This is a genomic window from Ectobacillus antri (assembly GCF_003852715.1).
In the GTDB taxonomy this organism is placed as follows: Bacteria; Bacillota; Bacilli; order Bacillales; family Bacillaceae_G; genus Ectobacillus; species Ectobacillus antri.
In genome coordinates, this window is record NZ_RIAV01000001.1 from 402,209 (window position 1) to 458,638 (window position 56,430).

64 protein-coding genes, 2 pseudogenes and 1 riboswitch (2 of these 67 only partly in view) are annotated in these 56,430 nt (G+C 40.6%); of the genes and pseudogenes, 51 read left to right on the forward strand and 15 right to left on the reverse strand.

What is annotated here, in order from left to right; all coding sequences use genetic code 11:
- Together EEJ45_RS02000 and EEJ45_RS02005 are read left to right on the forward strand one after the other, a co-directional pair.
- Window positions 1-932: the 3' portion of an NAD(P)/FAD-dependent oxidoreductase gene (locus EEJ45_RS02000; protein ID WP_124563096.1), read on the forward strand. It extends 283 nt beyond the left edge of the window; 932 of the gene's 1,215 nt are visible here — the last part of the coding sequence; its start codon lies off the left edge, out of view; the stop codon is at window positions 930-932.
- Window positions 933-1,122: 190 nt separating this feature from the next.
- Window positions 1,123-1,956: an alpha/beta fold hydrolase gene (locus EEJ45_RS02005; protein ID WP_124563097.1), complete on the forward strand. Its 834-nt coding sequence runs from the start codon at window positions 1,123-1,125 to the stop codon at window positions 1,954-1,956.
- Window positions 1,957-2,092: 136 nt separating this feature from the next.
- Here the strand turns inward: EEJ45_RS02005 and EEJ45_RS02010 are convergent, their stop codons facing one another.
- Together EEJ45_RS02010 and EEJ45_RS02015 are read right to left on the reverse strand one after the other, a co-directional pair.
- Window positions 2,093-3,163, reverse strand: coding sequence for a DUF3900 domain-containing protein (locus tag EEJ45_RS02010; RefSeq protein ID WP_124563098.1), 1,071 nt, complete (start codon window positions 3,161-3,163; stop codon window positions 2,093-2,095).
- 269 nt (window positions 3,164-3,432) lie between these two features.
- Window positions 3,433-4,356: a patatin-like phospholipase family protein gene (locus EEJ45_RS02015; protein ID WP_124563099.1), complete on the reverse strand. Its 924-nt coding sequence runs from the start codon at window positions 4,354-4,356 to the stop codon at window positions 3,433-3,435.
- Between the two features lie 330 nt (window positions 4,357-4,686).
- On the opposite strand from EEJ45_RS02015, the gene EEJ45_RS02020 reads away from it, so the two are divergent.
- Window positions 4,687-5,787: an SH3 domain-containing protein gene (locus EEJ45_RS02020; protein ID WP_124563100.1), complete on the forward strand. Its 1,101-nt coding sequence runs from the start codon at window positions 4,687-4,689 to the stop codon at window positions 5,785-5,787.
- 304 nt (window positions 5,788-6,091) lie between these two features.
- The gene (locus tag EEJ45_RS02025; protein WP_124563101.1) at window positions 6,092-8,113 is read left to right on the forward strand and encodes a YhgE/Pip domain-containing protein; all 2,022 of its coding nucleotides are present in this window, start codon (window positions 6,092-6,094) and stop codon (window positions 8,111-8,113) included.
- 26 nt (window positions 8,114-8,139) lie between these two features.
- Here EEJ45_RS02025 and EEJ45_RS02030 read toward each other — a convergent pair whose 3' ends face one another.
- A complete protein-coding gene (locus EEJ45_RS02030; RefSeq protein WP_124563102.1) occupies window positions 8,140-8,688 on the reverse strand; it encodes a methylated-DNA--[protein]-cysteine S-methyltransferase in 549 nt (182 codons plus the stop codon).
- Entirely contained in the window at window positions 8,678-9,250 is a 573-nt protein-coding gene (locus EEJ45_RS02035; RefSeq protein ID WP_124563103.1) for a bifunctional transcriptional activator/DNA repair enzyme AdaA, read from the reverse strand. Before EEJ45_RS02035 ends, EEJ45_RS02030 begins: the two co-directional genes overlap by 11 nt.
- A gap of 101 nt (window positions 9,251-9,351) precedes the next feature.
- Here EEJ45_RS02035 and EEJ45_RS18275 point away from each other — a divergent pair, with 101 nt between their 5' ends.
- Window positions 9,352-9,510 carry a nitroreductase family protein gene (locus EEJ45_RS18275; RefSeq protein ID WP_164464172.1) on the forward strand — a complete coding sequence of 53 codons (159 nt, stop codon included), beginning with the start codon at window positions 9,352-9,354 and terminating at the stop codon, window positions 9,508-9,510.
- Between the two features lie 217 nt (window positions 9,511-9,727).
- Here the strand turns inward: EEJ45_RS18275 and EEJ45_RS02040 are convergent, their stop codons facing one another.
- The gene (locus EEJ45_RS02040; protein ID WP_124563104.1) at window positions 9,728-10,903 is read right to left on the reverse strand and encodes an MFS transporter; all 1,176 of its coding nucleotides are present in this window, start codon (window positions 10,901-10,903) and stop codon (window positions 9,728-9,730) included.
- Between the two features lie 470 nt (window positions 10,904-11,373).
- Between EEJ45_RS02040 and EEJ45_RS02045 the strand changes: the two genes are divergently transcribed.
- The 10 genes and pseudogenes from EEJ45_RS02045 to EEJ45_RS02090 all read left to right on the forward strand — a co-directional run bounded on the left by EEJ45_RS02045 (window position 11,374) and on the right by EEJ45_RS02090 (window position 17,197).
- Window positions 11,374-11,634: a metal-sensitive transcriptional regulator gene (locus tag EEJ45_RS02045; RefSeq protein WP_124563105.1), complete on the forward strand. Its 261-nt coding sequence runs from the start codon at window positions 11,374-11,376 to the stop codon at window positions 11,632-11,634.
- Window positions 11,635-11,707: 73 nt separating this feature from the next.
- Window positions 11,708-11,934, forward strand: a pseudogene (locus EEJ45_RS02050) (sulfurtransferase TusA family protein).
- A 49-nt stretch (window positions 11,935-11,983) separates the two neighbouring features.
- Window positions 11,984-12,463, forward strand: a complete 480-nt coding sequence (locus EEJ45_RS02055) for a DsrE/DsrF/DrsH-like family protein (protein WP_124563106.1) — start codon at window positions 11,984-11,986, stop codon at window positions 12,461-12,463.
- Between the two features lie 20 nt (window positions 12,464-12,483).
- Window positions 12,484-12,843, forward strand: a complete 360-nt coding sequence (locus tag EEJ45_RS02060) for a rhodanese-like domain-containing protein (protein WP_124563107.1) — start codon at window positions 12,484-12,486, stop codon at window positions 12,841-12,843.
- Window positions 12,844-12,859: 16 nt separating this feature from the next.
- On the forward strand, window positions 12,860-13,156 hold the full coding sequence (locus tag EEJ45_RS02065) for a rhodanese-like domain-containing protein (RefSeq protein ID WP_124563108.1): 297 nt from the start codon (window positions 12,860-12,862) through the stop codon (window positions 13,154-13,156).
- 13 nt (window positions 13,157-13,169) lie between these two features.
- Window positions 13,170-13,745, forward strand: a complete 576-nt coding sequence (locus EEJ45_RS02070) for a sulfurtransferase TusA family protein (protein ID WP_124563109.1) — start codon at window positions 13,170-13,172, stop codon at window positions 13,743-13,745.
- Between the two features lie 57 nt (window positions 13,746-13,802).
- Window positions 13,803-14,930 carry an MBL fold metallo-hydrolase gene (locus EEJ45_RS02075; RefSeq protein WP_124563110.1) on the forward strand — a complete coding sequence of 376 codons (1,128 nt, stop codon included), beginning with the start codon at window positions 13,803-13,805 and terminating at the stop codon, window positions 14,928-14,930.
- Window positions 14,931-14,949: 19 nt separating this feature from the next.
- Window positions 14,950-15,177, forward strand: a complete 228-nt coding sequence (locus EEJ45_RS02080) for a sulfurtransferase TusA family protein (RefSeq protein WP_124563111.1) — start codon at window positions 14,950-14,952, stop codon at window positions 15,175-15,177.
- A gap of 52 nt (window positions 15,178-15,229) precedes the next feature.
- Window positions 15,230-16,006, forward strand: coding sequence for a sulfite exporter TauE/SafE family protein (locus EEJ45_RS02085; RefSeq protein WP_124563112.1), 777 nt, complete (start codon window positions 15,230-15,232; stop codon window positions 16,004-16,006).
- A 288-nt stretch (window positions 16,007-16,294) separates the two neighbouring features.
- Window positions 16,295-17,197, forward strand: a complete 903-nt coding sequence (locus tag EEJ45_RS02090; protein WP_124563113.1) for a DMT family transporter — start codon at window positions 16,295-16,297, stop codon at window positions 17,195-17,197.
- Here EEJ45_RS02090 and EEJ45_RS02095 read toward each other — a convergent pair.
- Window positions 17,194-18,186, reverse strand: a complete 993-nt coding sequence (locus EEJ45_RS02095; protein ID WP_124563114.1) for a DUF3231 family protein — start codon at window positions 18,184-18,186, stop codon at window positions 17,194-17,196. The genes EEJ45_RS02090 and EEJ45_RS02095 overlap by 4 nt on opposite strands.
- Window positions 18,187-18,445: 259 nt before the next feature.
- Between EEJ45_RS02095 and EEJ45_RS18280 the strand changes: the two genes are divergently transcribed.
- Complete coding sequence (locus EEJ45_RS18280) at window positions 18,446-18,622, forward strand: hypothetical protein (protein WP_164464173.1); 177 nt, start codon at window positions 18,446-18,448, stop codon at window positions 18,620-18,622.
- Window positions 18,606-18,806 carry a hypothetical protein gene (locus EEJ45_RS02100; RefSeq protein WP_124563115.1) on the forward strand — a complete coding sequence of 67 codons (201 nt, stop codon included), beginning with the start codon at window positions 18,606-18,608 and terminating at the stop codon, window positions 18,804-18,806. Before EEJ45_RS18280 ends, EEJ45_RS02100 begins: the two co-directional genes overlap by 17 nt.
- A gap of 154 nt (window positions 18,807-18,960) precedes the next feature.
- Here the strand turns inward: EEJ45_RS02100 and EEJ45_RS02105 are convergent, their stop codons facing one another.
- Window positions 18,961-19,170, reverse strand: coding sequence for a hypothetical protein (locus EEJ45_RS02105; RefSeq protein ID WP_124563116.1), 210 nt, complete (start codon window positions 19,168-19,170; stop codon window positions 18,961-18,963).
- A gap of 197 nt (window positions 19,171-19,367) precedes the next feature.
- Between EEJ45_RS02105 and ilvA the strand changes: the two genes are divergently transcribed.
- Entirely contained in the window at window positions 19,368-20,627 is a 1,260-nt protein-coding gene (gene ilvA / locus EEJ45_RS02110) for a threonine ammonia-lyase IlvA (RefSeq protein WP_124563117.1), read from the forward strand.
- A gap of 276 nt (window positions 20,628-20,903) precedes the next feature.
- On the opposite strand, the gene EEJ45_RS02115 is transcribed toward ilvA, so the two are convergent.
- Window positions 20,904-22,229 carry an ArsB/NhaD family transporter gene (locus tag EEJ45_RS02115; RefSeq protein ID WP_124563118.1) on the reverse strand — a complete coding sequence of 442 codons (1,326 nt, stop codon included), beginning with the start codon at window positions 22,227-22,229 and terminating at the stop codon, window positions 20,904-20,906.
- A gap of 242 nt (window positions 22,230-22,471) precedes the next feature.
- Here EEJ45_RS02115 and EEJ45_RS02120 point away from each other — a divergent pair, with 242 nt between their 5' ends.
- The 4 genes and pseudogenes from EEJ45_RS02120 (at window position 22,472) to EEJ45_RS19000 (ending at window position 24,574) form a co-directional block, all read left to right on the forward strand.
- Entirely contained in the window at window positions 22,472-22,819 is a 348-nt protein-coding gene (locus tag EEJ45_RS02120) for a YojF family protein (RefSeq protein ID WP_124563119.1), read from the forward strand.
- 12 nt (window positions 22,820-22,831) lie between these two features.
- Complete coding sequence (bshB2, locus tag EEJ45_RS02125) at window positions 22,832-23,491, forward strand: bacillithiol biosynthesis deacetylase BshB2 (RefSeq protein ID WP_124563120.1); 660 nt, start codon at window positions 22,832-22,834, stop codon at window positions 23,489-23,491.
- 168 nt (window positions 23,492-23,659) lie between these two features.
- Window positions 23,660-23,920: pseudogene (locus tag EEJ45_RS18995) on the forward strand (SH3 domain-containing protein); the annotation flags it as partial.
- A gap of 42 nt (window positions 23,921-23,962) precedes the next feature.
- Complete coding sequence (locus tag EEJ45_RS19000) at window positions 23,963-24,574, forward strand: CAP domain-containing protein (RefSeq protein ID WP_380018064.1); 612 nt, start codon at window positions 23,963-23,965, stop codon at window positions 24,572-24,574.
- 28 nt (window positions 24,575-24,602) lie between these two features.
- Here the strand turns inward: EEJ45_RS19000 and EEJ45_RS02135 are convergent, their stop codons facing one another.
- Window positions 24,603-26,105, reverse strand: a complete 1,503-nt coding sequence (locus EEJ45_RS02135) for a phytoene desaturase family protein (protein WP_124563122.1) — start codon at window positions 26,103-26,105, stop codon at window positions 24,603-24,605.
- 111 nt (window positions 26,106-26,216) lie between these two features.
- On the opposite strand from EEJ45_RS02135, the gene EEJ45_RS02140 reads away from it, so the two are divergent.
- From EEJ45_RS02140 to EEJ45_RS02170, 7 genes are all read left to right on the forward strand, one after another.
- The gene (locus EEJ45_RS02140) at window positions 26,217-27,287 is read left to right on the forward strand and encodes a glycosyltransferase family 2 protein (RefSeq protein ID WP_124563123.1); all 1,071 of its coding nucleotides are present in this window, start codon (window positions 26,217-26,219) and stop codon (window positions 27,285-27,287) included.
- Window positions 27,288-27,292: 5 nt separating this feature from the next.
- Window positions 27,293-27,751: a glycosyl-4,4'-diaponeurosporenoate acyltransferase CrtO family protein gene (locus EEJ45_RS02145; RefSeq protein ID WP_245999807.1), complete on the forward strand. Its 459-nt coding sequence runs from the start codon at window positions 27,293-27,295 to the stop codon at window positions 27,749-27,751.
- Window positions 27,752-27,812: 61 nt separating this feature from the next.
- Complete coding sequence (locus EEJ45_RS02150; protein WP_380018032.1) at window positions 27,813-28,058, forward strand: YuzF family protein; 246 nt, start codon at window positions 27,813-27,815, stop codon at window positions 28,056-28,058.
- 67 nt (window positions 28,059-28,125) lie between these two features.
- Window positions 28,126-29,022, forward strand: coding sequence for a manganese catalase family protein (locus EEJ45_RS02155; RefSeq protein WP_124563125.1), 897 nt, complete (start codon window positions 28,126-28,128; stop codon window positions 29,020-29,022).
- 163 nt (window positions 29,023-29,185) lie between these two features.
- Window positions 29,186-29,911, forward strand: coding sequence for an ABC transporter ATP-binding protein (locus EEJ45_RS02160; protein ID WP_124563126.1), 726 nt, complete (start codon window positions 29,186-29,188; stop codon window positions 29,909-29,911).
- Entirely contained in the window at window positions 29,908-30,960 is a 1,053-nt protein-coding gene (locus EEJ45_RS02165; protein ID WP_124563127.1) for an ABC transporter permease, read from the forward strand. The genes EEJ45_RS02160 and EEJ45_RS02165 overlap by 4 nt, the downstream gene beginning before the upstream one ends.
- Before the next feature lie 27 nt (window positions 30,961-30,987).
- Window positions 30,988-31,638 (forward strand): TetR/AcrR family transcriptional regulator, encoded by a 651-nt coding sequence (locus EEJ45_RS02170; protein WP_245999808.1) that lies wholly within the window; start codon window positions 30,988-30,990, stop codon window positions 31,636-31,638.
- 59 nt (window positions 31,639-31,697) lie between these two features.
- On the opposite strand, the gene EEJ45_RS02175 is transcribed toward EEJ45_RS02170, so the two are convergent.
- On the reverse strand, window positions 31,698-32,360 hold the full coding sequence (locus EEJ45_RS02175; protein WP_124563128.1) for a lysoplasmalogenase: 663 nt from the start codon (window positions 32,358-32,360) through the stop codon (window positions 31,698-31,700).
- A 313-nt stretch (window positions 32,361-32,673) separates the two neighbouring features.
- Here EEJ45_RS02175 and EEJ45_RS02185 point away from each other — a divergent pair, with 313 nt between their 5' ends.
- Window positions 32,674-32,895: a DUF2651 family protein gene (locus EEJ45_RS02185; RefSeq protein ID WP_124563129.1), complete on the forward strand. Its 222-nt coding sequence runs from the start codon at window positions 32,674-32,676 to the stop codon at window positions 32,893-32,895.
- A 221-nt stretch (window positions 32,896-33,116) separates the two neighbouring features.
- Entirely contained in the window at window positions 33,117-33,620 is a 504-nt protein-coding gene (locus EEJ45_RS02190; protein WP_124563130.1) for an aminoglycoside adenylyltransferase domain-containing protein, read from the forward strand.
- A gap of 92 nt (window positions 33,621-33,712) precedes the next feature.
- On the opposite strand, the gene EEJ45_RS02195 is transcribed toward EEJ45_RS02190, so the two are convergent.
- Window positions 33,713-34,021, reverse strand: a complete 309-nt coding sequence (locus tag EEJ45_RS02195) for a GNAT family N-acetyltransferase (protein ID WP_124563131.1) — start codon at window positions 34,019-34,021, stop codon at window positions 33,713-33,715.
- A gap of 266 nt (window positions 34,022-34,287) precedes the next feature.
- Here EEJ45_RS02195 and amyS point away from each other — a divergent pair, with 266 nt between their 5' ends.
- Window positions 34,288-35,835, forward strand: coding sequence for an alpha-amylase (gene amyS / locus EEJ45_RS02200; RefSeq protein WP_124563132.1), 1,548 nt, complete (start codon window positions 34,288-34,290; stop codon window positions 35,833-35,835).
- A 150-nt stretch (window positions 35,836-35,985) separates the two neighbouring features.
- Here the strand turns inward: amyS and EEJ45_RS02205 are convergent, their stop codons facing one another.
- From EEJ45_RS02205 to EEJ45_RS02215, 3 genes are all read right to left on the reverse strand, one after another.
- The gene (locus EEJ45_RS02205; protein ID WP_124563133.1) at window positions 35,986-36,579 is read right to left on the reverse strand and encodes a histidine phosphatase family protein; all 594 of its coding nucleotides are present in this window, start codon (window positions 36,577-36,579) and stop codon (window positions 35,986-35,988) included.
- Window positions 36,580-36,884: 305 nt separating this feature from the next.
- On the reverse strand, window positions 36,885-37,259 hold the full coding sequence (locus EEJ45_RS02210) for a hypothetical protein (protein ID WP_124563134.1): 375 nt from the start codon (window positions 37,257-37,259) through the stop codon (window positions 36,885-36,887).
- A 15-nt stretch (window positions 37,260-37,274) separates the two neighbouring features.
- The gene (locus EEJ45_RS02215) at window positions 37,275-37,601 is read right to left on the reverse strand and encodes a hypothetical protein (RefSeq protein ID WP_124563135.1); all 327 of its coding nucleotides are present in this window, start codon (window positions 37,599-37,601) and stop codon (window positions 37,275-37,277) included.
- Between the two features lie 93 nt (window positions 37,602-37,694).
- On the opposite strand from EEJ45_RS02215, the gene EEJ45_RS02220 reads away from it, so the two are divergent.
- The 18 genes from EEJ45_RS02220 (at window position 37,695) to EEJ45_RS02305 (ending at window position 54,242) form a co-directional block, all read left to right on the forward strand.
- Window positions 37,695-38,570 (forward strand): ABC transporter permease subunit, encoded by an 876-nt coding sequence (locus EEJ45_RS02220; protein WP_124563136.1) that lies wholly within the window; start codon window positions 37,695-37,697, stop codon window positions 38,568-38,570.
- On the forward strand, window positions 38,567-39,598 hold the full coding sequence (locus EEJ45_RS02230; RefSeq protein ID WP_164464174.1) for an ABC transporter permease subunit: 1,032 nt from the start codon (window positions 38,567-38,569) through the stop codon (window positions 39,596-39,598). Before EEJ45_RS02220 ends, EEJ45_RS02230 begins: the two co-directional genes overlap by 4 nt.
- 74 nt (window positions 39,599-39,672) lie before the next feature.
- Window positions 39,673-40,035: a hypothetical protein gene (locus EEJ45_RS02235; RefSeq protein WP_124563139.1), complete on the forward strand. Its 363-nt coding sequence runs from the start codon at window positions 39,673-39,675 to the stop codon at window positions 40,033-40,035.
- 354 nt (window positions 40,036-40,389) lie between these two features.
- Window positions 40,390-41,706, forward strand: coding sequence for an aspartate aminotransferase family protein (locus EEJ45_RS02240; RefSeq protein WP_124563140.1), 1,317 nt, complete (start codon window positions 40,390-40,392; stop codon window positions 41,704-41,706).
- Window positions 41,703-42,401 carry a 3-oxoacid CoA-transferase subunit A gene (locus EEJ45_RS02245; protein WP_124563141.1) on the forward strand — a complete coding sequence of 233 codons (699 nt, stop codon included), beginning with the start codon at window positions 41,703-41,705 and terminating at the stop codon, window positions 42,399-42,401. Before EEJ45_RS02240 ends, EEJ45_RS02245 begins: the two co-directional genes overlap by 4 nt.
- Complete coding sequence (locus EEJ45_RS02250) at window positions 42,386-43,048, forward strand: 3-oxoacid CoA-transferase subunit B (RefSeq protein ID WP_124563142.1); 663 nt, start codon at window positions 42,386-42,388, stop codon at window positions 43,046-43,048. The genes EEJ45_RS02245 and EEJ45_RS02250 overlap by 16 nt, the downstream gene beginning before the upstream one ends.
- Before the next feature lie 12 nt (window positions 43,049-43,060).
- Window positions 43,061-44,353: a peptidase gene (locus tag EEJ45_RS02255; RefSeq protein ID WP_124563143.1), complete on the forward strand. Its 1,293-nt coding sequence runs from the start codon at window positions 43,061-43,063 to the stop codon at window positions 44,351-44,353.
- The gene (gene ablB / locus EEJ45_RS02260; RefSeq protein WP_124563144.1) at window positions 44,331-45,185 is read left to right on the forward strand and encodes a putative beta-lysine N-acetyltransferase; all 855 of its coding nucleotides are present in this window, start codon (window positions 44,331-44,333) and stop codon (window positions 45,183-45,185) included. Before EEJ45_RS02255 ends, ablB begins: the two co-directional genes overlap by 23 nt.
- Before the next feature lie 52 nt (window positions 45,186-45,237).
- Window positions 45,238-46,650, forward strand: a complete 1,413-nt coding sequence (locus tag EEJ45_RS02265; RefSeq protein WP_380018039.1) for a sigma-54 interaction domain-containing protein — start codon at window positions 45,238-45,240, stop codon at window positions 46,648-46,650.
- A gap of 175 nt (window positions 46,651-46,825) precedes the next feature.
- A complete protein-coding gene (gene kamA / locus EEJ45_RS02270) occupies window positions 46,826-48,235 on the forward strand; it encodes a lysine 2,3-aminomutase (protein WP_124563145.1) in 1,410 nt (469 codons plus the stop codon).
- Complete coding sequence (locus EEJ45_RS02275) at window positions 48,232-48,507, forward strand: YokU family protein (RefSeq protein ID WP_124563146.1); 276 nt, start codon at window positions 48,232-48,234, stop codon at window positions 48,505-48,507. The genes kamA and EEJ45_RS02275 overlap by 4 nt, the downstream gene beginning before the upstream one ends.
- 234 nt (window positions 48,508-48,741) lie before the next feature.
- Window positions 48,742-48,858 (forward strand): BBE domain-containing protein, encoded by a 117-nt coding sequence (locus EEJ45_RS18625; RefSeq protein WP_245999809.1) that lies wholly within the window; start codon window positions 48,742-48,744, stop codon window positions 48,856-48,858.
- Between the two features lie 141 nt (window positions 48,859-48,999).
- Window positions 49,000-50,421 carry an aldehyde dehydrogenase family protein gene (locus EEJ45_RS02285; RefSeq protein ID WP_124563147.1) on the forward strand — a complete coding sequence of 474 codons (1,422 nt, stop codon included), beginning with the start codon at window positions 49,000-49,002 and terminating at the stop codon, window positions 50,419-50,421.
- A 114-nt stretch (window positions 50,422-50,535) separates the two neighbouring features.
- The gene (locus tag EEJ45_RS18285) at window positions 50,536-50,703 is read left to right on the forward strand and encodes a hypothetical protein (protein ID WP_164464175.1); all 168 of its coding nucleotides are present in this window, start codon (window positions 50,536-50,538) and stop codon (window positions 50,701-50,703) included.
- A gap of 149 nt (window positions 50,704-50,852) precedes the next feature.
- Window positions 50,853-51,167: a DUF3889 domain-containing protein gene (locus EEJ45_RS02290; protein ID WP_124563148.1), complete on the forward strand. Its 315-nt coding sequence runs from the start codon at window positions 50,853-50,855 to the stop codon at window positions 51,165-51,167.
- A 12-nt stretch (window positions 51,168-51,179) separates the two neighbouring features.
- Window positions 51,180-51,362 carry a hypothetical protein gene (locus EEJ45_RS02295; RefSeq protein WP_124563149.1) on the forward strand — a complete coding sequence of 61 codons (183 nt, stop codon included), beginning with the start codon at window positions 51,180-51,182 and terminating at the stop codon, window positions 51,360-51,362.
- A 509-nt stretch (window positions 51,363-51,871) separates the two neighbouring features.
- A complete protein-coding gene (locus tag EEJ45_RS02300; RefSeq protein ID WP_124563150.1) occupies window positions 51,872-52,597 on the forward strand; it encodes an ABC transporter ATP-binding protein in 726 nt (241 codons plus the stop codon).
- Entirely contained in the window at window positions 52,590-54,242 is a 1,653-nt protein-coding gene (locus EEJ45_RS02305) for a putative ABC transporter permease subunit (RefSeq protein ID WP_124563151.1), read from the forward strand. Before EEJ45_RS02300 ends, EEJ45_RS02305 begins: the two co-directional genes overlap by 8 nt.
- Window positions 54,243-54,274: 32 nt before the next feature.
- Here the strand turns inward: EEJ45_RS02305 and ybaK are convergent, their stop codons facing one another.
- A complete protein-coding gene (gene ybaK, locus EEJ45_RS02310; RefSeq protein WP_124563152.1) occupies window positions 54,275-54,745 on the reverse strand; it encodes a Cys-tRNA(Pro) deacylase in 471 nt (156 codons plus the stop codon).
- A gap of 151 nt (window positions 54,746-54,896) precedes the next feature.
- A riboswitch (cobalamin riboswitch) is annotated at window positions 54,897-55,085 on the forward strand.
- A gap of 103 nt (window positions 55,086-55,188) precedes the next feature.
- Between ybaK and EEJ45_RS02315 the strand changes: the two genes are divergently transcribed.
- Window positions 55,189-56,430: the 5' portion of a DUF4430 domain-containing protein gene (locus tag EEJ45_RS02315; RefSeq protein ID WP_164464176.1), read on the forward strand. Its footprint extends 345 nt past the window's final position; 1,242 of the gene's 1,587 nt are visible here — the first part of the coding sequence; its start codon is at window positions 55,189-55,191; the stop codon falls past the right edge of the window.

Below are 56,430 nucleotides of genomic sequence, written 5' to 3' on the forward strand. Positions count from 1 at the left end.
TTAGGCATACGAAGCTGTGTGAGCAAGCAATTGCAGATATTAAATCTGCGTGTAACGCATTACATATTGATGCTGAATATGTACAGCGTGCCAGCTTGTATTATGCTAGCTGTGAGGAAGATGTAGCTAAGCTTGAAAAAGAATATGGGTATTTGCAAAAGCACGGGTTTATGGCAGACATGCTGACTGAAGAACAAATTGGTAAGTGGTATCCATTTAAAAAACGAGCGGCATTGTACGTGCAAAATGATGGAGAATTAAATCCGTATAAATTTACAATTGGACTATTGGAGAAGGCAAAACAGAAAAGCGTGCGCATATTTGAGGAAACAGCTATTAATGGAAAAGTATTTGAAGAAGATGGCGCGATATTTTATACAAAAACTAACCATACGATTAAAGCAAAGCATGTTATTATTGCGAGCGGGTATGAAGGACTAAATTTTAAAAAGGACAAAAACGCGTTGCTCACTACTACATATGCTATTGTTACAAATCCTGTGGAAGATTTCAGTAGTTGGCACGAACGTACGCTGATATGGGAAACGGCAAGACCGTATATTTATATGCGCACAACAGCTGATAATCGTATTATTATCGGGGGGTTAGATGATGATATGATTAGTCCAACGGAACGAGAGGGAAAATTACCGCACAAACGCGACAAGCTTGTGGGGGAGTTTCAAAAACTTTTTCCGAATCTAAGTGTCCGACCAGAGTTTTACTTAGGTGCTTACTATGCAGGAACCCACGATGGTTTGCCGATGCTCGGTCATTATGAAGAAATGCCAAATTGTCATATGATCTTTGGATATGGTGATAACGGACTGGTTTATAATATGCTTCTAGCGAAAATAACAAGAGATGTAATTACAAAGGGCACACATGAAGCCTTGGATATTTACTTACACACAAGACCGATGATGCAATAGGACTTCGCTTACGCGAAGTCCTATTTTACTTGCAAGCTATCTACAAATGGTGTAAAAGATTCATCAACTGCAGATAAGTATGTTTTCTCATGCGTGTAAGAAAACCGGGGGAGTTGCTATATCATAAGTGCTCTATATAGTACAAGATACATACATATAAGAAGAATAGATAGACAAAAGGAGGAACTATATGGGCTACTATGTAACTGTTGAAGCTAGTAATCAAACGGAGCATATTGTGAACGTATTTGTAGAGGATATAGGACCTAGAGAGGGCAAGGTTATTTTGTTTTTGCATGGATGGCCGGTGAATCATAAAATGTTTGAGTATCAATATAATGAATTACCTAAACACGGCTACCGTTGTATTGGTGTTGATTTACGGGGGTTCGGTAAGTCTGATCGTCCGTGGAGCGGCTATTCTTACAACCGACTTGCAGATGATATTAGAAGTATTGTCGATACACTGCAGCTAAAAGCCTTTGTTTTAGTTGGGTTTTCGATGGGAGGAGCTATTGCTGTTCGCTATATGGATCGGCATAGTGGGCATCAAGTCGCGAAATTAGCTTTACTGGGCGCTGCAGCACCAGCTTTCACGCAACGTCCTGGGTATCCGTATGGACTTACGAAGGATGCTGTAGACAAGCTAATTGAAGCTATATATAAAGATCGACCCAATATGCTCCGAAGCTTTGGTGACACATTTTTTGAACGGTATATAACGGAAGATTTTAAAAACTGGTTTTTTCAATTGGGTTTAGAGGCATCTGGGCATGGCACTATCCAATGCGCTGTATCTCTGCGGGATGAAGATTTGCGAGCGGATTTGCCCGCCGTCCATGTACCCACTGTTATTTGTCACGGTGTACATGATAAAATCTGTCCTTTTGTATTAGCAGAAATCATGCATGCCGGCATTCAAAATTCACAACTCATTCCCTTTCAAGAAAGCGGTCATGGTTTGTTTTATTGTGAGCGAGAGAAGTTAAATCGTGAGCTGCTACGCTTTATGGATAAGAGTTAATATCTAGAAAGTTCGTCACCGCTAGATACTGTTTTGCAAGTAGCTTTAAAGTCTGTTTAACTTGTATATTTTTATCTAGAATAAAAAATACTTGGCGCACAAAAGCGTCAAGTATTTTATAGTAATGTATTCCATGTTAATCGTTGCTTGTTTTCAAAGCAATTTTACTAATGACTTTCTCCAATTCATCCGGCTTCAAAAACTCAATCGGTGAGAACCCCTTCTCAAAGGTCAGCATATCGGCTTCAATCATCAGCACATACTTATCATTCACTTTCGCGATATGAATCTGCTCCCCAAAATCCGCCAGCAAGCCTTTCACAGAAATATGGTCCGCCTTTAGTTTTAACTCTACTTCTGGCGCATACTCCACAATCTGCGCCGCTGCTTCCATGACTTCTTCTGTGCTGAAATGTTCCATCATTTCACGCTTCGGACTCGCTGACCAAATTTCCATCGCTTCCTCAAATTGTTGGCGCGCTTCGCTTTCTTCCTCGTAGACGTTTTCCATACGGTCATATACCATCGTCATGACTTGGTTTTTGACAATTTCGGGCATGGACTGCTCGTACTGGACGAATTTCAAGAAGTCCTCAAAATAACGTGCGTGAGAGGATTGATGGATTTTTAGCTCACGCTCCTCCATCATGCCTTCCTCTGGCATGTAAGGGTATTGGATGGATTTCATGTTTTTTGTTGTAATGGCCATTTCGACGTTGCGAATTAGTGTTGCTTCGTCGGAAATAGATGCGACTTTTGGTTCAAAGTCACATTTCATGATGAACATAAAGGGCTCATCAAAGTATTTGTGCAATTTGGCACTTGCCACAAGCAGGACGCCACCGCGTACGGCGCTGGTATCTGTGTAAGAAGAAGCAAGAATCTCACTGGCAAGCTGAAAAGCTTCTTTTGTATTGGCATAGCGAACGCGCTGAAACACATTAAAGTTCGGATTGGAATCTAGTCCATGGCCTTCCTCTGTAATAAAATACCCAATTTTAGTAGGTGCTTGTTCCCCTTTTGGATGCCGTTCAACCTTACGTTTTACGATTTTAGCCAATTCTCCGTCTAAAAAGTCCTTTAATGGGCTGGCTTCATACTCTATTTCGTCTAGCGTTTGAAAATGTTTGTAGTATTTGGTTGTTTGTTCGCCTTTACCTTCCACGTGAACAACGTAAAAAGATAGATAATTAATTTGAAAATCCATTGTTTTCACCCGCTTCTGTTAGATTGACTTGTTTTAGTATAAGAAAGGCATCTCACGCTCGTCAATTGTTGACGTTATTTCATTGTTAATTCTATTTAACTATTTTTTAATATATAAAACTACGCTTCACCCCCAACTTATGGTGATGAGTCAAATAAAAATAGGCTGATGACTTTGTCATAAGCCTGAGCGCCTTAAGAAGGCGCTTTTTATATGATAAAAACGCATAAGGTATTGGGGGTTGTACTGTTGTAGCGCTAGAACAAGCTTTAATACCATTGTTGTCTCAAAAACTCAATTGTTGGATGTAAATCTATCGTGAGTGCCGTTTCTACGAGCAAATCATATGCCTTTACATCATCTAACGGTACATTTGATGGTAATGTGGGGTTTAAACGATGATAACGATTTCCAAGCAAGCATTGACTGTATAAGGAGTCTGCCTCAGCACCTCCATTTAACATCACCGAAAGCAAAGGAAATTGTGGCTCTTCAGATCGTTGCTTCTCTGGTGCATTATACGCCCATTGTCCAAATCCCCATTCACTTGTATCTTGTGTAATACGAAGCTCTTCTCCGCCGGTACCTATGGATAACAAAACGAGATTATCCAAGCACTGACCCCCAAGCCAATGATTGGCTGCCATGGCAATGGCGGCTACGCTCGGGCTGTTTGCAAACACACCGCCGTCAATTAATCCGTTATAAGAGGGAAAGTAAATGGGGGCAGCAGAGCTTGCCATCGCAGCATCAACTGCCTTTGCCTCCCCATCACGTTCTAAAAAATTATGGAAAAAAACAGGCTTCCAAGAACTTTGCGATGGTCCGCCCACATCAAAAGCAGTGATAATTACGTGTTTATAAAAGTCTTTTAATTGTAGCTCTTCTCCAAAAAAAGAAACCAATAATTCATGTAAGTGTGTGTTACTGTAGCGCGGGCGCAAGATAGGGATGCGGTGTGGCGAACTGAAGACAGTTGATAAATTTTCTTTTGAAAATACTTGTAAAATTTCCAGTGGTGTTTTTCCACTTGCAAGGCCCAGTGCTAAGAATGAACCAACAGAAGTGCCAGCTACAAGGTGTGTTGTGCGAACAAGTTCAGGAAAGTCTTTACATAATCTTGATAAAATAATTGCCGATAAAATACCGCGTACGCCGCCTCCGTCAAAGGTAATAATTCTGTATCTTCCCATAGGTGTACCTCCGCTTTTTATCTAAACCTACTCTGTACTTGAGTAAAGAAATGAGTTTGTTTTATGAGGATCTCGTTATATATAAAATTCAACGGGGCGTGGTCATGTTCGTAGAAAAAATCATGATGGCTGCTCGGCTTAGAGGAAGGGTAAAACAACAACAGTAGTAACTTAATCGGTTACAACCAAATATTGGCCAAACACAAACAGTTTGAACTATTGTAGAATAGTATTGTGATAGGAAATGTTCTGCTAGATTATCAGAAAAAATTGTTAGAGTCATATCTTTTTGTTTTTGAATATTCTATCTTTTTGCAGGGAGGACATCTGATGAGGAATATATGGAAAACAGCTACAGTGTTAGCAGTTTTAGCACCGGCTATGTTCGGTTTTGCGACAGGAGTGGATGCGGCGAGCGGGAAGGTAACAGCTTCTACGCTACATGTTCGCTCTACGCCATCCACAACGGGTAAAGTCATTGGTAAAATATACAAAAATAATATTTTGGACTATAGTGAGCATAATGCAGCATGGGTTAAAATTAATTTTCAGGGTAAAACAGCTTATGTGGCAAAGCGATATGTACAAACATTGCCAACTGTAGCAACACCTGCTTTTGTAAGCTATGAAGGCAAAGTCGCTGCATCTGCATTGAATGTGCGTGCCGGTATTGGAACGAGTCATAAAATTGTAGGGAAATTAGCGAACGGAACCATTGTAAAGGTGTCAAACAGCGCAAGCGGTTGGCTTTATGTTACAGCGGGTAATATAAAAGGATGGGTATCTGGCCAATATGTGGTAAAAGCCCCGGTAGTTCCTACAGCACCTGTAACAAAACCGGCAACACCTGCTCCAGCAGCACCTGTAGCAACAGACTATAAAACAATGAATTTACGTTATCCTTCGCAAGTAACGGCGAATGAAATTAATAGTTACATACAAAAGTATGAGGCGTTAACAGGAGAGCGCTCCATCTTTAGTGGAAAAGGGCAACTATTTATTGACGTTGCGACAGAAGCAGGTATCAATCAGCTATTGTTTGCGGCAATGGCTATTCACGAAAGTCGCTTTGGTATGAATGAATTGGCGCTGCAAAAGTATAACTTGTTCAGTGTGGGTGCCTATGATGCCGATCCGCTGTATTATGCTCATACTTTCCAAAGTGTAGAGCATGCAGTGCGTTATCAAGCAAAATTTTTACGTGAAAATTATTTAAATCCATCGAATTGGAGATATAAAGGATCTTACCTAGGTGATGGCAACGGCGGGATCAATTATTATTATGCAACGGACAAGCAGTGGGGTGAGAAAATTGCTGCGCACGCCAATAAAATTCATCCATTTCGTGCAGAAGAATACACAAACATTCAGATAATGTCTGGTGTGACACCGGTTGTGGCTGATCCGATTAAACCGCCTGCAAAAAAATAAGGTTGCGATACATGCACATATATGTTATATTGAACTAGCGATGAGCTGATTTGCATAAGACGAACAACACGCCCTTAGGGCAACGCGCAATGTGGAGCGCGGTTGGACGCCGCAAATACGTAGCCGCCTGCAACATGCAGGCGGCTTTTTATTTTACTCACTTGCTCATGAATGCGAGAGTTTTGCCAATAGGTAGATAAGTCGAAATGATAAATCGGGTTATTAGAAGAGCCGTTATAACAAGTATGACTGGACGCAATGAAACAAATAGTAAGATTATGTTAGTTGCTGAAGGTGGTTGTGTATGAAACAAATTTGGAATATTTATAAAACAGATTGGAAAAATATACGGTCTACTCCGGTTGTTATGCTGTTGATTGCAGCGCTTATCGTGCTGCCATCTATTTATGCAATGGTAAACATACAATCGGTATGGGATCCCTATAAACACACGAGTGGAATTTTAGTTGCTGTTGTAAATGAAGATGAAGGGGCAATACTTAAGGACAAATCAATTGCGATTGGAAACGAAGTAATTGAAAATCTCAAACACAATAAAAAGCTCGGCTGGATATTTGTTGACAGAGATCAGGCTGCGCAAGGGGTAGAACATGGAATATATTATGCGAGTCTTCGTATTCCACAAGATTTCTCAAAGCGAATTGTAAGCTTCGTTGAAGAGAGACCGCAGAAACCTGAAATTATTTTTACTGTAAATGAAAAGGTAAATGCAATTGCACCAAAAATTGCAACATCAGGGGCAACAGGGATTACGGCGCAAATTACAGCATCTTTTGTGGAAACCGTAGGCAATGCCATTTTTTCCGGGTTTAACAAAGCAGGAATAGAACTAGAACGAGAGCTTCCGACCATTCAAAATGCGATTAATCGTATTTTTGAACTTGAGAAAGACATGCCGCGTATTCGAGAAATGGGAGAGACAGCCATTATGCTCGAGACAAAGCTACCTGATGTAGAAAAGAAAGCACAAAAGCTACTTGATTTAGAAGCTAAAATACCAGTATTACAGGATATTGGAGCGCGAATCCTACAGATTGAAGCTAAACTGCCTGTGATTGAAGATGCTGGACAAACACTTTTGCGTATACAAGAAAAATGGAGTGAAATGGAGCGCGCGGCTTTTCTGGTAACCGATATGGTGAAGATATTACAAGATTTACAAAACCAAATTAAAGAAGCTATCGAACAAACAAAAGCAGCTAAAGATGTACAAATGACTGGGAAACAAGAGGAGTTAGAACAGCTGGAACAGCAAGTAGCAAACATCATTGTTTCTGTAAAAACTTTAAACGTGTCATTGACGGAAAAAGTGAAACAAACAAAGCAGATTGTAGAAACTGCGGCATTGTTTATACAAAACGATTTTCCGGGTGTTGAACAAAAAATTCACCAAGCAGCTGACTTTGTTCGTCAGGACTTACCGCAAGTGGAAGCTGATATGCAACGAGCTGTTGATATCATACGAACGAGGTTACCACAAATGGAGGAGGCTATTCATAGTGCTGCAAAACTGGCCCGTACTGATTTGCCTGTATTAGATGAAAAGATTCATGTTGCCGCTGACCATATCCGTAAGTTTGAACGAGAGACAAATTTATATGAGATCATTGACGTATTAAAAAACAACCCAAAACAAGAAAGTGATTTTTTAGCAAATCCTATTATTTTGCAAACAAAGCGTTTGTTTCCGATTCCAAACTATGGATCGGCTATGAATCCGTTTTACACGATGCTTGCGCTTTGGGTTGGGGCAACGCTTCTCGTATCTTCCTTGCGCGTAGATGTGGATGAACAGGAATACAAAAGCTACCAGGTTTATTTTGGTAGATTATTTACGTTTAGTACAATTTCTGTGCTACAGGCGCTTTGCGCGTCATTAGGGAATTTGTTCCTTTTACATGTATACACAGCAAATACAGCAGCGTATATTCTATTTAGCATCTTGCTTTCACTTGTGTTCACAGTTATTACATATACACTTTGTTCTGTATTTGGTAACATTGGAAAAGGTCTTGCTGTCATCCTTTTAGTACTGCAGGTATCAAGCTCAGGAGGAACATTTCCGGTCAGCATGACTTCACCATTTTTTCAAGCAATTAATCCATTTATGCCATTCACATACGCAGTGAGTTTACTGCGTGAGGTGGTGGGCGGAGTGATATGGGATATTGCCGTTCATGACATATTTGTACTATGCTTGTTTATTGGCATCTGTATCATGATTGCTCTTCTTTTGAAGAAGCCAATTAGCAAAAGAATTAGGAAAACCACTGAAAAAGCGAAAGAGACAAATTTGATTCCATAAGAAAAAGCTTGCGTTTTGCAAGCTTTTTAAAATTGAAAGCGTTCATGACCTTGTTTACGATAATTATGGTATCCTTCAAGTGTTAGGAGTACTTCTTTCATCTGCAAACCGCCTCGAAACCCTGTGAGTGCATTATTTTTACCTATCACCCGATGGCAGGGAACAATAATAGGTACCGGGTTGGCACCATTGGCAGTGCCTACTGCACGAACAGCATTTGCGTTTCCCGTTTCTGCAGCTATATCGGAGTAGCTGCGTGTTTCGCCAAATGGTATAGTGGCTAAAGCTTTCCATACTGCAGTTTGAAAGGTTGTACCATATAAGTCATAGGGAACAGTAAACGTTGTTCTAGTACCGTTAAAATATTCGGTAAGCTCTGTGCTATAAGGTGCTAGTGCTACTGGATTTTCTATTAGCGATGCATCTGGAATTTTCTTTTGCACCCAAGCTTCTAACACTTCAAAGGTTTCGTGAGGCCAAGTTATACGGCATATGCCTTTATCGGTTGCTGCGATATAAAGAGTGCCGTTCATTTTTGGATGAGTAAAGTGAGTCCAATATACATTATGCTTCATTTTGAAACTCCTTTTGTTGTTTATACGTACTAGGTGTAATACCCGTGTAGGTTTGAAATGTGGATGAAAAATACGAAGGGCTACTAAAGCCAATCTTTAATGCCACTTCAGTGATACTAAGCGTAGTTTCTACAAGCATGCGCTTGGCTGTGTTCATACGGGTTTGCAGCAACATTTGCGCTGGGGTAATGCCTGTCAACTGTTTATATACACGCTGCAAATGGTACGGGCTGGTGTGTAAATCTGTACCAAGTAGTTGTAAGGTAATAGGCTCATGGTAACGTGTACGAATGATCTCTGTCACATTTTGAACAAGACGCCTGTCCGGTCCATAGGGCTCCGATATTTCCGGTTTACACCGCTTGCACGGACGAAAACCAGCTTGTCTCGCCGCTTCAATATCAGAATAAATTCTAACATTTTCAGGTTTTGGTATACGTGAACGACAGGAAGGGCAACAAAAAATCTTAGTAGAAACAATACCTGTATAATATAATCCATCATATCGTTCGCTTCGTGTTAGTACAGCCTCATATACAGCATGGAAAATATCTTCCTTCATATGTATCTCCCCCTTCTGTTTATTATAAACGAACAGAGGTCATTCGCGTTATTATTCCGCTGTTTGGTATGACGGTCGGTTATCCGCTTCAGGAAGGAAGCATGAAACCGCGCTTGCCGTTTGAGCACATTTATCATGAAGAGGTATATGAACAAAATCCAGAAAAAATGAAACAAGAGTTAAGATCATACAATGAAGTGATTCGTGAGTATTATCGTGAACGAACACAAGGAGTGCGTGCAGATACATGGACGGAATAGATGGCGCATATGCTTGCAAAATCTGTGCGAATGTATATGAAAAAATTTGTTGTGAAACAAGGGTTGAATAAGAAATAAGATTGCAGTTGAAAAAGACCAGCAGTGAGCCCTTGATTAACGTAAGAGCTTCTGTAATGGACTTTTTCATCTTTGTCTTCTATTTTGGGACGGAGAGGTTGAACCTCTTGCTTATATCCAACGAGTAGGGGAGAGTAATTCACTTTGGGATAGATACATGCTTCATATATCGCAAAGTAAAGAAACTGAAGAGCATAATCATACTAAAGCTGAGAAATAAATGATATACGCCAATATGACTTACTAAAAAACCAGTTGCTAAAGCGGCGCCAATCTTAATAGATGATGCCAGAATGGTTCTAATGCCGACAACTCTGCCAATATATTCTTTTGAAGCGCTAAGTTGAATCAGGGTTTGTGTTGCAATTAAATGAGACATTGTAAATAGGCCGAGAGCAAATATAAATATAGGAATAAGAAACAAATACTGTGTTACCGCTAACAGCAAGGAAGTAAGCATCATACCAGACATAGTAAACACAATGGCGCGGTGACGGAAACGGTTTAAAAAAAATGTTACGGTTATTCCAGCAAGAATACCTCCAACAGCAAAAGAGATATCGAGCAAGGCATAGAGGTCACTGCCGCCGCCTTGTTCTTTTACTAAAGGCAGTAGCAATGTTGTAGTCATTTGAATGCTGATGCTATTCAAGATGGATAGAAATAGTAAGTACTTCATGCCGCGAGTGCGGTGCACATATAGTAAACCTTCTTTTAAAGAGGATGAATAGGAAATAGGGACTGATGTAGTCTGTTTTGCATAACAAAGCACTACCTGTGCATATAGAATACTTGCACATAAAAAGGTAATCGCATTTAATAAAAAGCATAAAGGCATAGATACATGAATGAGTAATATACCGGAAAAGCCAGACCCTGTAATTAAGGCAGCTTCACCAAGAGCAGCAGATTTGGATACAATAAAAGGAATATCGTACTGTGAGAATGCTTCTTTTATAAAGGATTGTGATGCTGGTTTGTAAATGGTGTAGCACACGGCGAGTAAAAATTGCAGCATATATATCACTGATGCAGAGCGAATTTCGTAATAAATAGAAATTGCCAAAATACCTACAATGAAAAACCTGATAAAGTCCATGATTACAACAATCTGTTTGGAATTCCTATGGTCCACATACACGGATACAAATGGCGTAAGAAAAATACTGGGTACATAATAAATAGCAATCATAAAACCGATAGAGAATGGTTCACTGGTTAAATGATAGACGTACCACATAATCGCTATTTGCTGAATGCCGTCTCCGAAGCCGGAGATGCCGAAGCCCATTAAATAATAGAGTTTGTTTTTCATAACTTCACATCCTAACAGTAGTGCCGAGAATTGGTATGGCTATATATTCCATATTTAAAATGTACCATATAAACATAGGTGATAAAATTAGCTATTTTTTAAGGGAATCATAAGTATAGCTTATGTGTAGTTAACAGAAAGAAATGGGAAAGGATTTATTTGTTACCAAAAGCAGCTGTAGAAACAGTTGCTTTTTCTTTTGGCTGTGTTAAAGCCTAATATTGATCATTTGCACTTGTTGATGGGAGTGAAGGGGATGAGACTCCTGCAGGAAAAGAGAGGCAAAGGGGGATCGCAGGTGCATAGCGCCAAGGAGGCTACCTGACCGTCCATGGAAAGCGAACCCTCGTAACGGAAATCAACGACGAACTAAAAAAATCTTTTTGTAAACATATAGTTGACAATATACCTTATGGGGTATATTATAAACGTGTAAGCAAAATTACTGATGTAGAAGGGAGCGTTATCATATGAAATATAATGCTCAAATGAAAAACAGGGTAAAGCGTATGGAAGGTCAGCTCCGAGGCATCCTGAAAATGATGGAAGAAGGGAAAGATTGTAAAGGTGTTATTACGCAGCTGTCTGCTGTGCGATCTGCAATTGATAAAACAATAGGGGTCGTTGTCAGCTCCAATCTTGTAGAGTGCGTAATAGAGGCGGAGAAAAATGGTGGAAAAACTAATGATTTGATTCAAGAAGCAGTCGGTTTACTTGTGAACAGTCGATAAAACATATTGATAAGGAATATTGCGCGCTATTAAAATACCCCTATAGGTAATAAGAGGTAAGGAGGCTACCATGATGCAAGTAAATAAAATATTAGATGCAAAAGGATTGGAATGTCCAATGCCAATTGTAAAAACAAAAAAGTAATGAGTGAACTCACAGCGGAGCAGGTACTAGAAGTGCACGCGACAGATAAATGTTCTTACAATGATCTTGCTGCAGGGGAAAAGTTTGGTGGACATATACTTGTAAGGCATGAAGAAGAACACGGTGTATTTAAGTTTTGGATTCAAAAAGTATAAAAATTTTTAAATTAAAAAATACCTATATAGGTATAAAGGAGAGGGAACTATGGAGGTAAAGAAAAAAACAACGATCGTGTTATTTAGCGGAGACTATGACAAAGCGATGGCAGCTTACATCATTGCAAACGGAGCAGCTGCATATGACCATGAGGTCACAATTTTTCACACCTTCTGGGGCTTGAACGCCCTTCGTAAAGACGAACATATACCGGTTAAAAAAGGATTCATGGAAAAAATGTTTGGCAAGATGATGCCACGTGGTGCTGAAAATATGGGATTATCTAAAATGAACTTTGCTGGGTTTGGTCCAAAAATGATTAAAGATGTTATGAAAAAGCACAATGCATTGCCACTTTCAAATCTAATTGAAATGGCGCAGGAGCAGGATATAAAACTGGTTGCTTGTACAATGACAATGGACTTATTAGGCTTACAAAAAGAAGAATTACTTGACGGTATTGATTATGCCGGTGTAGCTGCGTATTTGGCAGATGCCGAAGAAGGCAACGTAAACTTATTCATTTAAGGATACCTTGGGGGGATAATATGGATTACCTTATATATGGGATTTTTGCGCTTATCATTTTCTTCTTGGTCCATGGAATGCTACCAACAAAAGGAATAAAACAAATCTCCACATTGGATTTAAAACAACAATTAAATCATCGGAACAAGCAATATATTGATGTTCGTACACCGGGTGAGTTTAAAGTGAATAGTATCCGAGGTTTTCAAAATATTCCGCTGCAGCAGCTACCAAACAAATTAGACGGATTGTCCAAAGAGAAGGAAATCATCGTTATTTGCCAAAGTGGTATGAGAAGCAGTAAAGCATGTAGATTACTCAAAAAGCAAGGATTTCAAAACATTACAAATGTAAAAGGCGGCATGAGCGCCTGGAGCTAAAGAGGGAGTGGTTGAAATGAGAGAAATTACGCCGCAAGAGGTTGAGACATTATTAAAACAGGGTAAGAGTTTAAACATTCTTGATGTTCGTGAAGTTACGGAAGTCGCAGAAGGAAAAATACCTGGTGCGGTGAATTTGCCGCTTGGTTGGATTGAATTCCGGATGCATGAACTTGACAGCAGAAAAGAATACATTGTCGTGTGTCGTTCCGGCGGCAGAAGTGCCAGCGCTGTACAGTTTTTAGAAGGAAAAGGCTTTAACGTTATTAACATGCAAGGTGGCATGCTGGCATGGACAGGAGAAGTAGAATAAAGGGGGATTTGACATGGAACAGATGAAAGCGAATGTATTGCTAGATGCAAAAGGCTTGGCGTGCCCAATGCCAATCGTGAAAACAAAAAAAATCATGAATACGATGGAAGCAGGCCAAGTGCTTGAGGTACAAGCAACGGACAAAGGCTCAAAGGCTGACTTAAAAGCATGGGCGGAACGTACAGGACATCAGTATTTAGGTACGTTAGAAGAAGGTCCTGTATTAAAGCACTACTTACGAAAAGCGTCAGGAGAAGAAACGATTGAGCGTAAGCATCCGCATGTTGTTACAAATGCTGAGCTTGCAAATAAATTAACAGAAGCAACAAGCATCGTTGTGCTGGATGTACGCGAAGCTGCAGAATATGCATTCAACCACATTCCAAATGCAGTTTCTATCCCACTTGGAGAGCTTGAAAATCGCATGCATGAGCTAAACAAAAACGATGAAATTTTTGTAGTATGTCGAACAGGAAATCGCAGTGATTTAGCTGCACAAAAGCTGACAGAAAACGGCTTCACGCATGTAGTGAATGTTATACCGGGCATGAGCCAATGGTCCGGAAAAACAACGAGCGTAACGAACTAAGTTACGTTCCTGTGCCAAATTTTTTTATCACAAAATATACCTAAGGGGGTAATTTGAATGACTGTTCATGTAATGACTACAAAGGAAGTAACAAAAAAGGTATTTAATAAAGAAAAACTGTTTGTACTAGATGTTCGTAACGAAGGTGACTTCAATGATTGGAAAATTGAAGGTGCAAACTTTTCATACTTAAATGTGCCATACTTTGAGTTGTTGGACGGTGTAGAAGAAATCTTAGATCGCATTCCTACTGATCAAGAAGTTTTAGTAGTTTGTGCGAAAGAAGGTTCTTCTATCATGGTGGCCGAGATGCTTTCTGAAGCGGGACTTACGGTTTCCTATCTAAAAGGCGGTATGAAGGCTTGGAGTGAACACCTAGAGCCAGTTAAAATTGGCGATCTAAAAAACGGCGGGGAGATTTACCAATTCGTACGCATCGGAAAAGGCTGTCTATCTTACATGGTAATATCTAACGGAGAAGCAGCCATTATTGACGCAACGCGTATGACAGATGTATACCTAGATTTTGCGAATAGCTTGCGTGCGAAAATTGTTCATGTGTTTGATACGCACCTGCATGCTGATCATATCTCCGGCGGACGTGTAATCGCTGAAAAAACAAACGCAACATATTGGTTGCCTCCAAAAGATGCGGAAGAGGTAGTGTTTAGTTATCAACCATTAGAGGACGGAACCGCAGTAACGATTGGAGACACGGCAATTGATATTCATGCTCTATACTCACCAGGTCATACGATCGGCTCTACATCTTTCGTTGTGGATGGACAGTTCCTATTGACAGGTGACATTTTGTTCATCGACTCCATCGGAAGACCTGACCTGGCTGGAAAAGCTGAGGACTGGGTTGATGATCTGCGTGAAAGCTTGTATAAACGCTATAAAGAACTGTCAGCTGATTTGCTTGTATTGCCTGCACACTTCATGATTATTGAAGAGCTTAATGAAGATGGCAGTGTATCTGAAAAGCTAGGTGTGTTGTATGCACAAAATCACGGCTTAAATATTGCCGATGAAAACGAATTTAGAAAACTTGTGACGGAAAATCTGCCGCCGCAACCGAATGCATACCAAGAGATTCGTCAAACAAACATGGGTAAAATCACACCAGATGAAGAACAGCAACGCGAGATGGAAATCGGTCCAAACCGCTGTGCGGTACGATAAATCATAAGGAGGAAGAAACATGGAAGTAAAACAAGTATTAGATGCAAAAGGTTTAGCATGCCCTATGCCCATTGTTCGAACAAAGAAAGCTATAAACGAACTGCAAACAGGGGAAGTGCTAGAGATACATGCGACAGATAAAGGGGCAAAAAATGATCTAACTGCCTGGGCGAAATCTGGCGGACACACATTACTCCAACATACAGAAGAGAACGGTATCTTTAAATTTTGGATACAAAAGGGCTAATTGAAAAGGGAACCGATATGAGGTTCCCTTTTGTTACAGGGAGGGGTATTACATGGATGTTACATTTATCATTGTTATCTTTTTAATCGGATTTATCGGTTCTTATATTTCTGGTATGCTCGGCATTGGCGGCTCGATTATTAAATATCCGATGCTTTTATATATTCCGCCGCTATTTGGAATTGCGGCATTTAGTGCACACGAAGTATCGGGTATCAGTGCAATTCAAGTCTTCTTCGCCACACTCGGCGGTGTGTGGGCGTACCGAACAGGAGGTTACTTGAACAAAACGCTAATCGGTTATATGGGAGCAAGCATTTTAATCGGTAGCTTTGTTGGCGGATATGGCTCTAGAATGCTGCCTGAGAGCGGTATTAATGTAACCTATGGTATATTGGCTCTTATTGCCGCTATTATGATGTTTGTGCCGAAAAAAAATGTTGATGATATGCCATTCGATCAAGTTACCTTTAATAAATGGATTGCGGTGATACTAGCCTTTATCGTCGGTGTCGGTTCGGGCATTGTCGGCGCAGCTGGCGCATTTTTATTAGTACCGATTATGCTTGTTGTGCTGAAAATACCAACGCGCATGACCATCGCTTCATCTTTAGCGATTACCTTTATCTCATCAATTGGTGCCACTGTCGGTAAAATCACAACCGGTCAAATCGATTACGGTCCTGCACTTATTATGATTGTCGCAAGTTTACTTGCTTCGCCGCTTGGTGCGATGGCAGGCAAGAAGATGAACACAAAAGTACTGCAAGTTATACTGGCCATATTGATTGCGGCTACTGCCATTAAAATCTGGACGGACATGCTGTGAAAAGAGGCTGGGACAAAAGGTTTTCAGCCAAAGAAAAATCCGAACTATTAGTCGGAATTCTCTACATAGAATTCGATCTAGTTCGGATTTTTCCTTTATGAGTGTTCGTTATTCTCTATTCTGTCGGCTTTAGAGTTACATAACTCAGTTATGTCCCGACCTCTTTGGCGGGAATACGAAGTAAAATAAGCAGGTAGCATCTTACTGGCGGTGAATTCCGTATCCTTTTGGTGCAAAACATGCTATAATTATAAATTGAATATTCTGTTTTTTGTGGAGGGTAACATAATGAATACAAAATTATTAGGTGCGGTTTGTTTGTCACTTGCCGCAGCTTTGTGGGGCGGGACGTATGTGGTGAGTAAACATATGCTACATACCGTGCCGCCGTTTACTTTAATGTGGCTACGCTATTTGGTTGCGTTTCTTTGTTTATTTATTGTAATGCGGAGCGCGAAGGACAAGGTAGAAAGAATCGACAAAAGGAGTTGGCTCTTACTCGCGTGGATTGGCTTTATCGGTTACTTCGTTTCAATTGCCCTGCAATTTGTCGGTACAAAATTGTCCGATGCGCACACCGGTGCACTACTCACCTCTGCCACGCCGGCGTTTGTTGTTGTATTTGCACGCATAATTTTAAAGGAAGCACTCACCATTCGCAAAGTAGTGTCGACTATCATGGCGACGTTTGGTGTAATCGTTGTTGTCGGGTGGAACGGCGGAACTGCAGCGAGTATAACGGGCATGATTCTCTTAGTAGGTGCCGCAGTGACATGGGCTTTATTGTCTGTATATGTCAAGCTCGCTTCCGTAACCTTGTCATCCCTCACCATTACTACATATGCTATTTTCTTTGCGTGGCTCTTTACCACACCCATGATGGTAGCCGAGTACATCACAACAAACATCACATTTACGATGTCGATGCTGCCAGGTATTTTCTATTTAGGGATTGCCTCCACCGCCGCCGCCTTTTTTCTATGGAACAAAGGCATGGAGCTCATGGATGCTGGAATTGGTTCATTGTTTTTCTTTTTACAGCCGCTTGTTGGGAGCTTACTCGGTTGGCTTTTATTAGACGAAACAATCAGTATCAGCTTTTTCAGCGGAGGCGTCCTCATCTTACTTGGCGTTCTTATTGCTACCTATGTACCACAAAAAACAGCTCCGCAAAAGGCGGAGCATGTTTAGCGCAAATGATGAATGTCCATAGATGGCGGCTCTTCCAACCAACCATTCGCAATCATAATATGAATGCCATCACGCGCAAATTCAAATACATCCTTTGCTAAAAAGCTCATCGTCGCATTTAAATCATTGCGTAAACTAAAGGCAGCACCAAAGCTTTGCCCGCCTAGTCCAAAATTACTCAACAAATATACGCAGTAGGTCATTAATTTTTCTGAAAAAGGAGATACAGTGGAATTTGTGACTGTACCTCCTGGTGTTGCGGGTACTTGAATATCCTCGGCTTGAAGAAGTGCCGTTGCTTCCGCAATCATTTTTTTAGAAAGCTGTTGGCCTTTTAAAAAGTAACGTTTTAAATCACTATCATCCGCACACTGGGCAAAGCCGCTAATGAGCTGCATACCTGTAATATTTGTTTCAATTAAGTGATATAAGTAGCCAAATTCAATCGTATTTAATTTGCGTTTGTGACCAAGTATGTTTGTGCCTTTTAAATAGGCTTTATCAGTAATGTAAGCTGAAGACTGCGGCAAGTTGATAAATGTGGGCCTTGGCAGCAATCCTTCCTCCAAAAGATACGTTGTAAACTCATAATAATAGGTATGAGTAATTTGCGTAAGTCGTCTATAGTACTTGATAATATCATCACGATAAGTCATCGTCACATGAAGGGTGTACATACCCATACTGATTTCCTTCAGGACGCGGCTGAACATTACACCAAATCCATTGATATATAACGGCGGCGCATTTAAATTAACATCGTGCTCCGTAAAGCCAATGGGAACGGCAGCACCTTCTTTTTGTAAAATATGTTTTAACTCTTCCACCATCGGATATAAATCTTTCCACATATTATCTAACAACTTTCTAGCACGCGTACTTTCTGCCGTTTCTCTGAAATACTCAATCATACGTAAGATTACAGTTTTCTTTTGATACGTCATCCATAATGCACCAATCTCGGTTGAACATAGCGGTTGTTTTGACATGTTTCCTCCTACACGAACATTTTTTTACCGATAGTTTGTGATATTTGTTTTGAAATATACGAAAGGAAGTGTTTTTCATTGGGAAGTATTCATTACAGCTAGAATGTGTTAATGGTTACCCTTTTTTGCAGCGCTGATTGAGATTTGGGGCTTGAGAAAAATGATGATTCTGTCCATGAGAACCTTAGTCGATGGTTTAGCACTAACACTTTTTATGACGAAAGTGTTACAGCTCGTTTTGATTTGAGGCGTCATTAGCGTGCTCAGTTCTGTCTTATTTTGGACTGTTCTAGGTACATATATGGCAAACAAATGGTTTATAAAAAGTAGAGGCTTGGCCATTGAAATTGTAACAGCAAGTACGACAACGGTACCGCCAACGGGCAGCTTGACACTGCAAGCCTTTGGGATTGAAAAAAGTGGCTATTATTTATGAGCGGATTTTTGCCCCACACCAAGCAGGGGCATCTGTATCGGCATTGGGCGGTGGTTTGATATATAACATTTTTAGTTCATACACATGGGGGCCTGGAAGCGGGCATATTTTGGGTGTTGGCGAGCTTGTTTGTGATGGGAATCAAGTGGATGTAGATGCGCTAGGAAAAGGTGTAAAGGTATAAAAGAGTTTTATTACGAAGTTTCTTGGTACGGTACTTGCTTATTGTTTTTCAAAGTTACAAGCACATCAAGCTAAAACGATGTATAAAAAAAGAGTCTTTGCATTGGTAACGGAAAAGACTCTTTTTTACTTACTTATAAGAGCGTGTCGCAAAACTACAATAAATATCCAATATTATGCATAAGCAAGACAAGCTGAGCATGAAAATGATACCGATTATACCCGAACATACGGAGAAATTCTAACCCTTTATCTTTTAAAGTATGAAACAAGCGTTCAGTCTGATTTCGTAGGTTGAAAATGGCTGTCCCCATCGCTGTTTGTAAGAAATCTGACATCACACGGCCGTATCCATTTTTTCTCACACGTCGCACCCCGAGTGGGTGTATGGATTGAAATTACAGTGCCGGGCGCAGCGGTCCGAACGGAGTATTTGGCGCTTACTTTTATACAAATTCCCGCTCAGAAATAATTTTCAGACAATAAGCAGAAAACAATTTCAATTATTTTCTGAATATTGTATAATATTCAACATAAATTCAAACACAAGGCGGGTAAAGCGATGAAAGATGTGAAAGAGCGGGTTAAAATTGAAGATATTCTGGTTGCCCAACAAAGATTGAAAGATGTGGTGAACCATACACCACTGCAGCGCGATCCGATTTTATCGGAACGATACGAATGCGATGTGTATTTAAAGCGCGAAGATTTACAGGTTGTCCGCTCGTTCAAAATTCGTGGTGCCTACAACTGTATTAGTCATCTTACAGAAGAGGAAAGAAGCAGAGGCGTTGTATGTGCAAGTGCGGGCAATCATGCGCAGGGAGTAGCGTATACGTGCCGCAAGCTTAACATTTCGGCCAAGATTTTTATGCCAAATACAACGCCAAATCAAAAAGTATCACAGGTTCGTTTTTTTGGCGGTTCTTCTGTTGAGGTAATCCTGCGAGGAGATACATTTGATAGCTCTTATAGCGAAGCTGTTGCATATGGAGAGCAGAACGGCTTGACGTTTATTCATCCGTTTGATAACCCACATGTGATTGCTGGTCAGGGTACAATCGGTGTTGAAATTTTACAAGATATCAATCGTTCTGTTGATTATGTATTTGCTGGTATTGGCGGCGGCGGCTTGATTTCTGGTCTTGGTACATATATAAAAGGTGTAAGTCCTGCCACAAAGCTGATTGGGGTAGAGCCCTTTGGGGCGGCTTCTATGAAAGCAGCCTTGGAAGAAGGAAGTGTGGTAACGTTATCACAAATCAGTTCTTTTGTGGACGGTGCAGCAGTAAAGCGTGTTGGCGCATTGCCTTTTGAAATAGCCCAACAATTACTTGATGATATTGTCGTTGTCCCAGAAGGACAGGTGTGCACGAGTATTTTGGAGTTGTATAACAAAAATGCGATTGTTGCCGAGCCGGCTGGCGCATTGTCAATTGCGGCACTTGAAACATATCGGGAGTATATCCGCGGTAAAACAGTGGTTTGTGTCATCAGCGGTGGTAATAATGATATTGAACGCATGCAGGAGATGAAGGAGCGTTCCCTTATTCATGAAGGGCTCAAGCATTATTTCATTATCGCTTTTCCGCAGCGACCGCGTGCGCTTCGTGAATTTTTAGATCGTGTGCTCGGGCCTGATGATGATATTACTCGCTTTGAATACACCAAAAAAAGCAACAAAGATAATGGTCCGGCTCTGGTTGGGATTGAACTGAAATGTAAGGAAAACTACGCGCCGCTCATTCGCCGTATGCAGGAGCAAGGTGTACAGTATATGGAGATTAACCAAAATCCAACATTGTTCAATTTATTGATATAGAAAGGATTTCATCCTAGTATGTAGGAATACATAAAAAAGGGATGATAGTATGAGCGAGGCGAGGTGTTGTAGAGAGCTGTTAGAGAATGTAGGAAAGCTTGAAGCAACCGTTCATGCACTGCAGGCAGAGCTATGAGAGCTGCGGCATGAAAAGAAGCCTGTGCAGTGGAAAGCCGCGGTAATTGAACAAATTGGTGGTCTTATAGTTAGGTGAGATTGTACTTCTCAGTATTTTTTGGAGATGAAAAGAGATGGTCAAACGACCATCTCTTTTCACTACATCAAATAACGAATATAAATATAAAGATGCGAGAGCAGTAGAGAAAGAAGGGTAAGCGGTAAACCAATCGCTAAAAAGTGTAGATAACTAAAGCCGTGCCCTTCACGGCTAGCGATGCCGGCTACCACAACGTTAGCGGATGCGCCAATTAAGGTACCGTTTCCGCCCAAACAAGCACCTAAAGAAAGCGCCCACCACAGCACTTCAATTTGTGCGGAGTCCGCGGAAAGACCTAGTCCCGTTGCTAAATCTTGAATGAGAGGGATCATTGTGGCGACAAACGGAATATTGTCAATAGTAGCAGATGCAATCCCTGATACCCAAAGGATAAGAAGAGCAGCAAAGCCAATATCGCCTTTTGTAATATATAGGACTTGCTGAGAGAGTTCTTTAATAAGGCCAATATCAACTAAACTGCCAACCAATACGAAAAGACCAGCGAAAAAGAAAATTGTAATCCATTCGATATGAGCAAACACGTCTGCTATTTCATGTTCTTTCATAGCAATTAGCATGAGCACCGTGGCCCCGGTGATGGCGATTACAGCGGCATCAGCATGAATGATACTATGAAGTAAAAATCCTATAATTGTAAGTCCGAGTATAAAGAGAGACTTAATCAGTAATGGACGATTGCGAATATAATCAGCTTCGTTCAATGCCATTAGCTTTGCGACTGCTTCAGGCGTAGTGCGTAACGTATTTCGATATAAGAAGTACAATATACTAAGCGTGACGATTGAAATGACAACGACAATGGGTGCTAAATTGAAGAGAAAGGCATTAAAATCTAAGTGTTTGTTAGATGAACCAATCATGATATTCGGTGGGTCGCCGATGAGTGTAGCTGTTCCCCCGATATTAGCAAATAGTACTTCTGATATAAAATAGGGCACAGGATTTACTTGTAACATGCGCGTTACGGATAAGGTCACAGGAACGATGAGAAGTACAGTCGTTACATTGTCTAAGAATGCCGAACCAATGGCGGTAAGGAGTGAAAGTAGTAGTAAAATAGAAATAGGTTGTCCTTTTGCAGATTTCGCCGCTTTAATGGCTACAAATTCAAATACGCCGGATTTGCTAGTAATATTCACGAGAATCATCATGCCAATTAATAAGGTGATGGTTTCCCATTGAATATGATCATGAAAAGCTTTTTGTGTGCTGACAATTCCAAGTAGCATCATGATGCTTCCACCAAGAAGCGCAATGACAGCGCGGTTGATTTTTTCTGAAACAATAACGCTGTATGTAATGAGGAATACGCCAATTGCGGTATAGTATTTCCAATTTTCTACCGCGTGAGTTGTATGTTCCAATGTTCTCACTCTTTTCTTTGATTAAATAGTAATTTTTTCTATTGTAACAAAATAAAGGGGAAAATAGAAATGGAGTGCTAAAGATACATGTAAGTATTGTTATAGCTAAGGTATTATAGGTATATAAAGGAATTTAGACTGAAATAAGAGAAGTAAGCATAAACATTGCACTCTGCTTAGAAGTATGTAAAGCTAGTACAGTAGAGCATGTCTATTCATGTGAAAAGTAAGGAGGAAAAAACGTGAAGCGCATTTACGATAAAGAAGTAGTTCATAATGCGATGCAAGCGTTTGTGAACGAAGAGGTGTATTTGCATCTGGAAACAACAAACGGCGCTTATGCGTCCCATTTTAACGATAAAATGATGACAGTTGGTGCGTTTATTCGAAACGTGCGTATTACGTTTGAGCGCGGATCGATTGCAGGTACGGATCCGTATCGAGTCGGCTTAAAGCTGAACGGTGGCTGGGTATATGCAGAAGGTATTACGCATTATGAAAAAGATGAAAAAGGCCGCTTATTGCTTGCCGGTCATAATGATAAAGGTCAGCTTGCAGTAGCACTTCAATTAAGTAAAACACCGTTTTAAGGAGGGAAAAACATGGAGCGTCATGTATTGGTCGTATTTCCGCATCCAGATGATGAATCCTTCGCGGCGGGCGGAACAATTTCAATGTATACGAAAGCTGGTATACCGGTAACATACGCGTGCGGTACATTAGGGCAAATGGGCCGCAATATGGGGAAGCAGGTATTCGCAAATCGCGAGACAATGCCTGAAATTCGAAAAAAAGAATTACAGGATGCATGTGCGGTGATGGGAATTCAAGATTTGCGTATGCTTGGTTTCCACGATAAGATGCTCGAGTTTGAAGATGTAGAGTTTGTTGCAGATCGCATTGAGGAAATCATTCGTGAAGTGAATCCATCTCTTGTGATTACCTTTTATCCGGAGCACGGCGTTCATCCAGACCATAACGCCTTTGGTCGTGCGGTGGTATATGCGGTGGAACGTATGCCTGAAGGAGAGCGTCCTGTTATTCATGCAGTAGCGATTACCAAAAACCGGACTGAAATACTGGGTGAACCAGATGTTGTGGTCGATGTACGTGATGTGTTTGATCAAAAACTCGCTGCACTGGCAGCACATCGTTCACAAACAGAGGCGATGATGGAAGAAATAAGGGCAAAGCTAAAAAACAATGACACACAAACTGTACAGTGGTTACAATTTGAACGTTTTTATATCTATAAACATTAAAGCCGGATAAACCGGCTTTTTATTTTTACGAAAGAGTATAAATTTCGACTTTTATTACAAGTGTGTAAAAAGGTAATAACAAAGTCTATCATTCTATTATGTTTGCTATTTCTCTATGATATAATCAATCTCGAAATATAGCACACACACTTAGGGGGAAAGGCAAACATGAAAAAAGCACTAGCTATATCTTTGGCGACAGCCGGCTTATTACTTGCACAAGGAGGAGCAGCTACTTATGCACAAACACCAATTGTGCAAGGACAAACCGCAAAGGTTACTGCTTCAGCATTAAATGTACGTACTATGCCTTCTGTACAAGGTCAAATTCTTGGTAAACTACCACAACATACAACAATCACCGTAAATGGTATGATAAACGGCTGGGCGAAAATTTCGTATCAAGGAAAAACAGCTTATGTGAATGCGCAATATATACAGCCAACAACGCAAGCAGTACAAGCATTGACAATGCAAGCATTTGTGACCGCACCGGAACTCAATGTTCGCACACAGCCTTCTATTAACGGGGCGATTATTGGAAAGTTACCAAAGGGAGCGGCTGTGACGATTAAACAAAAGTATACAAACGGATGGTTGCAAATTGCATACAACGGCAAGGTTGCTTATATAAATGGTGCTTATGTAACAACGACAAAACCATCGACAACAGTACCGACGAAACCAACAACAAGCACAAGTCAATTGAGCGCGTATGAGTTAAAAGTAGTGGAGCTTACAAACGTGGAACGTCAAAAAGCTGGATTAAATGTACTGCAAATTGATACAAACTTAAGCAAAGTAGCAAGACTAAAATCAGAGGATATGCTAAAAAATAATTATTTTAGTCATACGAGCCCAACATATGGTTCTCCGTTTGATATGATGCGTGCAAACGGCATCACATATCGCGCGGCAGGTGAAAATATCGCGATGGGACAACGTACACCAGAAGAAGTAGTAAAAGCATGGATGAACAGCCCGGGTCACCGCGCTAACATCTTGAACAATTCCTTTACACATATTGGTGTAGGGTATGTAGGAGAAAAAAACATTTGGACACAACAGTTTATTGGTAAATAAAAAACGCGGGTATCCCCGCGTTTTTTTGTTATCCAATCGAACGTTGGTGATGACCATGGTCTTCAGTGACAAGGTCCGCTGTTAGCTGACCGGATAGTGTCACCATGGGTACGCCGCCACCAGGATGCGTGGAGCCCCCTACAAAATACAGGTTTTCCACTACTTTGCTGCGGCTGGGAATTTTAAAGCCGCCGTTTAATTTTCTATCGGTGACAACACCATAGATAGAACCGCCGTTTGCGCCGTATAGCTCGCGTAAATCATCTGGCGTAAAGATATATTCAAATTCAATGTGAGACTTGAGAGAAACTCCCATACGTTCAAGTTTTGTCAAAACGAGCTCGCGATATTCTTCCTTACGCGTCGCCCATGTTTCTCCAGTCTTGAGCGGTGGAACATGGGTTAAGATAAACAGATTTTCTTTCCCGGCTGGCGCTTGAGATGGATCGGACTTAGAGGAAACGCCAATGTAAATCGTTGGATCGTTCGCTGGCACACCTTCATTAAAGATTTGATGAAACTCACGCTCTGGATTTTCTGAAAAGAAAAAGTTGTGATGGGCAAGCTGTTTGTATTCTTTGTCTACGCCAAGAAGTAGAACGAGTCCAGATACAGTCGGTGCGTATTTTTCCAAATCTTTTGCTGCCTTTTTAGACATGCCGTATTCATCCAAGATACTGTTATAAGCAGGAATTGCTTCTAAATTAGAAACGACGATGTCGGCAGCTATTACTTCACCCGATGCAAGACGAACACCAGTTGCACGCGTTCCTTCTGTTAAAACCTGCTCCACCTTCGCATTTGTTTTAATCTCTACCCCAAGTTCGCTAAGTGCCTTCAGCATACCTTTTGCAATATTGTACATACCACCCTGTACGTAATAAATGCCAAGGCCGAGCTGTACGTAAGAAAGCTGTGATAAAATAGCTGGTGCATGATAGGGCGAAGAACCGATATACATAATTAAAAAGTTGAACAGCTGCTGAATTTTTTCATTTTTAAAATGCTTTTTCGTGATATGATCCATACTTTTCATTGGATCCATACTCATTAACTCTTTCAATGTATGTAAAGAACGTAGCTCGGATAGACCATCTAGACTTTGCTTATAGAAGCTTTTTGTACTAAGCTCGTACATCCGGTTACAATAATCCATATAGGTAAAAAATGCCTCCGCATCTTTGGGCTCTACTTTTTTCAATTCTTCCAGCATAGCTGGTAAGTCGCCAATGAAATCAATGGTTGTACCATCTTTATAAAATGTCCGCCATTGCGGCTCGACACGGACAATTTTCATATAGTCATGCACGTTGCGATTTACGCTCTGAAACAGCTGCTCGAGCACCCAGGGCATAGTTAAAATAGAGGGACCGGTATCAAAGGTAAAACCCTTCCCGCTTCGAACGTTCAATTTACCACCAGCACGTTCATTCTTTTCTAATACGTTTACGTTATATCCTTGTCCCGCCAATTTCATTGCGGTGGAAAGACCTCCAAGACCACCGCCTACGATCACAACTTTTTTCGTCATTTTAAAATCCTCCTTATAAATAAACCAAAATCAGACTACACTGCATGTATATCAACTGTTTTGACAGAAAAACAAAGAATTATACTTCCAACAGGAAAGGGGAAGAAGCGGATGTTTTTGGTAATGACAGTATCCGTTTTTATCGGCGTTATGCTGCTAGCATATATTCCGGATTGCGTACGGCGCAGAAGCTTGATAGAGGTAAAGAACGTGACGATTATTATCCCAGCACGTAATGAGGCGCGCAATATTGGGCGTTTGCTGATGTCACTTCAGGATCAGATGTATCCACATGTCGAGGTACTGGTGATGGATGACGGGTCTACAGATGAAACTGCTGTTATTGCAAAGCGCATGGGCGCGAATGTCATTTCATTGCCGCAGCTTCCCAGTGGCTGGCAAGGTAAGGCATGGGGATGCTGGAACGGCGCCAAAATGGCTCAAGGAGATATTCTTATCTTTTTAGATGCAGATACAATGTTAGAGAGCGAGGGAATACGTCATCTTATTGCAACGTATTATGAATGCCGAGCGACCGTTTTGTCTGTGCACCCCTACCATAGAATGGTGCGACCGTACGAATTTTTCTCTTCTTTTTTTCATCTGTTGTTATTTAGTGCTTTGCGTGCCTTTCATGTGTTTGGGAACAAACAAAAGGCGATTGGTGCGTTTGGACAGTGCCTCATTTGTAACCGAGGAGATTACTTTAAATTTGGCGGACATCTAGCTGGAAAAGGTGAACTGCTTGAAAATATGACACTAGCGCAGCGTATCTTGCAGGCGGGAGGGAAAGTGGCCTGTGTAAGCGGAAGAGGAGCTATTTCCATGCGGATGTATCCAGACGGTTTTAAAACCTTTGTGGAGGGCTGGAGCAAAAGTTTTGCAAAAGGAGCTAGCGGTACCAATCCGTGGCTACTTTTATGGATTGGGTTATGGATGAACGGTATTGTTACCTCATGCTTGCATTTAGGTGAACAAAGTGTGTTTTTATTTTATATGCTGTTTGTTGCGCAGGTGTACTGGATGCTGCGACGCATCGGCAATTTTGGTATCATCACCGCCTTGACATATCCATTGCACGTCATGGTGTTTTTGCTTGTATTCGCGCTCTCATGTATAAAACTGTTTGTACACCGAAATGTGTCCTGGAAAGGCCGAACTATTTCAACGAAAAAGGAATGATGGAGATGAACTGGGTCATTTTGTCAGATATCAGTGTTTGGATTTTCATCCATCTTTTTATTTCATATAGCTGTGTAAAACTTGGGACAATACCTTTTGAACGGGATTATTGGCTTTACCGCGAACGAAGTTGGGAGAAGAACGGTCGTTTGTATGAAAAGCTCGGTGTAAAGCGCTGGAAACAGTGGGCACCGGATGCTAGTGGTCTGTTTAAGGGAGGCTTTCACAAAAAGAGCCTGCGGAATATGACTGAGGAACATTTGCGAGTATTTCTATTGGAAACAAAGCGGGCGGAACTGGCGCATTGGCTGCCTATTCCGTTTGCGTTTCTTTTCTTTTTATGGAACGAAATAGTGGTGGGGTGGGCCATGGTCATATATGCTCTATGTTTGAATATGCCCCTTATCATTATTCAGCGTTATAATCGCATTCGCTTGTCACGAATTTTACACAAGCAAAAATAGGCACATGTATTAATCTCTGTTCATACACTGAATCGAATGAATGACAGAGGAGGAATGTGTCATGTATATGGACCATGATTTTCGCAATGGTTATCAGTTAAAAGGAGAAGTTGTCTCGTCGGTAGACCCGTACGTTGTGCAAACATTACAATCTGTTGTAGGTAAACGCTTGGTTGTAGATACAGTACGCGGTGCGGTAAGAGGGACGCTGAAAGACGTCAAGCCTGATCACATTGTTATTGAGGAGAAAAATACACCGTTTTTTGTTCGTATTCAGCAAATCGTTTGGATTATGCCAGAATTGTAAGGTATGAAACAACCCCTTCTTTTCATAGAAACATAGAGACGGTTATGATGAAAAGGAGGAACGCATCGTGTTCAAACGCATCGATCGACTGTTAATTCCGCTTCCAGAATCCAAGTATGCGGATGCGAACGCCGCCGCTGCTGTACAGGAACTGCTAGGCGGCAAATTCGGGGAAATGTCTACTTTAAATAACTATATGTTTCAATCCTTTAACTTTCGCGGTAAGAAGAAACTGAAGCCATTTTATGACCTAGTTGCGAACATTACCGCAGAGGAATTCGGGCATGTGGAACTCGTTACGACTGCGATTAACCTGTGTTTGACCGGTACCACTTTCCCAGGTGACCCGGATGTTACACCTATGCAGCATGGCAAAGACAAGCGCAACACGCACCATTTTATCGCAACTGCGCAAACAGCCGTTGTCGCAGATTCCATGGGGAGAGCTTGGACGGGAGATAATGTATTTAGTAGCGGTAATTTAATTATGGATCTGCTGCATAACTTTTTCCTCGAATGTGGTGCACGTACGCATAAAATGCGTGTATACGAAATGACGGAGCATCCGGTGGCGCGTGAAATGATTGGTTATTTACTTGTACGCGGCGGTGTGCATATTGTTGCTTATGCACGTGCGCTTGAAATGGCGACAGGGGTAGATGTTACAAAGATGTTACCAATTCCCAATTTGTCTAACAAAGCTTTTTCAGCAGCGAAAAAGTTTGAAGATCAGGGACTGCATTTAAAGCTGTATCGCTTTAGTGACGATGATTATAAGGATCTTTCAAAGATTTGGAAGGGACCGCATCCAGAAGACGGCCGGCCGCTTGTAGTAGAAGATAAATTACCAACAGGCGGACCAGTGCCGGACCTTGATGAACTGCCCGAGGAATTTGCACCAGGAATAGGGCAGGCGGAATTTATGGAGATTTTACAGCGTTTACAGCGGTCAGCGGGAATCTAAATCAGGCTCTTCTGTATAGAAGAGCTGTTTTTATACATATAGCAATGTGCGCATCCTTAATTTAAAAATGAAATAAAGTGATTACTCACTTTTTGATTGAAATCCTCTGGGAGGAGTGTTAATATATTAGTGAGTAATCACTCACTTTTGTAGGAGGGGTATTATGAAAGAAACAATTAAAATTCAAAATGTCAGTAAAAGTTATGGTAAAAAGGTTGTATTACGTAAAGTGGATTTTACAATTGAGCAGGGGAATATTTATGGTTTCATTGGACCTTCCGGTGCAGGAAAAACAACCTTAATTAAATTGATTGTCGGCATGGATGTACCTGATTCCGGTTCTATTCATGTATTGGATCAGAAAATGCCCAACCTACAGGTTTTACAGAACATCGGTTACATGGCCCAGTCCGATGCCTTATACACACAGCTGACTGGCAAGGAAAACTTATTGTTTTTTGCGTCTCTTTATAAGCTTCGCAAGACGGAAATGAATGAAAGAATTTCCTATGCAGCTCGTCTCGTGAATCTAACAGACGATTTAAACAAAAAAGTTGCGGCATATTCCGGAGGGATGAAGCGCCGTCTTTCTTTAGCTATCGCTTTGGTGCAAAATCCACAAGTCCTTATTTTAGATGAGCCGACTGTCGGAATCGATCCGGAATTACGATTGAGTATTTGGAATGAACTGATAAGATTAAAAACTGAAGAGAGAAAAACCATCATTGTAACCACACACGTGATGGATGAAGCAGAAAGGTGCGATTATATTTCCATGGTTAGAGACGGAGCCATTATTGCGACGGGTACACCCGGGGAATTGAAGGAGCGCTACGATGCAAACAATTTTGATGAAGTATTCCTGTATGCAGGGAGGAAAGGAAAATGAGAATAACTGCACTGGTTAAACGAATTTTTAAGCAAATGTCCCGAGACAAACGCACGATGGCATTATTGTTTGTAGCGCCGCTGCTAATCCTTACTCTTATGAGCTTAGTTTTTAATGGTGATGAAGCGAAGCTGAAATTAGGTGTTCAAAACGTAAGTGAGTCAATTGTAAAGCAATTAGAAGATACAAATATTCATGTTGTGAAGTTCAGTGATGCTTCAAATGTGAAAGAGGTCATAAAGGAGAAGGAGTTAGACGGATTCCTAAAAATTACAAATGAGCAAACAACGATTACGTTATTAAATAGCGATCCGACAACGGCTAAAGGTCTCCTTTTAAAGATCAAACAAGCGATAAGCAGTGAAGCTTTACAACACACTGAGACGAATACAGCACCACTTCAGCAAAGCTCTATTCAAACTAAATATGTATACGGAAGTGAAGACACGGAAGTTTTTGATGTATTCAGCCCCATTTTAATTGGCTTTTTCGTTCTGTTTTTTGTATTTTTAATTTCTGGAATCGGCTTGTTAAATGAAAAAACAACCGGTACACTAGAACGTCTCATGGCTACACCGATTAGAAGATGGGAAATTGTGACCGCATATTTAATCGGGTTTGGCACGTTTGCCGTTATACAGACTGTTATTGTTGTTTTATATGCAGTTCATGTATTAGACATTATAATGGTTGGTTCTATTGGAAGTGTAATTCTTATCAATCTCTTATTAGCTTTAGTTGCTTTATCGCTCGGATTGCTTCTTTCTTCTTTTGCAACGTCCGAGTTTCAAATGATGCAGTTTATCCCAATTGTAGCAATTCCACAGGTGTTTTTCTCAGGGATTTTCCCGTTAGAGAGTATGGCAAATTGGCTACAATGGATTGGGAAAATCATGCCGCTTTACTATGCAGGTCATGCATTAAAGGGTGTCATGTATAAAGGGGTAGAACTTTATGAAATTCGTTATGATTTATATGTGTTACTTGCCTTCGCCACCGCATTTATCATTTTGAATTTATTTGCTTTAAAAAAGTATCGCAAGCTATAATGAAGGGGCGAAGGGAAGTGGAACGGCTTGTCTAAAGGCAGATTATTAGAAGAAATCATGACACAAATGCATACAACCAAACAAACAGAAAAGCAAAAGCAAATTGTAGATGCGGCAATTCAAATATTTGCAGAAAAAGGGTACTCGAATACATCAACAGCGGAAATTGCCAAGTTGGCAGGCGTTGCGGAAGGAACGATCTTTAAGCATTTCGGTACAAAGGATAAGTTATTATTGTCTATTATTGTTCCGTATATAAAAGAGTTTTTCCCTGTGATTGCAGAAGAGGTGATGGGGCAGGTGATGAAGAATCAGCTTACTACCTTTGAGGAGTTTTTGCGGGGGTTATTGCAAAACCGAGTCGCCTTTATCACCGAAAATCGCGAAATTTTTCAAGTAATTATTAAAGAAGTAATCTATAAAGAGGAAATGAAACAAGAATTGCTTCCTTTGTTATATGAAAATATCTCATCCCGTTTACTACGCGTCATTGATGCATTTAAGGAGCGCGGTGAGTTAATCAATTTGCCGAGTGAAAAAATTTTAAATATGCTGCTTACGTTTTTTGGCGGCTTTTTCGTTTCCCGGTTCGTGCTGTTAAACAAGCAAACCGTAAGTGATGAAGAAATAGAAGATGCGATTTATTTTATTGTGAATGATATTACGAAACCGAAGTAAAAACGAGGTGTTACAAGCACCTCGTTTTTTTAATTTTCATTGTAAGAGTGTATGTTGATTCATAGAGAGGCATAGATAATTCCCATTTGTGCGGCAACATAAGTTCCCCAAATCCATAATGGTGCGTGGCGCAGCGGATGTTTACCAATTTCGGTCATACCAATTAAAAAATCAGATAGAACAAACAGAGAACCACCGATAGCAACCCACCACCATGCGCCACCTAGCTTCAATGCCAATGCCAGTCCTACAGCCGCCATGCCCCCCACCCACAAACCATATAGCAAAGCACCGACTGTGAAAATTTTAGATTCTGCCGGATTTCTGATAAAGAATATCCATCCAATAATAAGGAAAGCGCCGTAGATGAGAACGCTCGTAAAGAGGTGTTCTGTCACGTCTGCAGTTTGGATAAATGCAACAACATAAAAAACATGTGCGATGCTGAATGTAATCATCCCGCCAATCAAATGATTTGCAAAGGGGATTAAGCCGGCCATAAACAAATCTCCTAGCGTGGACAATAGCATACCAAAAAATACCCATCTATGGTAGGGCGAATCTAAATGATTTAACCAAAACAACAAAGCTGCGCCGCTCAGTGAAAAGCTGAGAGTGAGCCTTGTCCAAAGAGGTAGCTCTTTATTTGTTTCTCTACTCTTGTTTTGTAAGGCTGTCACCCATCCGATGATAAATACAAGAACTTGAGTTAAAAGCAACATATACATCCCCCTAAGCTCTCTACTGGTTTTCTATTCACGGTCGCAGTAACAATAGTAACCTTCCCTGCTTTGCGAAGGAAAAATAAGGTGTGAGCAATCTCGAAGTCAGCATATTGAGGATACGCAATAAAAAGTATCTTCATAAAACTATCCTTTTTTATATGACATAAATCATACATATATTCGTAGAAAATTAGAAAATTCCTGCTAACATGCTTGTTTTTCTACCTGTATTTAATATATTTTCTTAAAGGTAAATATAGTGTAATGCAAGAATATAAATATATGGAAAGTATATGTAGGGAGGTTTCGTATGGAATTTCTTTTGGTACTGTTTATTTTTCCAATTTTAGTAGTGGGGGCATCGATTGCAGGATATGTTATCCTAAAAAAGTGGTATATTGTACCGCTTGGGGTGTTTGGGTTCTTTTTGATGTTAACATTGATCCTGTTTAATACGACTTTTTTCTTTTGGGTGTTTGCGTATACAGCACTAGCATTGCTAGTAAGTCTTATCATGAAGTTTACAATATAATTGCTTGATAGTGCTACATAAAAACTCTGTCCGATGAGGACGGAGTTTTGTTTAATTTCGCATAAAAGTTATCAATAAACCAAATATCTTGTTTTTGATGTAGTCTCACAGAAACAGACTTTGTTGCGCTAAAAAAGATTCATGTACGTATCAAACAAAAGTACAAGAAGTCACTTGATGGCTGGTACGTATTTCCTGAGGATTTACAAGCGCATGATAGGATGCCGCGAATCCACTTTGACGACGGTAAGTTCACTTGGGGAATTTATACATATGATCCGGTCATAAATTGGATTTTACGAGAAAAAGAGATTTGTTTATGTGGCTCATCTCTATCACTACCTGCGCCAAAAGCAGAGCTTTTTCAGGCAGTCTTAGCAAACATGAACAGCTATTGGAAAAATCGCATTCAAACACATGAACGCTTGCAGAAGTTTGTGAAGTTCCTCCCTAAAAGGTTGGTATTAACGGAAATCGAGAGGTCTGTGCTAGGGATATTACGGCAATACTATACACTTCGAGAAACAGGAATTATTGCAAAGAGAGAAGCTGGTTATTACGGATTGCGACATTTGCTAGAGGAGTGGCATGATGTTATTCAAGTTGCCATTGCGGTTCGAGAGGGGGAAGTATTGGCTGCTACAAAATCGAAACAACAATATGTTGATGAAATGATTGCTTGTATGAAATATATAGTAAAGCAATGCAATCGCTTACCAAACTAAAAAGAAGCATGAGTGCTGCTTTTTAGTTTATATTTTTTCCTGATATATACGTAACAGCTCTTCCACTGAAATATCATTAATTTTCATATCGGTTATATCGCAATCAAATACATGGTCTGCGTTCCAATGTTCTTATTTTGAAACTCAGGAGCAATAAATAGTTTATCAACAACCGCATGTTTGTTACCGGATGTGAATATGGAGATACCGCCGGTTATTGTATGATTAAACATAATCTTATAGAAATGGGTAATTTTAATGCTGTAAAGAATGTGCTGTATTGAATTATATCCGCCTGGTCCATTTGAAGAACCATCTTTTGTCCAAGAGCCCCATTGTAAGGCATGGCAATCAAAGGCAGCTTCTGGATGCAGCGTAAATATAGAAGTAGTAAGCCGCATAAAGGTGATCAGCAAGAGTTTTATGAAGAGTCGGCAAAGTTGGATTATAATAGCCCTCGAAATGATTCAAGCTTTTTATAATATTTGTTAGTCGCACAGATTTGATAATGGGGTTCCTAGGTATCGAACCTTGTGTCGAGTCAGGGACAAAGAAGTAGAATTATTTTTCAAAAAAGTGTATGTTGAATTTTCTCAATACAAATAGATGTGCTTTTATGTTACTTTTAAAATGTAAGCATTTTATAAATTAAAGGGAGGGCGAGAACATGTTCAAAGAAAAAAAGAAATGGGCAGCTGGATTGCTGGCAGTTGCGCTAACGATTGCGCCATTTGCAACAGAAACAAAAGTAGAAGCAGCTGAAACGAACGGTACAATGATTCAATATTTTGAATGGTACCTGCCAAATGATGGACTTCATTGGAAGCGGTTGCAGAATGACTCTGCTCGTTTATCCGGTCTAGGTGTAACAGCAGTGTGGGTTCCACCGGCATATAAAGGAACTAGTCAAGCCGATGTGGGATATGGGGCATATGACTTGTATGACTTAGGGGAATTTAATCAAAAAGGAACCGTTCGCACCAAATATGGTACAAAAGCTGAACTGCAAGCCGCCATTCAATCTCTGCATACTAACGGAGTCCAAGTGTATGGAGATGTAGTAATGAATCATAAAGGCGGAGCAGATTATACAGAAAATGTTACTGCCGTGGAGGTAAATCCAAATAATCGAAATCAAGAAACATCTGGTGATTATCAAATTCAGGCGTGGACAGGCTTTAATTTTAGTGGTCGTGGCAACACACATAGTAGCTTTAAGTGGCAATGGTATCATTTCAACGGCGTTGATTGGGACCAATCCCGGAGTTTGAATCGTATTTATAAGTTTCGAGGAACAGGAAAAGCTTGGGACTGGGAAGTGTCTACTGAATATGGAAACTATGACTATTTAATGTACGCGGACGTCGACTACGATCATCCGGATGTTGTCAATGAAATGAAGGGCTGGGGGACATGGTATGCTAATGAACTGGGGTTGGATGGATTCCGTATCGATGCAGCCAAGCATATTAAACATGAATTTCTCCGTGATTGGGTAAACTCTGTTCGTACATCAACTGGTAAAGAAATGTTCACTGTAGCGGAGTATTGGCAAAACAGTTTACCTGCGCTTGAAAATTACTTAGCGAAAACGAATTATAATCAATCTGTTTTCGATGTACCGCTTCATTATAACTTCCAAGCAGCATCTACGCAGGGCGGGTATTATGATATGCGTAATCTTCTAAATGGTACGGTAACATCTAAGCACCCAACAAAAGCAGTAACGTTCGTGGATAATCACGATACACAGCCGGGACAGGCACTTGAGTCTACGGTACAAACATGGTTCAAGCCACTGGCATATGCGTTTATTTTAACAAGATCTTCTGGCTATCCAAATGTATTTTATGGAGATTTATATGGAACAAAAGGAAGCACGGGCAGAGAAATTCCTGCGTTGCAGTCTAAAATTGAACCGCTTATGAAGGCGCGTAAAGATTATGCCTACGGAACGCAGCACGATTACCTAGATCATCAAGATGTTGTTGGTTGGACGCGCGAGGGAGATACTACGAAAATAAAGTCTGGTTTAGCAACTTTGGTGACAGATGGTCCAGGCGGGTCAAAATGGATGTATGTCGGTAAACAAAACGCAGGTGAAACATGGTATGATATGACTGGAAATCGAGCAGACAATGTGACTATTAATGCCGATGGATGGGGACAATTCTTTGTGAACGGCGGTTCTGTGTCTGTTTACATTCAAAAATAGTATGATAGATGAAAAGAAACAGTTTTTGTGGAAACTGTTTCTTTTCATCTTAGTTTTATAGTTGTGTAAGAATGTTATCAATATCGTTAAATAATTCATTTGGAATTTCTTTTGAAACCGCATCAACTTTCCAAACTAATTTCACTCACTTTAAGTCCTGAGTGACCAAGCTAACGATACTTCATTATTTTTCACCTCCCACAAACGTTCAACAGAAAGAAGTGTATGCTGAGAAAACACAAGCTTATAAATGTCTGGCATGCTTAATGATTGCCAAAAGGCAAAATCATATTTTGGATCAAAATGCTGCATGATAAGTGCCATAATATTGCCGTGTGTACCGATAACAATGCTTTTTCCTTCATACTGCTCTAATAGGTGCAGTAAACAGTTTACACCTCGTCTTTGAGCCTCTTTATTTGATTCTCCGCCCGGCCATGAGAAAGAAGGGTCTTCCCAAACCGTTCTAACAGCAATCTCAAAATCTTCTAATGGGTAAGCAGAGAGCAAACGTTCGCGCAATTCAACTTCTTCTCGAATGGGAATGTTAAAATGTTCCGAAATACCTGCAATCGTTTGCACTGCGCGTTTGTATGGGCTGGAAATTGCCACGTTGATAGGTTCGTTTTGCAATATTTTTGTTACTTGTTCTGCATCGGATAATCCTGCTGGTGATAACGGTCTTTTCAGTTCGTCTGGTGTATAGCTGGAGTGCGCATGGCGCACAAAATAAATCGTAGTCAAAAAATTCCCCTCCTTATGTTTTGAGAATACAGTATTCGATGAGAATGGTCTAAAAAACTTACATTCTAATGAGAATATAAAGTTACTTAGCTATAACAACTCACGGTATAAAAAGGTTTAATGCTACAGTATATATAGCTACAATCAGAAAAACTAACCTTCTTTTTTGTAGGAAAGTAAAACAAACGGTGTGAAGCGGCGGTCAAGACCTAAGAGATGCGTGTTATCTACCTATAAGACTACAGCAGAGAGGTGTTCTGACCCTTTGTTGTTGAATATGTAGTTGCACAGCAAAAACTCCTTTTTTATTCATCTGTCAAATCGTGTATTTCAATACTGCGAGCAATATTATTAATAAATGTAATTCTTACAAAGGAGTCTGGTTTTTCACCCGCCCATTTATAAATGGCTACATATCCGTCTGTTCCTTTTGTACCTGACTCCTCAACCAGTGTACCCTCGGAACCGAGAATATCTACAGCTTGTAGATAGGTTGTTTGCTTTGTAATTTGCCAGGCTTGTGAAGCGTATACGTATGTCGCTGTATTCGTATTTGTTTCCCAGCCAAGCTCTCGCTTGGCATCAGCTAGTGCGAAAGGAGAAACAGGGAGAATATCAATAGAAGATTCGCCTCCACAATTTTTTAATTGAAAGCTAGCGGTACCTTTCTCTTCATGCAATACGAAACTTTCACATCAAAGAGTTTCCTTTTTATTTTTTGGGTTTGTCAAAGATACATGAGTTCCGTCATAGGAAAGTGTACGAGTTTGTTTGTTATCTTTATGTACAAATGCGATTGTAATGCGGTCGTTAATTCTTTTCTGGACACGATCCATGAACATGAGCAAACGTGGCAAATTTGAAAAAGTTCCTTGGTTAAAGGTAATTGTATCTAATTCGGCTGTTGTTACTTGTTTGGTGGTCGTTTCGGGACGAGTGGTTTGAATGTCAGCTGTACAACCTGTCAGAAATAAACAGCTTATAGCTGTGAGAGAATAGATAATAGATATGATTTTTCGCATAAGCCCCCTCCTTTTCTAATTATTCCCTATTTTAACATACTGTGATATAATTTTTCTTAAAAATCTATAAATTTATCTTTCAGGAGGGATGTAATGCTTGTTCGATTTTCAAAAGCGTCTATCTATTTCCTAGGCACGCTAATCATGATGTTTCTATTGCTTTGTTTGCCTTCTTTATTTACATACGATGGCAAGGTTTCATTTCAGCCATTTTTATATGTATTTAAAATAGAAGACACAATCAAGTTACTTATGGAGGCAAAGGAAATTACGTTTCAAATGAAGGAAAAAACGTATCCATTGTTTCCAACTATTTTAGAGCCGTACACGTATTCGTTACTATTACTTGCAGGTGCGTTTGGTATTGCGCTGTTAGTAGCAATGTTTTTCGGATACTGTTACATGCTTTTATCAATGCCATTTAGAAAAGTAATGCGAGCGGTATTGTTTTGTTTTGAGGCCATTCCGGACATTATGATTATTGTTGGCTTACAGGCCGCGCTCATTTGGTATTTCAAGCAAACCGGAGATATGCCGATGCGTGTACTGACATTTGGCGAGAAGAAAGCCTATCTTTTGCCAATTATTTGTTTATGTATTTTACCTACGATTCAAATGTTCCGCATGTTGATTATATATTTAGAAGAAGAACAGGTGAAGCCGTATGTAGATGTAGTAAGGGGGAAGGGTTTTTCACGTTCCTATATTACAATACTTCATTTGTACCGAAACGTCCTTATTCATTTGTTTTATCATGCGAAAACTATCTTTTTGTTTATGCTCTCTAACTTGTTCGTTTTAGAGTACATCTTTAACATAAACGGTATTATGAAATTCTTGATTGATCACGGTCCGTCGAATACGGTGATCGCATTTACAGTTGTTACACTTGTGTTTGTTCCATTTTATGCATTGTTTGTTGTTGGGTCATTTGTAACAAATAAGCTGACAGGAGGGAATGAGACATGATGACACATCTTATGGCTTCTAAGCGTGTATGGATTGGTATGATGTTTCTTGCTCTGTTGTTGAGTGCGAGTTTGTCTTATCCGTTGTATGAGAAGCATCTTCCACAACCAGATCGCTTTTTATATAATGAAAAGCAAGAACTAATTGCCAAGGCACCGTACACCCCGTTGCAAGCACCGCCATTCGGTTCTGATCGTCTGGGTGTGCCGCTACTGTACAAAATACTGGAAGGGGCAAAATATACAATTGGATTTGCGATATTTGTCAGTGTATTTCGCATCATATTTGGGGCTGCAACCGGTATTCTTCTCAGCATGTATGCAAAGCGCTTAAAAGGAATAACAAAAGGGATCAGCCAATCGTTTTATAACATTCCTACTATATTCATGGCATACATTCTCATCGTACCTGTCTACATTACTTTAGGTATCAATGACCCCGTGCCGCCAACACAATGGATTATTATTTTGTTTCAGCTTTCTGTCGCGGTGGGTGTTGCATTACCGGCTCTCACAGTGTTCATTATGAATGAAGTCGATGAGCATAGCAAGCAGGAATATATCATCAGTGCGCAGTTAATGGGCGGTTCCAAATGGTATATCATTCGCACCCATATTCGTTTGTTTTTAAAAGATAAGTTGTTCATTTTATTTATGCAGCATGTGGTGCAAAGCATGATTCTATTTGCGCATCTTGGCTTATTGCAGTGTTTTATTGGTGGTACACGTGACGTTGAGATGGATTTCGGTGAATATAAGTCTGTATCCCTTACAAGTGAATGGTCAGGATTAATCGGAATTGACCGATATGAATATAATTTAGCACCTTGGATTGTGCTCGGTCCGATGTTTGCATTTGCAATCACCATTTTCTTTTTAAACCTAATCGCTGCCGGTGTAAAAGATGCGATGGAGAAACGGGTAATTGTAATTACTAAATCCATCAAACAACCTAAAACACCATACAAAAAACATGAAGCGTTTCAATTTGCAGCTGCATCAGTACAGAGCAAGACGGCTGATTCATAAGGAGTGATGTTGTCATCGCTTCCGTAGCGTGATAAAATCGGTGTACAATATCGCGCGAATGAAGAGGTACATATATGAAAAAATTAGCGATTTCTGCATTGTTGTTACTGGCTGGCTGTGGCAATGAAACGTTGCTAGGTACATGGGAGCTGGCAGAAAATGATAAGAATTGTCCAATTGAATATACATTTGGCCAGGAGCAGCAGACAGACGAAAATAATAAAAAAATGCTCGTGAATGTTGTAGAGATGTATACAACGGATAAAAAGAAAGCCAATACATATAAGGGAACATATAGTCTTGTCGATGAAGACACGGACAGCTATTTGCTAGATTACGGTGATGCCTTTACAGTGCGTCAGCGTTTGCATCTAGATGATCGTACGTTGCGTGTGTATTTTGAGAGTGCAGAAAAGATGTGTGTGTATAAAAAATAAGAATCATGAGAGTGTCGTTCTATTGAATAGAAACGGCGCTTTTTTTATTTTTACGCTCTGTGAAAGGGAACTGTTAATACACTACAGAGTTTGTCCTCTTTGGAGTTGATTTTCGGGCACATTCAGTAATATCAACTTCAAGATGCAATTAGCCATTTTATCAGAAAAATAGCCAATCAACGTCTGTAGATGCTCTTGCACATCATCGTTAAATTTCACGTACTATAATTATCTTTTTATACATACATTCAACAAAATAAACAGGAGTACTGTCAGAAAGACAGAATAGTATGAATATCCTTTTACTACAGCCACATGGTTTGGTATGGGAAGAAAAGAGTTAGGGGGTAGGACATGGAGAGAGAGCATTTAATTAAGCCGCTCATCGGTACACACTATCCTACTGTGTCACACGGGCAGGGTATATATCTCTTTGACACGAAAGGAAAGCGTTATCTTGACGGTTCATCAGGTGCAATTACTGTTGGCATTGGTCACGGAGTTCCTGAGATTCTAGAGGCGATGAATAAACAAGCTCAGCAGGTGTCTTTTGTATATCGCTCGCAATTTACAAGTGATGCAGCGGAAAAGCTGGCGAAAAAAATGAGCGAGATTACACAGGGTGATCTCAATTGGTCTTTTTTTGTCAACAGTGGTACAGAAGCAACGGAAACGGCTATGAAGCTAGCAATTCAGCATTATCAAGAAAAAGGAATAAAAGGAAAAAACAAAATCTTGTCTCGCTGGATGAGTTATCACGGCATTACGATTGGTGCGCTGTCTATGTCTGGACATCCGTTAAGAAGACAACGCTTTGTATCAGTCTTGGAGGATTACCCGTCAGTATCAGCCCCGTATTGCTATCGCTGTCCTTTTGACCGTGCCTACCCTTCTTGCAATCTAGCATGCGCTTCAGAATTAGAGGCTGCAATTGAAAGAATTGGAGCAGAACATATTGCCGCTTTTATTGCTGAACCTATTATCGGCGCAGCTGGTGGCGCCATTGTACCCCCGCAAGGCTATTATCAACGCATTCAAAGCATTTGTAAAAAGTATGATATTTTATTTATCGCAGACGAAGTCATGACAGGCCTCGGACGAACAGGAAAAATGTTTGCAATGGAGCATTGGGATGTACAGCCTGATATTGTAACGCTTGGAAAAGGGATGACCTCCGGTTATACCCCAATGGCAGCGACTGTTGCAAGCGATAAAGTCATTGAGCCCATTCTAAATGGATCTAAACTTGTGATGAGCGGTCATACATTTAGCGCAAATCCTTTGTCTGCAGCTGTTTCGCTTGCGGTTATTGAATATGTAGAGCAGCATGGACTCGTGCAGGCAGCTGCGCAAAAAGGCGATTACCTGATGAAAAAGCTTCATGAACTGCAGAGTCAAACACAGCTTATAGGAGACGTGCGCGGAAAAGGGTTGTTGATTGGTCTTGAGTTTGTAGAAGGGGTAAAAGCGAGTACATTGATTCAAACAGCAATGAAGCAAGGACTTTTATTGTATCCTGCGGTAGCTGGTAAAACAGGAAAAGATGATAGCGCCTGCTTGCTTGCACCGCCACTTACCATTACCTACGAGGAGATGGATGAGTTATTGCTGCTGTTAACAGAAGCTTTTAGAGAAATCGAACGAACAACATACAAAGGAGAGCCTATATGAGTGCCATTGCAAACACATATCAAAAACTCACAACTATTGACCGCATTATGCCACTTTTCCATGATGAAATGACGCTCATGGTTGGTGGGTTTGGCGGGGTAGGTTCACCTCCTACCATCTTAGAAGCTTTGCTTGCCAGTAGCATTACAGATATTCATCTCATTAGTAATGATACCGGTTTTCCGGATATTGGAATAGGGAGGATGGTACGAAATGAGAGGATTAAATCGATTATTACCTCACATATTGGTTCCAATCCGTTTGCAGGAAAATTGATGACAGAAGGAAAACTTGCAGTTGAATTTTCACCGCAAGGGACACTTGCAGAACGAATTCGTGCAGGTGGTGTAGGACTTGGTGGTGTGCTCGTTGATGTGGGGCTTGACAGCATTGTGGAAAGCGATAAGCAAAAAATAACTGTGAACGGTAGACAATATTTGGTAGAAGAGGCGTTGACGGCAGAAGTTAGTATCATATTCGCAAAGAAAGCAGATCCATTTGGTAATTTGGTGTTTGATAAAAGCGCAAGAAATATGAATCCACTTATGGCGATGGCGGGTGATATTACCATTGTGGAAGCCCAAGAAATTGTACCAGTAGGCGCGCTGCATCCGGAAGAGATTGTCACACCAGGTGTATTCGTTCATCATATTGTACCTTCAAAGGGAGTGAATTGGAAATGGGCGTGGGAATAGATTTTCGTCATAAAATTGCCAAGCGAGCCGCAAAAGAAATTCAAAGCGGTATGATTGTAAATTTAGGAATTGGGATCCCCTCGTTGGTGCCTGACCATTTGCCTGCAGATGTAAACGTTATGTTTCATGCGGAAAATGGCATTATTGGTATTGGGCCGAGTCCGAATGAGGGAGAAGAAGATGAGAATCTGTGCAATGCAGGTGGTTTTCCGGTCACTGTACTTAAAGGAGCAAGCTACTTTGATAGCGCCCTGGCGTTCGGTATCATTAGGCGCGGTTTGCTTGATGTTACGATTTTAGGGGCGCTGCAGGTCAGTCAATCAGGGGATTTAGCCAATTGGATTGTGCCAGGAAAGCGTGTACCAGGTATCGGCGGAGCAATGGATTTGGCACAAAAGGCGAAGCGTGTTGTAGTGGTGATGAATCATACGGATAAAGCCGGAGGAGCAAAAATTGTAGAGGACTGTACACTACCTTTAACTTCTAAGAGATGCGTGGACTTAATTATTACCGAGATGGCTGTGATAGAGGTAACGGGAGATGGGCTTATATTACGAGAACTTATGCATCCTTATACGATACAAGAGGTTGTAAAAGCAACTGGCGCACCGCTTATTATAGATTCGAACATAAAAATCATTTCATGAGAGGTGAATGCTTTGCAGGAAAAGCATAAGGTAAAGTGTTATATTCGGAAGCATACACAAGAAGCGGTTGTACTGCTGCGACGCTTAGTGCAGGAGTGCAGTGTATCGGGAAGCGAAAGCCGGGCGCAGGCAATCGTCATTGAAAAATTGCGCGAAATGGGATTGGATTTAGATATATGGGAGCCGGACATTGAGGAACTGAAAGAGCATCCTTATTTTATTTCAGCACGTGAGCATTTTCAAGGCAGTCCAAATGTGGTTGGTATTTTAAAAGGAGTGGGCGGCGGTAAATCTATGATTGTAAACGGTCACATAGATGTTGTGCCGGAAGGAGATATAAGAAGCTGGAGTATAGATCCGTATGGCGGCGAAGTGAAAGAAGGTAAGTTGTATGGCCGAGGAGCTACGGATATGAAGGGCGGAAACGTGGCATTGTTGTTAGCAATTGAAGCGATAAAAAATACCGGTGTTACTTTAAAAGGAGATATTTATTTTCAAAGTGTCATTGAAGAAGAAAGCGGTGGAGCCGGAACATTGGCAACTATTTTACGGGGCTACCGCGCAGATGGTGTAATTATTCCAGAGCCAACAAATTTAAAGTTTTTTGTAAAACAACAGGGTTCTATGTGGTTTCGTATTAAGGTGAAAGGCAAAGTGGCACATGGTGGTACAAGATACGAAGGGGTAAGTGCTATCGAGAAAAGCATGCTCGTATTAAAGGCGATTGAGCAGCTTGAAAGAAGACGAAATGAACAAATACAAGATCCGTTGTATGATGGTATACCTATTCCTATCCCCATTAATGTAGGCACCATTAAAGGAGGTACTTGGCCTTCGTCAGTAGCTGATTTAGTTATTCTCGAGGGACGATTAGGCGTTGCGCCCAACGAAAAAATGGAGGATGCACAAGCACAATTGGCGAAAATGTTATCACAATTACAGGATGAATGGCTTCAGGTCAATCCGCCTGAACTGGAGTGGTTTGGTGCAAGATGGGTACCGGGAACAATCGAACATAATCATCCGCTTGTACAAACCTTGATTACAAATTACGCAGAAGTAACTAGTCTGGCCCCGATTATAGAAGCAGCGCCCTGGGGCACGGACGGAGGGCTGTTTACGCAGGTGTCTGGCATACCAATGATTGTGTTTGGTCCTGGTGAAACAAAAGTGGCTCATTATCCGGATGAATATATAGACTTGGAGCACATATGGATTGCGGCTGAGACAATTGCATGTGCATTATTGGATTGGTGCGGTGTGCAGGAAAGTGAGGGTGTATATGAAAGCGAACACATACTATGAAAGTTTCAAGCTTAAGGAACCTACTTTCTATATGGAAGCAGCACTTGATCATTTTAACGAAAGAATTCGAGTAGATTTGTATAGAGGTAGTGTAAGAGATACAATTGAAAAAACAGAAGAATTAGCGCGGCACTATCAGTACACAAAACTGATTATTAAAGCCAGAGGAGAGCATGTACAACAGTTTTTACATGCTGGTTATACAATGGAAGCGATAGTAGATGGCTATTTTCAAGGCAGTCATATGTTGTTTATGGTGAAATATAGCGATCAAAATCGGCGCAACAGCAATTATTGGTCCCAAGGAGAACACATTGTTGCTTCTGTACGAAACAGCACACCGAAGGAGAAAAATGTGCCAATTGACTACAGTAGCCGAAAAGCAACAGTAGCGGATGCGAAGCAACTCGCGGCATTATACGGGACTGTGTTTCAAATCTATCCCACTCCTTTAAACGAAGCAAGCTATGTTGCACAAACGATGCAAGAAGGAACGATATATCGTGTGTATGAAAAAGATGGTGTTATTGTCAGCGCAGCATCTGCAGAAATAGATGTATTGCAAAAAAATGCGGAGCTCACAAACTGCGCTACATTAGAGGAAGATCGTCAGTATGGATTAATGAAGGAGCTTCTAAAACAGTTAGAGTGCGATTTGCAGGATGAATCAATTTACTGTGCTTATACAATTGCGCGCTCTTTGTCGTATGGCATGAATGCTGCATTTTGGAAGCTAGGCTATCAATATAGAGGACGTCTGGTAAACAATTGTTATATTTTTGATAAGCTAGAGGATATGAATGTGTGGGTAAAGGATATAAGTAAAGCGTAGAAACAGAATTTTAGCTACTTTTATGTTGGGGTGCCGAAAAACAAGCACATAAATGCTTGTTTTTCGGCAGTTAGGGGATGGTGAGAATGTGAGAAAAAATAGTGAAGGTGAAATGATTCGTGGCATTTTGAATGCGATTGATGAAGCTATTCATGCGGTTGATAAAAACGGAATTACCATTTTTTATAATGAAGTAGCGGCCAGACATGATGGATTGACGCCAAGGGAAGTACTCGGCAAGCATGTGCTAGAGGCGTTTCCTTCTTTAACAAAGGAAACAAGTACCCTATTACAAGTGCTTCAAACCAAGCAACCCATTGTGCAGCAAGCGCAGCGCTATCAAAATATAAATGGACAATTTATTGATACAATTAATACCACAATTCCCATCATGCTCCAAGGTCAGCTTGTAGGGGCAGTTGAAATTGCTAAAGACTACTCGACAATCAAGAAGTTAGGGGAAAAGGTTTTGGATTTGCAGGCACGTGTAAATCCTTCTTCGCGAAAAAGAGACACAAAAAATCAACTGTATACGACGGCTGATATTTTAACGAATGACCCCGCTTTGCTACAAGTAAAAAAACAGCTGGAAAAAGTGGCTTATGCAGACTCATCAGTACTTGTGGTGGGTGAAACAGGCACAGGGAAAGAGTTATTTGTGCAGGCTATTCATGCCCTGTCCCCCCGCAATCAACATGCCTTTATTGCACAAAACTGCGCCGCACTCCCAGAGTCGCTTTTGGAGAGTCTTTTGTTTGGAACAACAAAAGGGAGTTATACAGGTGCTGTAGATAGACCGGGCTTATTTGAATTGGCGGACGGGGGTACATTGTTTCTAGATGAGATGAATTCAATGCCTCTTGAATTGCAAGCAAAGCTGCTTCGCGTATTGGAGGATGGAATTGTAAGGCGAATCGGTAATCAAAAAACCTGCCGTGTTAACGTAAGGATTATTGCGGCTATTAACGAATCTCCACTCGACTGCGTACAAAAAGGAACGCTACGACCTGATTTATATTATCGTTTAAATGTGTTCTCCTTGTTGATTCCACCTCTGAGGGAGCGTAGCTTTGACATTGAATTGCTGACGTCCCATTTCATTGAAATGTTTAATGACCGCTTTCAAAAAAACGTTCAAAACATTGATCATAGTGTACTACAGCTATTCCATCAATATCATTGGCCTGGAAATGTGAGAGAGCTGAAGCATACGATTGAACATGCAATGATTATGGCAGATGGAGCGAAGCTTTCTATTATACACTTACCACTGCAACTGCAGCAAATGAAAAAAAGCGGTGAAACAAAAATACGGCCGCTTCGTGAAGTATTGCAGGAAACAGAGACTGCACTTATTCAAGAGGCGCTTCGGCAAACAGGTGGCAATATTCAACAAGCAGCCGTTTTACTGGATCTACCGCGTCAAACACTGCAATATAAATTGCAAAAACAAACCAAGGTATAAGCGCCGGATTTTCGGCGCATTTTTTTATGTCGCGATGTTAGAGTTACTGCAAAGTTGCTCTGTACACAGTATATTTTTTGTGTAAATAAAGAAAAAATGTATTTTTCCGTCCCGTTTGTAGTTTTGGTATGAAATTTGCTTGTAAAAAGAAAAAGAGCCAGAGGGGGATGGGAGAATGGTACATAGTGTATACACATCAAGTAGACATTGGAAAGAAGTTGAGCTTTGGAAAGATGTTACACAAGAGCAATGGAATGATTGGATTTGGCAGCTGACCAACACGATTAAAACGCTGGAGGATTTAAAGAAGGTTGTGAATCTTACACCAGAAGAAGAAGAAGGTGTGCGTATTTCTACAAAAACGATTCCACTCAACATTACACCATATTACGCGTCTTTAATGAATCCTGATGATCCGCGTTGCCCCATCCGTATGCAAAGTGTACCTATTTCTGCAGAACTTTATAAAACACGTTACGATGCAGAAGATCCTCTTCATGAGGACGAAGATTCCCCCGTGCCAGGACTTACACATCGCTATCCAGATCGAGTCTTATTTTTAGTAACAAACCAATGTTCGATGTATTGTAGATACTGTACAAGACGTCGCTTTTCAGGACAAATAGGGATGGGCGTGCCAAAAAAGCAGCTAGATGCCGCTATCACATATATTCGAGAAACGCCGCAAATCCGAGATGTATTAATTTCTGGTGGTGATGGTTTACTTATTAACGACAATATTTTGGAATATATCTTAAAGCATTTGCGTGATATTCCGCATGTAGAGATTATCCGAATTGGTACGAGAGCGCCTGTTGTATTTCCACAGCGCATTACTGAAAATCTATGTAATATTTTAAAGAAATATCATCCGATTTGGCTGAATACACATTTCAATACCTCCATTGAAATTACAGAGGAATCAAAACGAGCTTGTGAGATGCTTGCGAATGCCGGGGTGCCACTAGGTAATCAAGCTGTCATTTTAGCAGGAATTAATGACAGTGTTCCTATTATGAAAAAACTGATGCATGATCTTGTGAAAATTCGTGTTCGTCCTTATTATATCTATCAGTGTGATTTGTCAGAAGGCATTAGTCATTTCCGCGCACCGGTTTCAAAAGGTCTTGAAATTATAGAAGGATTGCGAGGGCATACATCAGGTTATGCGGTACCTACTTTTGTTGTCGACGCACCAGGCGGTGGTGGTAAGATTGCTCTGCAACCAAACTATGTTGTGTCACAAAGCGTTGATAAAATCGTATTGCGCAATTTTGAAGGTGTGATCACAACGTATCCTGAGCCGCAAAACTATGTGCCAGGCAGAGCGGAAGCATACTTTAAGGAAGTGTATCCGGATATGGAAGAAAAACGCTCAAACGCCGGGATTGCTGGTCTCTTGAATGAGTCAAAAACAGTGCTAACACCGGAAGGTTTACACCGCATGCATCTTCGTCAAAGTTATAAAGGAAATCCGGAGCATGCTTCGCTCAAGGATAAGCGTGATAAGCGCGACGAATTAAAAGAGAAAAAGTATCAGGCGCAGTTATCTAAAGCATTTGTTCGTGCCGGTGAAGCAGAATGATTTGCGAATGGTGTGAAGTTTCACATGCTACACATGCAACCAATACAGTGTATTGGGAATTACCGGATGGCAGGAAAGTGATTTGTATTACGGAAACGCCGTGCGTGCGCTGCGTAGCCTGTGGAATGGAGTATCAGACGGAAGAAACGGCACGAGCGATAGAAGATCAATTGTTTTTAATTGATACAAACGAATTAAATAAGCAATTAACGTATAAGGAGCTTATGTATAAGGAACGGATTCTTAAGAGAAATTACTTTAATTTCAGCTGATGAAGACAAGTACAATCCATATAACTATGTCTTTCATACCATAATGGAACTTTTCTTGGAAACTTGGCAACGTTGGTTTCCAAATTTGGATCCTAGAATGACTATCAGTGCCAGTTTATATCATTCAGCCGAAGAGGGTATAGGTATTTTTGGAAGAGGTTTCTTTTACGGAACAGAGGATGAGGCAAAGAAACTATTACAACTGGTTCTTATATTAACTTTCCGATTAGCCCTTTGCAGAACTATGAAAAATCATATTTTGGTGGCAATGTGAAGATGCTGCGTAAAGTAAACGAGAAATATGATCCGTTTCAAGTATTTCGATTTCCGCAAAGTATTCAAAGAAGATAAGAAAACCAGTTCATTGGAACTGGTTTTCTTATCCATGTTATATTGTTACAGTAACAACGTTTGTACAATTCAGCTATCAAAAAGGAGTTCCACTTTTGGCAAAGAATATCAAAAGGTAGGAGTTTAATCGGGGGTGACGTGATGATTAAAAAATGGTACATAAACGGGGAGTGGCGTGAAGGGACGGAATATGCGTCTTTGCGTGCACCTTACACAGGACAAGTAATTGCTGAGATACCACAGGCAACCAAAACGGATGTAGAAGAAGCAATTCAAGCAGCCAAACGTGCAACAGGAGCGATGAAAGAGCTACCTGCTCATAAACGAGCTACTATTCTTGGAGAATTGATTGCACAACTAAAGGAGCGTCATGAAGAATTAGCAAGGACCATTGCGCTTGAAGCGGGTAAGCCGCTTCAAGCTGCGCGAGGAGAAGTTGATCGAACGATTGCTACGTATCAATTTGCACAAGAAGAAGCGAAGCGCATTCATGGTGAGACCATTCCACTTGATGCAGCGATAGGCGGAGAAGGAAGAGTGGCTTATACAACACGTCAACCAATTGGTGTAGTGGCAGCAATCACGCCATTTAATTTTCCGGCCAATCTGGTCGCACATAAAGTGGGCCCTGCTATTGCTGCTGGCAATACAATTGTATTAAAGCCTGCCAGTCAAACACCGCTGTCCGCTTTGTTACTTGCGGAAATGCTTGACACGACAGAACTGCCAAAAGGTGCCTTTAACGTCATTACAGGAAAAGGCTCTGTAGTGGGAGAGGAATTGGTCAAGCATCCGGATGTCGCAGGCATAACCTTCACTGGCAGTCCTGAAGTCGGCATTGATTTAAAACAAAAAGCAGGCTTAAAGCGCGTGACCTTGGAACTCGGAGCCAATTCGGCAGTTATTGTTGATAATACAAACATCACAAAAGAAATGGTACAGCGCATTGTGTGGGGCTCTTATGTGAACAATGGCCAAGTATGTGTGTCTGTACAGCGTATATATGTCCACAATGACATATACGATATATTTAAAAAGATGTTTACAGAAGAAGCTAGAAAATTAGTGGTTGGAGATGCACTTGATGAAAAAACAGATATTTCAGCCCTCATTTCTACAAGCGATGTGAAGCGAATAGATCGTTGGGTACAAACAGCTGTATCAGGTGGTGCTAACATTGTACTTGGCGGCAATATGCGTAACGAACGCATATACGAGCCAACGATTTTGGAAAATGTAAATGTGGAAATGGAAGTTTCTTGTCAAGAGATTTTTGGTCCAGTTGTCGTATTGCATCGTTTTCATGACTTTAAAGACGCAATTTCTCATGTAAATACATCTAAATATGGCTTGCAGGCTGGTGTGTTCACAAACAATCTCACGCATGCCATGGAAGCGGCTAAGCACTTAGAGGTGGGTGGTGTGATGATTAATGACGTACCAACGTTCCGCCTCGATCATATGCCGTACGGAGGCATCAAAGAAAGCGGTTTTGGCCGCGAAGGTATTAAATATGCGATTGAAGAAATGACAGAGCTAAAATTAATTACATTTAAATGGTAACAAAAAGTCGGCTAATGAAGAGCCGACTTTTATTTTGCTGCGCAAAGTATACTGACAAATCAAGTTTGTACATACAATGTAACAAAGTATTATAGATGATGGAGGAGGAATGAAATGGTTACAGGTCTTATTATTAGTGTTGTTATGCTAATTGGTTTTACAGCATTTGGACTGCTTCGAACAAAAAGACCAAACGATACGTACGAGCCTTACGATGAGATTAGATACAGTGCAACAGAACAAGCCGAAGAAGATCGGCATGTTCGTGGGCGAGGGGAATAAAGAATTCACATTGTTTTCATAAGAGTACACAAATTCTCCTCTCTGCCTAATAATATTAGATTTGCAACAAGGGTGCTCCACGCGGCGGAGACACCTTTTTGTGTATAAACAATGTGTGTTAACACAACATAAGGAAAAGGAGGGATTGTATGAAGCGCTTTGCTATGCTATTCGTTTGTTTGCTTATTCTAACAACTGCACAGGTATATGCAGCGCGGCAAGATCCTTCTTATGCAAAATGGGGAAAACTCGCTGTATTAACAACGAAAGAAAAGTACCCACAACTGGATATCATTGATTATTTGTATGTTGGACGAGAAAAACTAGCTGCGGATATCGCTGTGGAAAAATTTAAGTTCTGGGTACGAGACGGAGAACGAGAATACGGATTATTTATTGACATTGAGCTGCAGCTACCTGATGAACAGGTGCGCCGTATCACATTTCGCGAATCATCGATTTAAGGAGGTCTTTATATGAATAAAGAAAGCGAAAATATGCCTGACTTTAAAGAATTGGAAGATCGAATGATTGCACAGCATTCATCGGAGCCAACATTGATAATCAAAACAAACGCTGACAGCAAAAATGTTACCGAGCAAAACCCATATTATAAAGGAAAAGATACTGACAAGTTCAGATCATTTTTCAACAAATAGGTTATCTTAAGGCTATTATGAATTATGGTCGAATTTAGCAGAAAACTTTAACGTCACAACGTAAAAAGAACTACTTTTTTGCTCTTTTTATTTTTGGCTGTGTTAAAGCCTAATGGTGATCATTTGCACTCGTTGAGGGGAGTGAAGGGGGTGAGACTTCTGCGGGAAAAGCGAGTTAAACTGAGACTCCGCAGGCGTATAGCACTGCAGGAGGCTTCCTGACCGCCTATGGAAAGCGTCCCCCCATAACGGAAATCAACAACATGCTTTAACAGAGCCTTATTTTTAATGATGTGAGGGCAATCCTCCTCTATTGTGCTTGAAGAAGAGTGTTATGAAAAATGGTGTAAAATAAATGTGATACAAAACTGAATTAATCATTTTAATAGAGTTCATTTTTTATAAGTGTAAACCGATAAAGAGTATATTTGATAATAAAAAACATTACAATTTTTTCCTATATATATTATTATATGTTTTATAGATGCATAGAAGGGATGTGAAGCAACATGATTGAGATTCATAATGTTTCAAAGAGTTATGGAGGTGCTTCGTATGCAGTGAGAGATCTGAATTTAACCATTCCGAGTGGACAAATTTTTGGTTTCCTTGGCCCGAACGGTGCCGGAAAATCTACAACTATTAAAATGATGACAGGTATTCATGCACCGGATAGGGGGGCTATCTTCATTAATGGGAAAAACATTCAAGAGGAGCCGCTTGCTGCGAAGAAAACCTTTGGCTATGTACCGGATAGTCCCGATTTATTTTTACGCCTAAAGGGTATGGAGTATCTAAATTTTATGGGTGATATGTATGAGGTGCCGAGCAAGCTACGTTTAAATCGCATTGAAATGTTGGCTAAACAGTTTGATTTATCTGATGTACTTGGTGATCAAATTCAAACTTACTCACATGGTATGCGGCAAAAAATTATTATGATAGGTGTACTGCTACATGAGCCGGATGTATGGATTTTAGATGAGCCGTTAACTGGATTAGACCCAAAGTCCGCATACATATTGAAGCAGATGATGCGAGAGCACGCGGATAAAGAAAAGACAGTTTTCTTTTCGACACATGTGCTAGAGGTTGCTGAAAAGCTTTGTGATCGAGTTGGTATTATTAACAAAGGGAATTTACAGTTTTGTGGTAATCTGCAAGAAATGCGTGATCATTTTAAGTCTGATGCATCACTTGAAAAGATGTTCTTGGAGATGACTGACCATGCATAAGATATGGCGACTTACAAACGTATTATTGAAAATGAGTTATGCGGAGTGGTTTGCAAGTAAAAAGAAAGTTGCGCTCTATTTATTTTCATATGTTATGCTGTTGGGCGTTGGCTTTATCTTCTTTGGTACAATGTCATATGGCGTTTATGGTGTGTTTGCACAGTATGGACAACAAAAAGCGTTACTTGGTATCGGACTCGCTGTTGCAAGTATTTGGGTATTTCTTACGAGTGTCACCTCCGTCTTAACAGTGTTTTATTACGAAGACGATATTGAAAATCTATTGCCACTACCGCTTCAGCCCTCACAAATCGTTACAGCTAAGTTTTTGACAGTGTTGCTGACGCAGTATGTGCTATCTTCGTTCTTTGTTATTCCGATTCTTGTCATATACGGCGTATTAAGCGGAGCAGGCATAGTGTACTACTTGTATAGTGTTGTTATTTATGCGACTTTTCCAATCATTCCACTTGTACTTATCTCACTGCTGCTTATGGTATTGATGCGCTTTACAAACCTTTCCAAAAACAAAGACCGCGGTCGCCTTATTGTGGGGCTGTTTTCAATTCTTTTTGTAGTAGGTATTAATGTGTTTATGCAATGGAATAATCGTAGCGCTTCACAAGAGCAGGTGGAGAACTTGTTGACTGGTGGAAGTGGTGAGATATTAGTAAGTATGACGACGTATTTTCCTACCACATATTTCGCAGCGACGGGGCTGTCACAATATAACACTGCCATGGGGCTTTTATATGTGCTTATATTTATAGTTATTTCAATGATGGCCTTTATCCTATTCTATGTAACTGCACAAACGTATTATTTAAAGGGAGTTATTGGTCTTTCCGGAGGTGTGGCGAAGCGTAAAAAAGTAGGTACCGCTGCGTATGAAAAACAGGTAAAGCAAACATCTAAATGGTTAACATATGTAAAAAAGGAGTTGCGTATGTTAATGCGCACACCGGCCTTCTTTTTAAATTGCGTCATTCAGGGGTTAACGACACCAATCATTTTTTTCTTTGCGTTTTTTCAACAAAACGGTAGTATAGAATGGATGAAACGAATTGTCACAAACCCTGATCAAGCCGGTTTAGCTCTTGGTGTTGCCTTTTGTGCTGGTATGTTTTTATTAAGCTCCAACATGACTGCAACAACCTCTTTTTCTAGAGATGGTAGCAGTTGGTTTGTAAATCGTTATTTGCCTATTGCACCCCAAACTATTTTATTTGCTAAAATTTTTGCATCGTGGCTCGTCAGTGTTAGTATTTTAGCATTATTCGGCATTGTGATGGTTGCACTCGTAAAGGTGTCTCTATTATTCGTGACGCTTTGGTTTGTTTTATGTTTAAACGGCTTATGGCTCACCAATATGATTGGTGTGAGATGGGATGCAAAAACAGCAGATGTACACTGGGAAAATGAGCAAAAATTGTTTAAAGGTCGTTACACGCTACTATGGAACTTGCTCGTAAATTTCCTGATTGCCGCAGCAACAGTAGGTATTGTACTCGTATTGTATTTCATATTACACGCGGGAATTTGGATGACATTTTTTGTGTTGCTGTTTGTATATGGTATTGTAAATGTAATTATAGTCAGGGCTTTACAAGTGGATGCAGAGAATATCTTAGATAACGTACAATGATAACGTAAAAAAGATGCTAACTAGCATCTTTTTTACGTTAAATCTCCTGTTTTAGCTTCTGTTGCCTGTATGAGGTCCGTGCCGCTTAAGAAGATCTGCACGCCGCGTTTACCTGCACTAATGCTGATGGTATCATATGCAGAAGCTGACTTGTCAACATACAAGGGATATCTTTTCTTAACACCAAGCGGGGAAACACCGCCACGAATGTAACCGGTTAGACTCTGTATGTCTTTTACCGGCACCATTTCTACCTTTTTGTTGCCACTGATGGATGCTAGTGCTTTCATATTCAACTGGCTATTAGCAGGAATGCATGTCATGATAATACCTGTTTTGTCTCCTTTTAGAACAAGTGTTTTAAACACTTGTTCATAAGGCATACCTACTAAATGCGCCACATGCTTGGCATCTAAATTATTTTCATCCCATTCGTATTCATGGAGTGTATACGCAATTTTCTTCGTATCTAGCAGCCGACATGCGATGGTTTTACTCACCATATGTATCAACACCTTTCATGTATCAGTATACAAAATTTTAAACGGATTTATATAGCTATTCCTGCCTATATGTGTTACAACTTTTAAAGGGATACTGCGAAATGTTGTCGACAGAATCATATTTCTGTAGTAGAATAGTATCATAATTTCGAATATTGTGACGAGTATAGGTGCATAGTGAGCGAGCGCTCGCTATGTTTAAAAGGGAAGTCGGTGTAAATCCGACGCGGTCCCGCCACTGTAAGTGAAGAGATTTTGTGCATAAGCCACTGTTATGCGGGAAGGCGCACAAAATTGAAGACGCACAAGCCAGGAGACCTGCCTATGCACGATGCACCGAAATCCTACGAGGAATAGGGAGGTGTTGTGTAAGTACATACACGCTTGCGCACGCCCGTAGTGGGCTTTTTTTATTGGACTCAAAAATGAAGGGGGAAGTAGATATGAAGAAGTGGCTTGCTGCATTCGTTCTCACCGTATGTATGGTGTTGTCGACGTTTGCAAATATTGGCGTGGTATTCGCTGAGGAACGTACAGCAACGCTTGTTGTTGTTGGGGACTCAGAGCGCGGAGCAATTTTATGTCCAAAGAAGGTAGAGTTTAACGAAGGTGCAACAGCATTTGATGTATTGAATGAGGCATTTCCTAATAAGCTAGTGTACAGTGGCACAGGAGACATGTTATACCTGACAGGTATTGATGGTCTTGTTGCTGGTGAGAAGTATAAGCAAAGCTATTGGGCGCTGGAAACAAATAACGAAATGGCGATGGTAGGAGTAGGGGGGTATCAAGTAAAGAATGGTGATATTATTGCCATGCGCTTTATCGAAGATTGGAATGCAATGCCTACTGATACATTGAAGGAGCAGTTAAAAAAAATCAGCGAATGTGATCTGAGTTTACTAGAGCCAGTTAAGGAACCCCCTACAACACCAGACCCAGGAACTACACCAAAGGAAGTAGATACAAATAAAGCGATTGCCGATGCGGCTGCCTATCTATTAAGAGACGGTATCAATTCTGAGTGGGAAGCAATTGGGTTGTTGCGCTCAGGTGCAGTAATCTCTAATGATGTAAAAGCGAGTTACATAGAGCAATTGAAAGACAATGTACAAAATAAAAGAATGCAAGGCGGCAAATTAGCAAAAACAATTTTGGCAATTAATGCAGTTGGAAGCGACCCTACAAAGTTTGTAAATCAAAATTTAGTTGAGAAGTTATACAATGACCAAACACTTGCTGATGTTTATGCTTACAGCGCTGCGTTATTGGCACTAGATAGTAGAAAGTATGATATTCCTGCTGGCGCATTTTGGAGCCGCGAGAAGCTTGTAGATGCAATCTTATCACAGCAACGAGCGGAAGGTGGATGGGGCACAGATGCGGATACAAACAGTATGATGCTAATTGCATTGGCACCATATAGTGAGAAGCCGGAAGTAGCAAAAGCGCAAGAAAAAACATTAAAACTTTTGCAAAGTATGCAAGGTATAGATGGTGGCTTTGATCAAAATGCCAACAGTACTGCATTGGTGTTGACAGCTTTATCCATTATGGGGATTAACCCTACAGATGCAGAGTGGACGAAAGAAGCGAATGTCATTGAAAATCTCGTCACCTTTCAACAAACAGACGGTGGATTTAAATGGCAACATACAAGTGAAGCAAGCGATGCTCTTTCATCT

Bases quoted from the DNA above. Each gene is read 5' to 3' on its own strand.
- EEJ45_RS02005 (WP_124563097.1), top strand. From the start codon at position 1,123: ATGGGCTACTATGTAACTGTTGAAGCTAGTAATCAAACGGAGCATATT.
- EEJ45_RS02010 (WP_124563098.1), bottom strand. From the start codon at position 3,163: ATGGATTTTCAAATTAATTATCTATCTTTTTACGTTGTTCACGTGGAA.
- EEJ45_RS02015 (WP_124563099.1), bottom strand. From the start codon at position 4,356: ATGGGAAGATACAGAATTATTACCTTTGACGGAGGCGGCGTACGCGGT.
- EEJ45_RS02020 (WP_124563100.1), top strand. From the start codon at position 4,687: ATGAGGAATATATGGAAAACAGCTACAGTGTTAGCAGTTTTAGCACCG.
- EEJ45_RS02025 (WP_124563101.1), top strand. From the start codon at position 6,092: ATGAAACAAATTTGGAATATTTATAAAACAGATTGGAAAAATATACGG.
- EEJ45_RS02030 (WP_124563102.1), bottom strand. From the start codon at position 8,688: ATGAAGCATAATGTATATTGGACTCACTTTACTCATCCAAAAATGAAC.
- EEJ45_RS02035 (WP_124563103.1), bottom strand. From the start codon at position 9,250: ATGAAGGAAGATATTTTCCATGCTGTATATGAGGCTGTACTAACACGA.
- EEJ45_RS18275 (WP_164464172.1), top strand. From the start codon at position 9,352: ATGAAACCGCGCTTGCCGTTTGAGCACATTTATCATGAAGAGGTATAT.
- EEJ45_RS02040 (WP_124563104.1), bottom strand. From the start codon at position 10,903: ATGAAAAACAAACTCTATTATTTAATGGGCTTCGGCATCTCCGGCTTC.
- EEJ45_RS02045 (WP_124563105.1), top strand. From the start codon at position 11,374: ATGAAATATAATGCTCAAATGAAAAACAGGGTAAAGCGTATGGAAGGT.
- EEJ45_RS02055 (WP_124563106.1), top strand. From the start codon at position 11,984: ATGGAGGTAAAGAAAAAAACAACGATCGTGTTATTTAGCGGAGACTAT.
- EEJ45_RS02060 (WP_124563107.1), top strand. From the start codon at position 12,484: ATGGATTACCTTATATATGGGATTTTTGCGCTTATCATTTTCTTCTTG.
- EEJ45_RS02065 (WP_124563108.1), top strand. From the start codon at position 12,860: ATGAGAGAAATTACGCCGCAAGAGGTTGAGACATTATTAAAACAGGGT.
- EEJ45_RS02070 (WP_124563109.1), top strand. From the start codon at position 13,170: ATGGAACAGATGAAAGCGAATGTATTGCTAGATGCAAAAGGCTTGGCG.
- EEJ45_RS02075 (WP_124563110.1), top strand. From the start codon at position 13,803: ATGACTGTTCATGTAATGACTACAAAGGAAGTAACAAAAAAGGTATTT.
- EEJ45_RS02080 (WP_124563111.1), top strand. From the start codon at position 14,950: ATGGAAGTAAAACAAGTATTAGATGCAAAAGGTTTAGCATGCCCTATG.
- EEJ45_RS02085 (WP_124563112.1), top strand. From the start codon at position 15,230: ATGGATGTTACATTTATCATTGTTATCTTTTTAATCGGATTTATCGGT.
- EEJ45_RS02090 (WP_124563113.1), top strand. From the start codon at position 16,295: ATGAATACAAAATTATTAGGTGCGGTTTGTTTGTCACTTGCCGCAGCT.
- EEJ45_RS02095 (WP_124563114.1), bottom strand. From the start codon at position 18,186: ATGTCAAAACAACCGCTATGTTCAACCGAGATTGGTGCATTATGGATG.
- ilvA (WP_124563117.1), top strand. From the start codon at position 19,368: ATGAAAGATGTGAAAGAGCGGGTTAAAATTGAAGATATTCTGGTTGCC.
- bshB2 (WP_124563120.1), top strand. From the start codon at position 22,832: ATGGAGCGTCATGTATTGGTCGTATTTCCGCATCCAGATGATGAATCC.
- EEJ45_RS19000 (WP_380018064.1), top strand. From the start codon at position 23,963: ATGCAAGCATTTGTGACCGCACCGGAACTCAATGTTCGCACACAGCCT.
- EEJ45_RS02135 (WP_124563122.1), bottom strand. From the start codon at position 26,105: ATGACGAAAAAAGTTGTGATCGTAGGCGGTGGTCTTGGAGGTCTTTCC.
- EEJ45_RS02140 (WP_124563123.1), top strand. From the start codon at position 26,217: ATGTTTTTGGTAATGACAGTATCCGTTTTTATCGGCGTTATGCTGCTA.
- EEJ45_RS02145 (WP_245999807.1), top strand. From the start codon at position 27,293: ATGAACTGGGTCATTTTGTCAGATATCAGTGTTTGGATTTTCATCCAT.
- EEJ45_RS02150 (WP_380018032.1), top strand. From the start codon at position 27,813: ATGTATATGGACCATGATTTTCGCAATGGTTATCAGTTAAAAGGAGAA.
- EEJ45_RS02160 (WP_124563126.1), top strand. From the start codon at position 29,186: ATGAAAGAAACAATTAAAATTCAAAATGTCAGTAAAAGTTATGGTAAA.
- EEJ45_RS02165 (WP_124563127.1), top strand. From the start codon at position 29,908: ATGAGAATAACTGCACTGGTTAAACGAATTTTTAAGCAAATGTCCCGA.
- EEJ45_RS02175 (WP_124563128.1), bottom strand. From the start codon at position 32,360: ATGTTGCTTTTAACTCAAGTTCTTGTATTTATCATCGGATGGGTGACA.
- EEJ45_RS02185 (WP_124563129.1), top strand. From the start codon at position 32,674: ATGGAATTTCTTTTGGTACTGTTTATTTTTCCAATTTTAGTAGTGGGG.
- EEJ45_RS02190 (WP_124563130.1), top strand. From the start codon at position 33,117: ATGCCGCGAATCCACTTTGACGACGGTAAGTTCACTTGGGGAATTTAT.
- EEJ45_RS02195 (WP_124563131.1), bottom strand. From the start codon at position 34,021: ATGCGGCTTACTACTTCTATATTTACGCTGCATCCAGAAGCTGCCTTT.
- amyS (WP_124563132.1), top strand. From the start codon at position 34,288: ATGTTCAAAGAAAAAAAGAAATGGGCAGCTGGATTGCTGGCAGTTGCG.
- EEJ45_RS02215 (WP_124563135.1), bottom strand. From the start codon at position 37,601: ATGCGAAAAATCATATCTATTATCTATTCTCTCACAGCTATAAGCTGT.
- EEJ45_RS02220 (WP_124563136.1), top strand. From the start codon at position 37,695: ATGCTTGTTCGATTTTCAAAAGCGTCTATCTATTTCCTAGGCACGCTA.
- EEJ45_RS02230 (WP_164464174.1), top strand. From the start codon at position 38,567: ATGATGACACATCTTATGGCTTCTAAGCGTGTATGGATTGGTATGATG.
- EEJ45_RS02235 (WP_124563139.1), top strand. From the start codon at position 39,673: ATGAAAAAATTAGCGATTTCTGCATTGTTGTTACTGGCTGGCTGTGGC.
- EEJ45_RS02240 (WP_124563140.1), top strand. From the start codon at position 40,390: ATGGAGAGAGAGCATTTAATTAAGCCGCTCATCGGTACACACTATCCT.
- EEJ45_RS02245 (WP_124563141.1), top strand. From the start codon at position 41,703: ATGAGTGCCATTGCAAACACATATCAAAAACTCACAACTATTGACCGC.
- EEJ45_RS02250 (WP_124563142.1), top strand. From the start codon at position 42,386: ATGGGCGTGGGAATAGATTTTCGTCATAAAATTGCCAAGCGAGCCGCA.
- ablB (WP_124563144.1), top strand. From the start codon at position 44,331: ATGAAAGCGAACACATACTATGAAAGTTTCAAGCTTAAGGAACCTACT.
- EEJ45_RS02265 (WP_380018039.1), top strand. From the start codon at position 45,238: ATGCTTGTTTTTCGGCAGTTAGGGGATGGTGAGAATGTGAGAAAAAAT.
- kamA (WP_124563145.1), top strand. From the start codon at position 46,826: ATGGTACATAGTGTATACACATCAAGTAGACATTGGAAAGAAGTTGAG.
- EEJ45_RS02275 (WP_124563146.1), top strand. From the start codon at position 48,232: ATGATTTGCGAATGGTGTGAAGTTTCACATGCTACACATGCAACCAAT.
- EEJ45_RS02285 (WP_124563147.1), top strand. From the start codon at position 49,000: ATGATTAAAAAATGGTACATAAACGGGGAGTGGCGTGAAGGGACGGAA.
- EEJ45_RS18285 (WP_164464175.1), top strand. From the start codon at position 50,536: ATGGTTACAGGTCTTATTATTAGTGTTGTTATGCTAATTGGTTTTACA.
- EEJ45_RS02290 (WP_124563148.1), top strand. From the start codon at position 50,853: ATGAAGCGCTTTGCTATGCTATTCGTTTGTTTGCTTATTCTAACAACT.
- EEJ45_RS02295 (WP_124563149.1), top strand. From the start codon at position 51,180: ATGAATAAAGAAAGCGAAAATATGCCTGACTTTAAAGAATTGGAAGAT.
- EEJ45_RS02300 (WP_124563150.1), top strand. From the start codon at position 51,872: ATGATTGAGATTCATAATGTTTCAAAGAGTTATGGAGGTGCTTCGTAT.
- EEJ45_RS02305 (WP_124563151.1), top strand. From the start codon at position 52,590: ATGCATAAGATATGGCGACTTACAAACGTATTATTGAAAATGAGTTAT.
- ybaK (WP_124563152.1), bottom strand. From the start codon at position 54,745: ATGGTGAGTAAAACCATCGCATGTCGGCTGCTAGATACGAAGAAAATT.